The sequence below is a fragment of the Ensifer meliloti genome, from assembly GCF_030064585.1.
GTDB lineage: Bacteria > Pseudomonadota > Alphaproteobacteria > Rhizobiales > Rhizobiaceae > Sinorhizobium > Sinorhizobium meliloti.
The window spans coordinates 454940-511636 of record NZ_CP120366.1 but is presented as its reverse complement, the minus strand read 5'-3'; the positions used below and the strand labels follow the sequence as shown (position 1 = coordinate 511636).

Sequence of the window (56697 nt, the reverse complement as noted above, 5' to 3'; positions counted from 1 at the left end):
TGCATGCTTATCGAAGAGGGATGGTTCGGCGATCTGCGGCTCGATGGGCTCAAGGTTGCTGCCGTCTATCGCTGGCCTGGACCCGTGCATGAGGGCGGCGGCGTCGTACGCGGGTTCTTCGATGCCAATGCGGACCAGGCGCAGATCGATGCCCTGTTCACCATACTCGGCGGCAAGGAACAGGAGCCGACAACCGTCTTCAATATTTATGGCTCCACCATCGCCCAAGAGCTCGAGCCGATTTTCGCCCCGATCGAGTTTCACAGCGACATAGAGAAACGCACCGGCGGCTTTCGCATAGACGGCCATCTCGAACTCGAACTCGAGCCGATCAGGAATCCCGTGACCGGCGCCCCCCATCGCGCCCGCATCGTCCTGCCGGAAGGCTTCGAGTTCCGCCAGGCGGAGATCGCAAGCGGTACGTTTAATGCCAACGGCGAAATCGCAATGGGGCGGCAGAAGCGCTACGGTGCACTTTGGCGCGCCGCCTATGGGCCGTACGGCATCATCGAAGAGTGAGCAAGGGCACGCTGCAACGCACCGAAAGGAATGACGCCGGCGTTCGACCCGCCTGATGCCACTTTACGCTCAGCGTCGATGAAGGGCACGTCCGTTGACCGCGAATTGCGGAGAATGCTTGGGGTGAAACAGAGCCGCCGGCAAAGCCACAAAACGATCCTAGGGCAGGGACAGATACTCTGATGGATCCAAAGATGACCGGGAAACCCGGGAAGTGGTCGCCGGCACGGCGCGCTTAGGACGCTGTTGTCGCACCCGAAGGGTACGGCTTCAGCATCACCATAACTCAAGTGATGTCGCGTCATCCTCTCTCGGCCTGATGCCTTTAAAGGAAGCGTGCCGCAGCTTCCCGTCATCGGTCCAGGCGGGATATTCAACCTCAGCGACTAGCACGGGCTCGACGACCGCGTCGCCCTTGCGCTGTCCCGTACCTACCCAGCTCCGTCTGCACCAACGTCTATGTACCGCCCGATCGACCGAAGGTGCCCCACGATCTCCAACCTGAGGAAGTCACGGTCGCCGTAGTTATCTTCGATCTTGTCCAGCTTACGGCGTACCTTTTCCTATTCGTCGAATGACAGCTCTGCGTCTCCGAGGACGTATTTGTCGTGGCCGACCGCGCAGATGTCGCAGCCGTCTCGACGATCTCATAGACGAAGGCGGGAATGTCGCTCACCTTCATCAGCTTACGCTTGGTACTCTGCGCCATAGAGTTGCTCCCGTTCGCGGAATCGCGTCCAGAACAGGCAGCCGCCGCCTCGTCGGTAAACTCGCAAAAAATAACCACGCAAGCCCAGGTTCGTTCCCTCAAGCCGCAGATCCTCGGCCCTTTCGGGGACGCTGCTTTGCATTTGCTTTTACCGGCCTAACTCAGCTCGAAAGCCCCCGCATCATCGTCCCGGTTCGCCGCTGGCTACGTCACCATGGGTCGGTGCGCCAGCACTACGCCTGTCCCGGAAAGTTCAACGGCTACGCCTGACGCGCCGAAGCCTCTCTACCCTTCAACGACTTCGCTGATTTGCACGATGGGGGCGATGTCCGTATAGTTGGCGACGTCCGCGGCGATCTCCGAGCGGTGGGGACCCAACGCCTCCTGAAATGTCGCCAGGCTCGGCGAGTAGACGTGGCACGCCGCGACGAACTCCGGCGCGCTTCCAGGTTCGCGACCCGCAAGGCCCTTATCGATCTCGTAGCGCAGGCAGGCATCGCCGAGCCGTTCCTGGATCAGTGGCATGTGGCGGGTGCGGTAGTAGTCGTGATCGAACTTCGAGCCGCCATCGGCCGGATAATAGACGCTCATCTTGATCATGGTCGGGCTCCTGACTGAACGCCTCTCCGAGCGTCCGAGGGGCCCTTCTAGCTCACCGACTCGCAAAGCGCATCCAGATTTTGGCTGAAGCGACTTTGACACGACTGCGGAATATCAGTCACCACTCCTGCTATTTCGGAATCTGCAGAGTTTAGAGTTCTATCGCCCTCAGGCCGCTGGCTACCGCTAGAACGAGGAACCCGGCATCTGCGAGCGCGCCTTCTAACTCGATCAGGAGCAGTGCTTCGTCATCGGCAAGCAATATAGTAGCCGATTCCATGCCAGATCCTCGCGCGATGCTATCTTGCCGAACGCTGCGAGGCGCAAACAGTTCCCCCTTTGTTTGCTTGGTAAGATGGATCTACATGCCCATGCACCCGCGACGTGTAAGCGGTTCGGCGTGAATTAGGAATAATCATCGTGGCCGATACGCTCAAAATGAAGAAGCTGATCTGGGCGCCGAAAACAAATAGGGAACATACCAGTCTTTACCGCGATATCAACTGTTCGACCGATCAGGACCCACGTGCCCCGCGAAACTACGGGCCGCCGCCGGCGTTGTCATCTGTGAACATCGACGATCGGGAGGCAGACACCGCCTCGTGTCACTGGAAGGGTCCGCGACACCAATGGCTGACAATCTTTCGAAATACCGTGCCAAGCGCGATTTCAAGAAAACCAGAGAACCAAGCGGCGAGGCTCAGGTCAAGCCGTCGAACCGCCGGCGGTTCGTGATCCAGAAGCACGACGCCACCCGGCTTCACTATGATCTGCGGCTTGAACTGGACGGGGTGTTCAAGAGCTGGGCGGTGACCAAGGGCCCATCGCTCGATCCTAGTGACAAGCGACTGGCCGTCGAAGTCGAAGATCACCCGCTCGACTATGGCGACTTCGAAGGCACGGTTCCAAAGGGCCAGTATGGCGGCGGCACGGTCATGCTATGGGACCGCGGCTATTGGGAGCCAGAAGGTAGGAAGTCACCTGAAGAGGCCCTGAAGAAGGGCGACTTCAAGTTCACGCTTCATGGCAAGCGGCTGCATGGCAGCTTCGTCCTGGTGCGGATGCGCAACGATCGCGATGGCGGCAAGCGGACCAACTGGCTGCTCATCAAACATCGTGACGATTACTCCGTTGACGAGAACGGCGCGGCAATCCTGGAGGAGAACGCGACTTCCGTCGCCTCCGGCCGCAGCATGGAGCAGATCGCCGAGGGCACGGGCCGCAAGCCACGACCGTTCATGATGGCGAACGCGGATGTCGAGGCAGATGCCGTCTGGGACAGCAAGCATGGCTTGGCAGCGGAAGAGCGCAAGAAGGGGTCTCGCAGGGATGTCGCGACCTCCACGGCAGCCGACCTGCCGGATTTTATCGAGCCGCAGCTCTGCGAGACGCTTGCGCGGCCGCCGGCCAGCGACGACTGGCTGCATGAGATCAAGTTCGACGGTTATCGGATCCAGATGCGGATTGCCGACGGTAAGGTGACGCTGAAGACGCGCAAGGGTCTCGACTGGACCGCGAAATATCCAGAGATCGCCGATGCTGCGTCCGAATTGCCCGATTGCATCATTGATGGCGAAATCTGCGCCCTCGACGACAATGGCGCGCCCGATTTCGCAGCACTCCAGGCCGCGCTCTCGGAAGGCAAGACCGGCAACCTTGTCTACTTCGCCTTCGACCTGCTGTTTGATGGCGGCGAGGACTTGCGGTCGATGCGATTGGTCGAGCGGAAGAAGCGGCTCGAAGACTTCCTCGCGGCCGGGAGCGACGATCCGCGTATCCGCTACGTCGATCACTTCGAATCCGGCGGTGACGCGGTGCTCCGCTCCGCCTGCAAGCTGTCGCTCGAAGGTATCGTCTCCAAGCAGATGGATGCGCCCTACCAATCGGGCCGCACCGACACCTGGGCGAAGTCGAAATGCCGGGCTGGTCATGAGGTGGTGATCGGTGGCTATGCTACGACCAACGGCAAGTTTCGATCTCTCCTGGTCGGCGTTCACCGCGGCGATCACTTCGTCTATGTCGGCCGGGTCGGCACGGGCTTCGGCGCCGCGAAGGTCGAGCGGTTCTTTCCCAAGCTGAAGGCGTTGGAAGCATCGAAGTCACCCTTCACCGGCATCGGTGCGCCGAAAAAGGAGAAGGAAGTCACCTGGCTGAAACCGGAGCTCGTTGCCGAGATCGAGTTCGCCGGCTGGACGGCCGACGGCCTAGTTCGTCAGGCAGCCTTCAAAGGCCTGCGCGAGGACAAGCCGGCGAAAGAGGTCCAGGCCGAGAAGCCGTCACCGCCCGCCAAGACCGACACGCCCGAGCCTGGGCCGTCCGCCAAGACCAGACCGGTGCGGCGCAAGGGCGCCAAGGCCGAGGTCATGGGCGTCCTCATCTCCAGTCCCGACAAGCCACTCTGGCCGGACGCCGGCGATGGCGAACCCGTGACCAAGGAAGATCTCGCCCGCTACCATGAAGCCGTCGGAACCTGGCTCATCGATCACATCAAGGGCCGGCCCTGCTCGATCATTCGAGCGCCCGACGGCATTGGCGGCGAGCAGTTCTTCCAGCGCCATGCGATGCCAGGCACCTCCAATCTGCTCAAACTGGTGAAAGTCTTCGGGGACAGGAAGCCCTACCTTCAGATCGATCGGATCGAAGGGCTCGCGGCGATCGCCCAGATCGGCGGAATCGAACTACATCCGTGGAACTGCGAACCCGGCAAGCCGGAAGTGCCCGGCCGTCTGGTGTTCGATCTCGATCCTGGTCCCGACGTGCCGTTTGCGACAGTGGTCGCGGCCGCGCGGGAAATGCGTGACCGGCTCGACGAGCTCGGCCTCGTCAGTTTCTGCAAGACCACCGGCGGGAAGGGATTGCATGTCGTCACGCCATTCGCTGTGAATAAGCGCAAGCCTTTGTCATGGGCCGAGGCTAAGGGATTCGCGCATGACGTTTGCGAGCAAATGGCGCGCGATAATCCCGATCTTTATCTCATCAAGATGAGCAAGAGCCTCAGGGGCGGAAGGATCTTCCTCGATTATCTCCGCAACGACCGCATGGCGACCGCCGTGGCGCCACTGTCGCCGCGCGCACGGCCCGGCGCCACAGTCTCGATGCCGCTCAACTGGACGCAGGTGAAGTCCGATCTCTACCCGAAGCGGTTTACCGTCCGCACCGTGCCGGCGCTGCTTGCGAAAACCACTGCCTGGCAAGACTATTGTGATGGCGAGCGGCCGCTCGAACAGGCGATCAAGCGCCTCGGAAAATCAAGACGGGCTGCGTGAGCACCAGGGGTGCTGGCTCGGACCATGGCCGATGGACGAAGAAACGAAAGACCAATCTTCCACCTCCACCCGTGTGGGTGCGACAACCGACCTGCCGCATGACCGCATCACGCTCGCGCGGTTTCGGGAGGCGTTCCCGCGGGCGCGCTGGAGCGACAGACTGAATGCCTGGTTCGTGCCGGGTCGCACTGCCGAGAAGCGCATCAGCCGCTGGCTGGCCGAGATGGAAGCGGAGGCCGATAGATTCGCTGATGAGAAGGGCAGGGACGCATTCGCCTTCGATCCGATCGAAAGTCGCTATCTCGAGGCGACGCCCGCCACGTTACAGATCCAGACGCCCTATTCACGCACGGTCGTCAACGAGATCCGGGAAATTCCGCCCGCACGCTGGGACGCCGATCGCCGGCTATGGACCGTTCCTTACCGCTCGTTCGATGAACTGCGGAGGCGATGGCCCACGATCGAGGCGGCGGCCGAGCGCAGTGAGCCGGAAGCACGCCGGGCCCGGCGCGAGGCGATCAAGGGGACGCAACAAGACGAGGCATCCAAGGCGAGGATGAGGGAGCGCCGTCGGAAACGCTATCCCGTTCCTGCCGATGATGCTCCGCCCTCCGACCGCGCCATCGGCACGCATGTCGGCGTGGTCTTCTTCCTCGGCACCGACGGCGAGCTGGCCGATCCGGCGACAGTCACCGCGTTCTACTTCCCCGCCGCAAATAGCGAGGAATATGTCTGGGCGTCGTGGCGATTGGGTTCCCTGGAAGAACTGGTGACGACCTGGCCTGCCCGAACGCCGCCGAACGAGCACGAGCTCGAACGGGGCTGGTGGATACCTGATCTGGGGGAACTGCGGATCGCGCGGCGCGACGCCCAGTCCAGGCGTCGGGCCAGAGAGCGCAAGGAGAAGGGAGAATGCTCCCGGTGAAAGACCAGCAGACAGCGCTTGAGGAGTTCCGAAGCCTGCCGCCCATCGCGCCGCGCGAACTGGTCGGGCTGTGGAAAGGACACGGCATCCCGACGGGGCATCCATTCGACGGTGTGCTCGAAAATCTCAGCTGGTTCGGCAAACGGTTCACGCCCGACATGCGCGTCGATGCCTTGCTGTTTCGATCGGGGGACCGGAGGCTGGTTGCCATTGATCCGAAGTGGATCCCGCTTCGGCTGGCGTTGCGTTTTCATGAAGTTGGCAGGATGCGCGTCGCGCGAAACCTGTTTTCCTACCTGCAACGCGGGCTGCGGGCGAAGGGTCCGGTCGCTTCCTCGAAGACAATGGTGTTTGGCGGCGTCGAGAGCGCGGCCATGGTCTATGACCACCAGCCGATCGTCGACCACTTCCGGCGGATCCATGCGGACAGGATCATGGGCGCGATGACCATCAGGAATGACGAGCGGATCTATTTCTTCGAACTCCAGCGTGTCGACGGACCTTGAAATGCGCGCAGCCGGCCATCATCTATCGCTCACCACCCGTATCGATGATCGCCTTGCCGAGCAGCTTGTCTGCCGCGGTCGTCCGGGTCCGACAGGGCGCTCCCCGCAAGGGTCGACCGCCCTGTTCTTTTGTCAGTCGGGTTTTCCTAAAGCTCGGTGGCGTCATACTGAGAACCATTTCCGTTCCTAAGGGTTCGCCACGTCAGGAGGTCCAAGCTATGAAGCCTGAACAATTCCTTGAACGCTGGAAATCGGAGCATATCGACAGCGGCACGCAGCAGAGCGACGCGACGAGGCTGGTTGAGGATCTTCTCGCTGATGCGGAGAAGGAGGGCATCAGCCGCGACATGCTGGTGGACGCGGCCGGCGGCGGGCTCGTCAACTATATCGTCGGCGCTATCAAAGAGGCGGTCGAGGAGGAGCTCTGGTAGCGAGTCATTCGTGGCCGGCTCGCCACCCTGCCTTTCAGAGGATCGCCCGTTCGCTCATGTCAAACACCGCGGCATTGTCCTGAACCTCGCGAAGGCCCTTGTAGGATGCGTGGCGCAGGCTCCCGTCATGGGTCCAGCCACGAAACTCGATCTCCGCGATCAAGGTCGGCTGGGCGAACACCAGGTTCTTGCCCTTGAGCGGCACGGCCGGTTTACTTGTCTTCAGCCGGTCGAGCGTCTTGCGCAAATACTCGGCATCCTTCGTATTAAACCCGGTTCCGACGGAGCCGACGTAAATCCAGTCATGTCCTTTGCGACCGGCGAGAAGCAGGCTGCCAAGCCCTCCGCGGGCGGTCAGCGATTGCTCGTAGCCGACGATCATGAAGCTTTCGCTCTGGAGGCATTTTATCTTCAGCCAGTCGCCGGTGCGGCCGGAGCGATAGGGCCAATCCCGATGCTTGGCGATGATCCCCTCGAGGCCCATGGAGCAAGCCTTCTCGAGAAGTGCGCCATCCCCGAACACTTCCTCGGACGACTGGATCGCGCCAGTGGGGCCGTCGAGAAAGCCCTCAAGCAGGTGCCGGCGCACGGAGAGTTCGGTGCCCGACAGGTCGTGGCCATCGAAATAGAGCAGGTCGAAAGCGAAAAACACCGACTCCGTCGACGAACGCTTGCCACCGCGTCCGCCGAGCGAGCGCTGCAGCGCCCCGAAATCGGACCGTCCTTCCTCATCGAGCACGACGGCCTCGCCATCGAGGATCGCGGTCCCGACACCGAGCTTGCTGGTGGCTTCGGCGATTGCCGGGAAACGATGCGTCCAGTCGTGACCGCCGCGAGTGATGATCCTGACACCTTTCGGCTCGATATGGATTGCCAGGCGATAGCCGTCCCACTTCACCTCGAACACCCAATCCGGGCCTTTCGGCGGGACCGGCTTCAGGAGCGCCAGGCACGGCTCGATGCGCTCGGCCATCGGGTCGAACGGAAGATTGGGTTGTGCCGGATCGCGCGGCCGGGCCGGTTTGGACTTGGCGACGGAATCGTCCTGCAGCAAAGGTTTGGCACGACGGCTCATTTGGTCGCCCGTTTCTCAGCCGCGACTGATTTCCGCAAGGCATCCATGATGCTGACAACATTGCTCGGCGACGACGAAGGTGCTGTCTTGCCCTGGGCCTTCTGCGGCTTCAACGCCTTCTTCTTGGCTGCGATGATTTCGAGCAGCCGTTCCTGGACCGGGTCGGCGACCATTTTCGGGGTCCAGTCCTTGGTCTGCTTTTTGATCAACTGCTGGACGAGCGGCATCATCTCGGAATCGGCCTGTTCATCGCCGATCGCCTCGAAATAGCTGTCTTCATCGCGAACTTCGTCTCCGTAGCGCAGCGTCCACAGAACGATACCCTTACCACGTGGCTCGAGCATGACGGCACGCTCGCGGCGTGAGATCACTAGCCGGGATATGCCGACCATGTTCTGCGCCTCCATCGCGTCGCGGATCACGGAAAATGCCTCCTGTCCGACAGGATCGTTGGGCGAGAGACAATAGGGTGTATCGAGCCAGATCCACTCTATGCTATCGCGCGGCGTGAATGTGGAGATGTCGATCGTCTTGGTGCTTTCGAGAGCAACGTTCTCAAGCTCCTCGTCTTCGAGAATAACGTATTCGTGCTCCCCTCGCTGATAGCCCTTCACCTCATCCTCTTCCTTGACCTCCTTGCCGGTCACGGAGTCGACGTAGTGGCTGACGACGCGGTTTTGGGTCTGGCGATTGAGGGTATGAAAGCGGACCTTCTCGCTTTCGGAGGTCGCCGGCATCATCTGCACCGGACAGGTGACGAGTGAGAGTTTGAGATAGCCTTTCCAATAGGGACGCAGGGCCATGGCGACCTCCGATCAACTGGCTCGCCGCGCCGGCGCCTGGGCCTGCTTTGCTTTCGCCGCGGGCTTGGCTGCCTTCTGGCGGCCGACGCCGCGGTTAGCATTGGCGGCAGTGCGCTGACCGACAAACGCTATGTCCGTCGCGAAGGAGGGCAAGTTCAAGGAGAGCGACGACGTCTCGCGGTCGCTGTCGGCCGATGCCCGCCGAGATGCGAAACACGATGCCAAGCCCGGCCAGGGTGACAAGGGCGACCGCAAACATTGAGACATGGCGAAGCTGCCGCCTACGATTACGACTATTCTGTCGTACCGACCTTATTTGCCCGCTCCTGAATGAGCGCGCATCGCTCGATCAGCTGCTCAAACGGTTCAGAATCCCCAAGCAGAAGGCCGTCGTCGACCATTTTTGCATAGTCCTCACTGAGCGCGCGGAGACCATCTCCGGACGGTGTCAGAACCAGATGACCGGCTGCGGCGTAGTCGATCGGTGACCGGTCGGCCGCCTTTTCCGCAAAGAACATGGATTTGTGTTTAGCCACCGCATTGGCAAGCTGCCGTTCAGCAAAAGCCTTGTCGGCAAAACCGGCATCGTCCAGCCGGACGACGTCATGCCAGTGGCGCGCGAACCGATCGCCGCGGGGGCGCTCCTGCAGGCAGAAGACGTGGATCGCGGTCGCCTTCTCCCAGAATGTCCGCTCGGCATGCATGGCGCGTGGGCTTGCCTTCGGGAATTCAACACCATCGACATGACCCGCGGCGTCGCAACCCACATCGCGGATGCTGGCCGGCTCACCGGTCGATCGTGCTCCGAACTCAAGCATGACGCTCGGTGCGACATAACCTGATCCGCTGCTCACGGCTTCGTAGTCGAGATAGAGCGTATCGCCCTCGATGCGGATCCGTGCGGGAAGGGATTGGCCGCGCACTGCCGCTGCAATGACCGGCTCCACCGACTCGGCCACCCAGACAGGAAGGCGCTTTCGCACTTCGCTGGTCCAGCGCTTCTCCTCGCTACGGGTTTTCGGCAGTGCCTCGTCATTGTCACCGACAAGATCGGGAGCCAAAGCCCGGATATCGTAAGTCAGATCGATGTCTTCCGAAAACCGTCGAATGGCGCCATAGGCTTTCGAGAGCGAGGTGCCGCCCTTGAACACCAGGTGCTCGCCAAGTTTTGACGAGTAGAGCGTCTCGAGTGTCCAGACGACCCAGACATCCTTTTCCAGCAGATGAATGGGCCGTCCAGTGCGGGCGGCTGCGACAGCCAAGGCCTCACGCCTGTCGTCTTTTGACAGCGCCAGAAAACGATCAGCCATGCGCAGCCCTGCCCACGCTTCTTGCGAGCCACGTCGGAAACTGCGGTGCTGCGGCCACCAACTCGCCAAACTCGGCCGGCGGGAGCTTTCGCTTGATCCTCGACAGTGCCTCCTCGGCCTTTTCGGGTCCGAGCCATGCAAGCGCCCGGACCGCCACGCCCGCCGGCCGGTCGGCCAGAGCCAGCTGCCAGCGAGGCACGTGCTTGAGCTCGACACTCTGCTTTCCAAGATTCATGGTTCGGCTGCGGCCGGATGTCAGGTAGACGGAGCGGACCGGAACCTGTGTCGTCAATCCCAACGCGTTTGCCGCGGCGGCGCCACTGGAAACGATGATCTCGCCGCGCTGCTGCGCCACTGCCTCCACGGCCTGCTCGACCGTCGGTGGCGGGCTGCCAAAGCGACTTTTGACGGGCCGCATGTAGATGCCGCGACCAGCCCGGATGAGTTCTCCGCGCTCGGTCAACCGCGAAAGGGCCTGGTCGACTGCAGCACGATTTCCGAGATGCAAAAGGCTCTTGGCCGAAAGGGGAGATCCTTCCGGCATTTGTTCGGCATAGCCCAGGATCTGAGACGTCAGGTTTTGCATGGCCATTCTCCTGTCAGAAATATATGCGAGTTTCTGACAGCTTGCAACGGAAAGGCGGCGGATCAAATTGTCGGTCCGGGGAGTGACGTGATTCGGAGCCAGCCCGCGGCCAAGATGCAGTCTGGTCAAAGGCTTGCGGGCGGTCCTATCCTTCTAATGGGACCCGCGCCGGCATTGGGCGCAGGGATACATGCGGGGGCAGAGACTTGATCCATTCTGTTGCGATTGCGCTGCCGTGGGGACAGAATCGGTTGGCTATTTCGCCAAACAACCGGCACAGCGGTTGCTGGTGTTTGTGCATGGCTTCGGCGGTAATGCATTGAAAACCTGAGCCGGTACGGAAGCGGCACTAGCAGCTGACTCGCGGGCCAGGACTTGCGACCTAGCCTATTTCGGCTATCGCAGCTTCAGCGCCCAGCCAGAAATGTCGGCGGGCACCCTTAGGCACTTCCTCGACGAAGCGGCCGGGGCTAACGCCGAGTGGAACGCGCTTGCCAGCCGCGCGCTCGGTGGATCGGTTGTCCGCGAGTATGACGAAAGTAACAGTGATCGCCCATTCACCTGGAGCGCCTGTATCACGCCGAGCGCTGCTAGATGCAATCCGCAACCAGGCGTCCTGGGCGGGCAAGACACGGCTGCAGCTCTTTGCACCCGCGCACATTGGAGCCTATCTTAACAAAGTGCGCAAGGAACTCGGGATAGCCTCGCGTCTGATCGCATCGCTGACCGCCCTGACCAAATTCGGCGTTCTCTCGCTCGACGGGCTGGAGCCGGGCAGCCCCTTCCTCACCCAGTTGATGGAGGATTCCAGCAAAGAACTCGCGAACGGTTGGGATGCGCAGGTCAAAGCGCGGCAGGTGATTTTTGGGGATGGGGAAAATGTGGTCATGGTGCAGCGCTTCCTGGAGGATCCTCCGCACACCGTCTGGCCCGGGCATGGACATTGCTCCGTCTGCCGTTGCGATAAAACTGCCCCGGCTATCGCGAGCTACCTGGCATGACAGAGATCTGCCTGACCCGAAATGCAACCAGTCTGCTGCGCGATGTCGAGCATGCCTATGCAGTGGGCGAAAAGGTTGCGGGGCTAAAGCCGGTGTTCAGCCAAGGCGCTATCGATCCGTTTAGAGTGTTCCGTTCGCACAGGGTTATCGCGAACGACATTGTAGAGGGGAGGACGTGGTTTGGCGGGAGCAACTTGACCTCCTGCTTGGAGCGCTGTCAGCGCTCCATATCCGTCACGGCCACAAGAAGGCGAATATGTTCGACGTCACCATCATCAAGCGTCTGTGCATTGACGACCAACTGCCGTGTGCCGCGGTTCGGCCGCTTTAGGTCTATTTCATAGGCTTGAATGTCCGCACTTCGCGAGGCTGTAGCTTTTAGGAGTGACTCAAGCTTGGGCATCGCCCATTCCCCCTGTCCGAGTTCGCCGAGCTTTTTGCCGGGAACTGACGTGGGGTCTATGTCGAAGGCCCGGCAGAATGAGGCGCTCGCTGCGATGATTTTCAGGTCGTCGGACAGGAAAAGCAGAGGTTCGTGGGACGAGACCACGACGGCAAGAGTACTTGCCGCTTCGAAATGCACAGTCGGGGTGGTTGACATGAAATGGCCCTCAGGGCCGGAGACTCACGGAGCGAGTCATTGCTCGGCGGCACTGCCGACAAGCCCCGCAGGGCAGGCTCGACTAGAGGACTTTAACACGCCTGATGGGTAATCGTACCACGCTATCTCTCGTGGGAGGGATCTCAGTGGGCAACGAACGCTGGGCGGGCCCCCTCGATTTCCGACTGCCCGTCGGGCTTGAGGCTTCAGGCAAGGCCGCGTGAGACCGTAGCCGGCTGAGGAGCCCTGCATAGCAGTTTCCTCTTGCCGTCCATTCTGTCATGCCCGGTACTATCAAGTTTTATCGTTGAATCATCGCACAACAAGGCAGTTGCGAATGCAATATCTGTTGTCCGGTCGGACGGGACTTTTCGCGACTAGGAATGGATGTGTTGACTCAATTTGCCTTGGCGAATGGCGGGCATCGGCCACGAGATCGCTCGCGTTTCTCCGTGGAATAATGGCGGCGGCCGAGATCGGTATGGCGGAAATCACTCGGCTGACGCATGCTCGCGAATTGAGAGCGTCTTGCTAGGGCGACAGTTTTTCCCGGCGATGGAATTGGTGCTATTTCATCCTGAGCAAGAGGGATCGACATCCAGGGTATTGTTTCCTACATGCATGTCTATGGGAGATTCGATGCAGCGGGGGCTGCTCGTACCTCCACGGTCCATCTGCTTAAGACGGACAACGGTGCTGATCTGGTGCACAGCAACGGGAAGTCAAATTATCGTCGCAGCGTCGTCGACCCCTCCCGAAATGACGAAGGGCGCACGACACTTTCGGGGAGCGCCCTTCGGACCCGGACGACTTACGAACGCGCGACAGAGTTCCATCGCTGCAGGTAGTCATTGATTACGGGTAGTGGGCGATAGATGGGGGAATGGCGTCGGTAATTCAAGACCGTCCAAGGCATCCATTGCGCGAACAGGCAAGTCGAGGCACGCATCGCAAATGCCGCAGCCATCGTCGTCCATCGGCTGGTCGGCCCGCTGGCAACAGAGGCAGACGACCGAGCATCGGAGCCGGCCATTGTTTCCGCTCGGCACCACGATTTCGGCCATATCGTCCGACACGATGTTGATGACGAGTTCCTTCATTGCCCGCTTCTCCGTTGACCTCCTCGTGAAAAGACAAGAGCCGCGGGGCGCTTTGCAATGGCGAGCGCTCGCGAGATCACGCACGCTCAAGAAGGAATGGACTCTCCCGCCTCCGCATGCTGTTCTGGGCTTCGAAGGGAGTTGGCGTATGAATAAGATTCTCGGCGCGCGCAAAGCGTTAGGCTTGCCGCGGCGGTAGCGATCAGCGCGTCAGCAATAACGGTGCCCGTCGCGGTTCTGCTAGCGGCCGCACCGATCTGACATCATCATCGAAAGGACGATCGATGGCAGAGAACGATCCTTTCGAGCTTTCTCGCTTGGTTGCAGCACAAGACCTCGTCTTCGAGACGGTCCTTGCTGAGCTGAGGGCCGGCCGCAAGGAAACCCGTTGGATGTGGTTCATCTTCCCGCAACTGCGTGCGCTTGGACGGTCTCCCACCGCGAACTTCTACGGCATCGGCTCTATCGAGGAGGCTCGGGCTTATCTCCCGTGGACGCAGGTCCAATCCAATCTTGACCCGAAGCGCTTTACCGTCCGCACCGTCCCGGCGCTTCTGGCGAAGGCAGGCGCATGGGAGGAATACTACGATGGACAGCGCCCGCATGAGCAGGCCATCAAGCGGCTTGGCAAGCATAAGGCTGCCGCATGACATTTGAATCGCCGGGCGGAGACCACACAAAAAGAATGAAGAAGTCCAACATACCCATCGAACAGCTCACGCGTCTTCGCCGGATACGCGGATTGGCGCGGCTGATGGATACGGCGCTCCGAATTCCCGGTACACGCATGTCGCTCGGGGCTGACTCGGTCCTTGGCCTGATCCCCGGCGTCGGCGATTTTGCGGCCGCCGCCGTCAGTCTCATCATCGTCAACGAGGCTCGGCGTCTCGGCGTGCCGAACGACAAGCTCGTAAAGATGCTGGTCAATGTCGGTTTTGACACGGTTGCGGGAAGTGTGCCGGTGCTTGGCGATGTCTTCGACGTCTACTTCAAATCCAATCGCCGCAATCTTCAGCTTGTTCTGGATCACTTCGGCCTCGACCATGCCGACCTCGACCGGTAACGCCGGTCAGCTGCGATCGCCAAGCGTGGCGATATCGAACACCGCGGCATTGTCCTGGATTTCGCGTAGGTCCTTAACATAAGCTTCGAAGACTCTTAACCAGCTTGGTTTCGAGGGCACGATGCATAAGGTCTGGGGCGTTTCGGGATTGGTCGAGCTCTGTGCTAAACGTGTAGAGAGTACCGAAAGCGAAGCTGCCGCAACAATCGCGGGTTTATTGTTTTCCTTTGGGACGAATGTCGCCCCACTTAAAGGGGGTGATCTCGTTGGTGACTTTGTGTTGCTCGACAGTTCGCGGTAAACGCATTAGCTTCAAAGACCTCCCAAAAGTGTGCCGCTTCTAGGTGGAAACTCGGCCGTCATTTCCGCATTGTGCGGGTAGGGTGCGCAACATGAGCAATGTCGATGGTTACTCAGGGCAAACTGATTGGGCAACTTCTTGCGTTCGGCGCGCTGGGTTTGCTGGCGATCGGCTGTACCCTAGTGCTTTGGCCCTTCCTATCCGCCATTCTGTGGGCGGCTGTGATATGTTTCTCGACATGGCCCGCCTACAGATTGTTTGAGCGAGCCGTCGGCGGCTATCGGGCACTCGCCGCGGCCGCCATGACAGTGCTGGTCGTCGTTGTCATCGTCGCACCGCTTGCATTGCTGGCAACGACACTCGCGGACAATATCAGTAGCTTGGTGGCAGGGGTCACCCATGTCCTCGAACAGGGCCCGCCGGCGCCGCCGGATTGGGTGAGGGGGCTACCCATCGCCGGTGAGGGCTTGGCTACTTATTGGGAGGGCTTGGCACACAACGCGCCGGCCTTCACCATCGAGCTGAAGAAGGTGATCGGCCCTTTCGCCGATGTCGCTCTGATTGGGGGAACGCTGTTTGGCGCCGGTCTTCTCGAACTCGCGTTAAGTATCTTCATCGGCTTTTTCTTATTCTTGCACGGGCGGCGCATGACTGCCCTTACCCGTCAGATCGCGGAACGGGTGGCGGGAGCCCGCGCTCGAAGATTGCTTAGCGTGGTTGGAGTGACAGTGACGGGCGTTGTTTATGGCCTCATCGGCACAGCCCTGGCCCAAGGCCTCCTGGCCGGCGTAGGTTTCTGGATCGCCGGTGTGCCCCAGGCGTTGTTGCTCGGATGCCTGACATTTGTTCTGTCGTTCGTGCCGGCGGGGCCTCCCTTTGTATGGGGACCTGTCGCGCTGTGGCTTTTCATGCAGGAATCAGTCTGGTGGGGCATCTTCGTCGCGATTTGGGGCCTACTTCTTGTTAGCAGTATCGACAATTTCCTGAGACCGTATCTCCTCGGGAGAAATACCAACTTACCCGTTTTGCTGGGGCTCTTCGGTTTAATCGGTGGCGTCCTGGCCTTCGGCCTCATCGGCCTTTTCCTCGGGCCCACGCTGCTGGCGGTTGCCCACAGCCTATTTCGCGAGTGGATCGCGGCGGAGCTCGAAGAGCGAAGACAACCTCCGTCCTCTTCAACGGGGCGAGACCAGCGTTCGGGACCGCGCCAGGGGGGCTAACTTCGTTGGTGCCGCGGCGCGTCGTGAGCGCGCCTCGCCCGGAGCGGATTGCCCGCCGTCACAAACCGCCGGTCGGCTCCAATGCTGTTGATTTGCCGGGCACTGCCAGACGAATATTCGACGTCGGAGTTCCTGGCCACCACGGTAGACCGGGCCCTTCGGGTTCCGATTAATACCAGCGTCCTCGGCCGTACCAGCCGCCACCTAGGAGGAGAACGATAAGAACAATAATTAAAAGCGTGGTGATATCCATCTGGACCTCCTCCAGTCCCGCCGTCTGCATCGCTCTGCACGGGTGCTACGGCAACGTTCCGCAGGGAGGTTGGTTCCATGGAGCTTCCCGTGAGACATCGGTGAAGGCGCCCATCGGCGCCGTCACCAATCTTTCGATGCCGTTACGGCATCATAGAGCGGTACCGCTTCGAGCGTGTAAGGGTCGGCATTTTCGTCAAAACGCGTCCATTCTTCTTGCGCAAAGACGCCCCACCGCGCGGCAGGGTCAACGCGGTTCAGGTCCTGCAGTATTGCTTGTGCTTCAGGCGCAAGAGTGTCGTCCACCCTTGCTGTCACGAAAGTGCCTCCGCGCCGAACGCCCTTGGCGAAGACATGGGCATCCTCTTCATCGACTCCGGAATCGGTCAGCGCACCGATCAAACCTCCGGCCGCGCCGCCGGCCACCGCACCCGCTACAGCACCGGCGGCGGTTGCCGCAAGCCATCCGGCGGCCACCACAGGCCCAACTCCGAGGATTGCCATTAGCTCGAGCCCCGTTAGAAGGCCGACCACGCCGCCTCCGGCGCGCCAAGTTTACAGGCAGATTGCCGCGAGAATGTTCCTGCGTCACGCGAAGGCAGCCTCGGCGTCCAGCGGATTCCTATCATGCCGAGCCAATCGGCAATCAGGTCCCCAAACCTGTTAGCAGTGGCCGTGTCGACCCGCACCCGGGCACTCGCATTTTTGGCCGGCCCTTGGTGACTTTGCAGGGCCTTTGAAGTCTCCATGCGGAACATACCGTCGCCTGCAAGGTTCACTTGCAAAGACAGAGGCAGGCCGTATGCACTCGCTCAACGTCGCTGGTATCATGATCCTCCTCGTTATCATTGCGCTGTTCGTCCTGGCTTGGCTCGTAGTCTGAGGAGCCGGTCGGGCAGCGGACGCCGGCCTCTTCGAAGCGTCAAACGTCGATAATCCTTAAGAGTTAGGTGCGGAACCAACGTTACTCCAGCAAGTTGTGCATTGAAGTACGACAGCCCGGAGCATCATGTTCTGTCCTGAACGGGCTGTCCCGGACAGAACAAGCCCCGCCACAGCCGCGGGGTTTGCTGTTCAAAGGGAGTGGTCACCGAGTTCAGAAAAGATGAGAAAGCTGATTCAGGATTACCAGAGGGACATAGCCGCGTACCTAGCGCCGGAGAGCGGCATTTCGGAGCGCCAGCTGCTCCAGCAGTTGGCCAGCCGCCTCGACGGGCAGCAGGCGCAGGATGCGCTGGGAAATGGCTGGCAGGGCTGGCTGCCCGATGACGAAGACCCAGCCGCCGCAGACGACGGCAGCCCCGCGCCCACGAGGTGGTGGACCGAACCGGAATTCTTCGGAACGATGTGGAAACTGAGGAGTTAGGCGCGGTCGCTAGCGAGTTGCGATGCTCAGCGCGAACTCATGTCGGCTTCTTAAAACGTCCCCTCCAACTGCTGGAGCCGACCTGAGCAGGCAGCGCCCTGCCTCGCCGCGGGCGCTGCCTTTACAATTTCGCCGCATGTGCCGCCTTCTATGAGCCGGAAGATTTCCCGCGTAACCTTTAGATCACCTGTTGTCTGAGAAGCGTCCGCGGGTCCTTGATCGAAACGCCGTATTCGTCGACGACTGCTCGGTGACTGTGATGCGCTAGACCGTACTATCGATCTTGCGGAAGCTGCGGAATCGCACTTCAGCGTGCCCTTCACGCTCGTGCATGTCGGCGAAACACCTCTGAGACTGCTTGACGGCCGTACGCCATCGATTTCTCCTGATTGTGCCTGAGTGGCGGGATTACGACGGATGGGCTAATGGCCCTGAGCAGGCGTTAGGCGGTAAGTTCTTTCAGCCGTCTCGTACGAGGAGAGGCGGTTAGAGGTCGGGCGCTTCTGGCGGCTGGCCTCGCCTGGGGCTGGCGCTCACACGAAGGCGGCTGGAGGCCGCAGAGGCGGCCAATCTCACCGCCAAGGTGACCACATGGATTACGACTGGAGAGGCAAAGGAGCGCGCAGGATCAGAGCTTTAAAGCTGGCCGCGATGACCGCCCGTGGAACCTCGTTGGCGGTCTTTTTTTAGGGGGCCTCGACCTAGCGCGGTGCCTGCGCGTGGAGCTCATTCGCGAGCGCCAGGTCGGCAATGAAAAGCGAAGCACCAATCAACCCAGCACCGCATTTACTAGCAATGCCAGCAATCCAACAGCCGTGATGGATGAAATCCATTCTATAATCTTGACGCGCTCGGCAGGACGCATCGCCATCCTCCTTTTGTGCACCCCTGGTGAAGAAACGTATCCTCTACTGAATTGTTGCAGGCCAGCCTCGTCCCGGACCTGGCCCAAAGCGACCGTCACAGTTTAACTGGAGGAAGTGTCGGTTATGGACAATAAAAAGGCCCCGCTGGCGCTCTGCGAGGCCTACGAGCATGCGTGTTTGCGGCGCGACGTTCTTCGATGCTCAGCCGAGAAAGACGACGAGACCCTGATTAAATCCGAGGAGGAGTGCAGAAGCCTAGAAGCTGCTGCAATCGCTTACATTCGGGAGCAGCGGAGATTTTCCGGGCTTCGTTGATTCACGCGATCGAATAACTGATCGCAAGGCGGCAGCCGCCCACATGGCATCGATCTGCCCGCATAGGCCGAGCGGCGCCCACGCTCGCGATGAGCGGATGTATGCGTTATCTATCACCCAATTTGCAAGCAACGTATTGCGCCGCTTCGTGGCCAATCGGCTACGTGCCCACCCGGGTGCTGACAGATGGATGAAAGTAGGCTGACCACCAGGGGTGTTCTCGTTCCGTGCTCAACAGATCGCATAATTTATCGTCTGGAAGCGACGGCGTGGGATTTCGGTAGCCGTCGTTCCATGACGTGAGGAAGATCAGTCGTCCGCGCGGACGGACAATTGAGATCGCCGTCGATCGGCCGCGTGGTACATTGGCACTTTCAATGGCAGATAAATAGGACTATATAGCTAGACAGTCTAGCCAACTTGGAGCGAACTATGGAATGGCAACTGCAGGACGCCAAGAACCAATTCTCGAAGGTAGTGCAGAAGGCGCGCCATGAAGGGCCGCAGATTGTCACGCTGCGCGGTGAGCGCACGGCCGTCGTGCTGTCCGCTCATGACTACGACGCTCTGCGCGCCGGCCGGCCAACGCTGGTCGATGATCTGCTTGGCGGTCCCGCTTGGGACGATCAGCTCGCTGATGCGGTGAACGTACGCGTCAAGACGCCCAGCCGCGATGTGGCCTTCTGATGTATCTAGTTGACACCAACATCGTCTCAGAGGCGCGACGCGGCACGCCGCAGGCGGTGTCCTGGCTGCGCTCTGTCGATCCGCTCAGCATCCACCTGAGTGCGCTCAGCCTCGGCGAAATCATGCGCGGCATTGCCCTGAAACAGAGGTCGGATCCGAAGACTGCCGCGCACCTCACCGAATGGCTGCGCAAGCTGCGCCACGACCATGGCGATCGCATTTTGCCGATAACCGACCAAATCGCAGTCGAATGGGGCCGCATCGCGGCAATACGCCCCCGCGGCGATATCGACGGGTTGATCGCCGCGACCGCGATCGTTCACGATCTCATCCTTGTCACACGCAACGTCAAGGATTTCGAAGACACAGACGCCTCCGTGATCAATCCTTGGGAGACGTCGGCGTGAGCCGCTCGGCGTCCAACACCCGCAGTATGCCGGCATTCAATGTGTCCATTCGACGGGAGTACGGGTTCCTGTTTTAGACCTCTGAAGTTGCATAATGTATCGTGCGGAACCCCTGAGGCTTTCGACCTTGTCAGCCACCTCGGCAAAGAGTTCCGACCCGTCGGCATCTCTACTCGTTGTCTATACCTCAGCCCGTTCACGGAGTCAGCTCCGATCGACTGGAGCAAACTCAGACGCCCGCGAAACTGTCGGCGCATGAACGCAGAGATGCGCGGCGTCAACGCCATAAAGATTCGCGACACCTAGCAACAGTTTCGAGCTTGTAAACATTTCACGAACGGAGGTAGCCAAGAAGGATTATATAATTCCGGCCACAGACCGTTATGATGTATTCGTCCCACCTGGGAATGCTCCCATGCGAAGTATGTCTTGGCAGAAATGCCTTACCATCTTGGTTATTCGCTGCGCTTTTCCTTTCCGCGTGGGCAAACGAAAGTGCATCCACTGCCGCTCAATGGCTTCATAGAGATTGCTGACCACATGAGTGGCCCGGCAGCGACAGGAGATTAAATCATGCCAGCCAATTGGGATTTTTATCAGAATGTTAACTTCGGCACGTCCCGGGTCGAGTGGCCGATGGGTCCTATGGCACTCACCCCAGGCTTTGCCCCCAGATGGGTCGAGGCGTGGGTTGTGCAGAGCAGCACGGGCACCACTGCGACGAGCGGCACCGGCGCCAGTCAAAGCACCTCCCAAAGGTCAGGTTGGGCGCCGGGGTATACTCGTTGGACTGCAGACGGGATCCCGCCGGGGTGGGTAAACGGAAGTTTCCAGCCCGGGCCGGCATTGGGGATCGCGCTCTTGGCTTCGCGCAATAGCACCACAGGGGCTGATGAGTTCGATTTTTGGCTCGACATAATCGAGCTGTATTAGCAACTGGCGAGCCAGGCATAGATGGAGGGATGAAAATGGCCGTGGACCAAGATTTTATTGAGCGTTTCCAGAAGGAGACTGACCTCCTTAAGAATTTGCAAAAGAGGATCAGCGAGGCGATCGACAGAGCCGAAGACCGGATCGCGAAAATGAAAGAAGGGAAGTTATCGAAGGAGGAAATCTTTGGTGCCCCGCCAAAGAAATAAATCCGGTGGCTTAGGGCGGTGATCGAACTGAGGCAAGCGAGCGAGATTGCTAGCCCGCTTCGGCTATTCGTAGATAGATGGCGTTGGGAGACGCCCCGCACATCCATTGTTGGCCAATTAACGAGGCTCTACGGGTCGGCCTTCGTTGTGCTGGTGCGGGCGCCGTGGGAACTCGTCACTGGTTCCGCTCAGGTCGCGTAATCTGTTCGAAGCGGAGAGTGGTCTTCAGGTGTGCGAAGAGGATGGCGACGTTCTTGCGTTCGTTGCGCGACCCGTCGAACTTGGGCGTATGCGCCACCTGATGCGCGTGCTCGCGTGCGTCTTCATGGACGGCTGAAGGTTTGGTCAGCGGCATTCGCAACGCGATCTCTATGGTTGCGTTACCCCGGCGAAGGCCACCAGATCGGCCACCGTGAAGTTTCCGGGCGTGGACGAAGGAAGAATGGGTGTGAACCCACCGGCAACGTTCAGATAGGATGACGCATCCCGCTTTAAAATCCTGACAAACGTCTCGGCCACGATCCTGCCGCCGACCGCACCCAATTGATTTCCGCCGGCGAGGACCGCAGCCTCGCGCAGGACATAGTACCACAGAGGCGTCTTATTCAGCAGTAAACCGCCGCTGGCATTCAGCACAGCCACTTCGGCCGGCGGCAACCCAAATATCAACTGCGCCGCGGTCATAGGCGCGATGCCGAATGAGTTGGCCATGCCCTGCCCGCTCGGCAGACCGAGAGCTAGAGCGCGCCGGAGATTTCGCGTTGCCAGAATCGCCATCATTCCTGAGAAACCGGGCAACGATTCCAATCCACTAGCCATCAAGCTATCGATCTTCCGGGCCTTATTGTGAACCGGTACCGGGACTCCTGTGTCAAAGAACGCGTTGAAGTCAACCACCCAGTTGGAAAAGACCGGCAGCCGCGGGATGCGATTGAACTCAAACACCTGTTCGAGTGTGGCGTTCGGGAAGTTGAAATTCACCCAGTACGTATCACGGATCATACTGTGGCCGAACCGGTACGCCGCCACGGCGAACTCGACGGGCATTCGGAAGGAGCTACCGATTGGAGCAGAAACGCTCGCAATCGCGTTGTTCACGGTAGCCACTCCGCAGATTCTTTCCAGAAAGTCATGCACCACGGCCCATTGGTAGTGATGGGTGACGATTCGTTTGGCTTCTGCGAAGATGTCGCCCGCAAACGCTGCTGCCAGCAGCAGATCAACGACGGCATTGTGGAAACGCAGCATAGCGTGGTGGAACTGCACGATGATCAGATTTTCGTCGTTGCGCGGATCGCCGGTCACGGCAGTATTCGTACCCTGCATGCGAGGCACATCCCAGTTCGTCTGCTGGAGCATGCCCGATGGATTACCGTTATTACTAGGGCCGCCTGGCCCAACAGGAGTGTTTGTGCCCCTATGAAGCTTGATTGCGGTCGCTGGACCAGATGTAGGAAAAACGTAGAGAAACGGATCTAAGCCAGGCCCGCGGCCGTAAAGGGAATCCAGATCGAGCGCCGGGCTTCGCATGTTATTGACCGTATTCGCATCGATATCGGCATCGAGGGTCGACGAGACGTCGAACGTGATGTCATGGTCCACAAACTGAGCAAAATAAGTGAAGCCTGCTGGTAGCGAAGACACGCCCGCGTCAGCCGGATTGTGAGACGCAGGATTGGGATCACGGCCGGCGTCTCCCATCATGTTACCGAGTTGGCCGAGGAGTGCTTGCGTCGCGACATTGAATGGCAACTTCGTTGCAGCACGGGTGGCCGCTGACGACATGTATCCGAACCGATCTGAACAGACAGAACTCAGCCACGGAAACGGGAACCAGTAGAGCGGAATTTTAACGCCGTGAAAACGTCGAATCTCGGGCTTTAGTGCGGGGATAGACTCTTTGACGTCGTCCGATAACTCTTCGATGGGAAGGTCCGCCGGTTTGATGCGATTAGCGCTGGCTAAGAATTGCTCCAGCGAAACGGTGGGTCTCAGGTTCATTTCGGTCACGCGCTTTTGCAGCTCTGCCAGCACGATCGGCTGGGGATTAGCGAATCCTTTAGGAATCGACGTATCCCTGAGAAATTTGCCGGCTTGCTCCGGAATTTCGAAAGCTGCAGCGTTCGCTGTCTCAGCTTTATTCTTCGTAGCCTTCATCACATCGAGTCGCTTGGGCGTCTGTTTTGCGCGGGCTTTCTTTTTCGTGACCATGCCTGACCTCTTCGGAGATGATCTCAAGAAGTAGCATCCTCAGCTAATGGGAAGGGGCCCTCAACAACTTGGGAATTAAATAGAATGTTCGGAGAGCTGCCGGTGCATGAGGTTAGCGCTCTTCCAGCTTAGACACGCCGGCTATGACGAAGCGGCTTCGTCGGACACCTTCCGGCGGTACCCCTTGCGCCCGCCTCTCGCCCCGCTAACAATGTCACATCGCGACGAGTTTGCCTAGGCGGAGCCTGGTTGCTGCCGCGGCGACCACGTTTCCCTTCAGTTCGTAGAGATGCACCGCTCCGGTCGCAGCGGCGACCGCCTCGTCGCGTCGGCGAGAGGCCTCGAGCACATGCGACAGGTCGACCAGTGCATCCGCCCGGTCGTTGATGAAGTCGGTCTTTTCGGCGATCTCCAATGCCTCGCGCGCGAGCGCCTCCGCTGCTGAAATTTCTGCCCGCCGTGCGAGCACACGTGCGCGCACACGGCGCCAACGAACCTGCGTTACCAAGTCACCGCTCGAAGCCAGTTGGGCGCTGAGTTTAGCAAAGTCCTCGGCCTCCTCATCGCGTCCCTGTTCGAGAATCACCACGGCGAGGGACGCGGCCATCGTCGAACGGAACGCGCGTTCGCCCATCTCCTCGAGCGCGCGATACGCCGCGCGCGCGCTCCTCTCGGCCGCAGCCGGGTTACCGGCAAGCAGCTCGACAACGGCCTCGTGCTCGGAGGACGCCACGTAAAGCGTAAGGCCGAGGTCTGCGTAGGTGGCGTTGCTCGCCGCGATCAGTTCGCGGGCAATCGCGAAGCGGCCGACAACCGCATTGAGGCATGCGAGCTGGCGTAGGATCGCTGCCTCGGACTCGAGGCTTTCGCCTACCTCGGCGCGCATCGCCTCGCAACGACGGATTCCTTCGGCGGCCGGGGTGGGCCCAAACCAGAGCGAGGAGGCGATCCACGTGAGAATCTCGTAGTACTCGTGCAGATTCCCAGCCCGTCGCGCGTGGGCAGCCGCGCGCTCCCACGCTGCGGCGGCGGCCTCGCCGCGAGCCCCGTTAAAAAATAGCCACGCCTCAAGCCGCCGTGCGCGGCACAGGCCGAGGTCGTCCCCGAAGCCCTCGAAGACCGGGATCACCTCGGCCGCAGCCTGTGCCGCCTTCTCCAGGCCACCCTCTTCGCCGTGGAGAAGTCGGAGGAACTGCCGCTGGACGCGCACGTGCGCTGCCAGCCGCCGGTCCATGGCCGCGCCAGCGAGCCCGCCCGCCTCTTCCAGCACGCGCCCGGCATCGTCTAGCCGGCCGCTTTCGATCAGCGCGCCGCTCAGCTCGGCGAGCAGTGCGATCCGCCGTGGATCATCCGCGAGTAGCAGTCGGGAAACCCGCTCGAGTAGGCTGATCGCCGCTGACAGGTCGCTGCGGACAAGCGCCCGCCGCCCAGCTGCCTCCAGCCGTTCGCACGCCCGGGCCGCGAGCGATGCCGCGCGCGCCCCACGCGGGCCAAGCGCGATGCGGTACTGAAAGGCCTGTTCGAGGTGATAGCCGACAACCTCCTCGAACTCGCGTAGCCGTTCCTTGGCCGTAATCTCGAGCCAGGAGGCGAAGCGCTCATGCAGGTCTGCGCGCGCGTTCTTCGGCAGTGAGCGATATGCGGCCTCGCGGATCATGTCGTGGCGGAAGCGATAGGTCTCCTCGCCGACAAACGACGGCGCCTCCGGGCGGATTAGATCCCGGCGGACGAGTGAGAGCAAGCCGTCCCCAAGTGCCTCAGGCGCGGGGCGGGCGAGCTCGTCGACCGCGCTCCGATGGAATACTGCGCCCTCGACCGCTGCGGCCGTCAGGATAGCGCGTTCTTGGGACGTAAGGCCCTCGAGGCGGGCAGCCAGAAGCGCGATAATTGTAGAGGGGACCGGCAGCTCGGAAAGATCCTCGCGAGCGACCCAGCAGTCCTCATTGCGCCTAAGTAGCTCTTCATCAACGAGCATTGCCACGAGCTCTTCCGCAAACAGCGGGTTACCGCCAACGGCGCGTGTGATCATCAACTCGACCGCGGGTGATAGCGGGAGCCGGTGGAGCAGGTTCAGGACCATGTCGCGGGACTCTGCCTCACTCAGCGGTTCGAGCGCGATTGTCGTCGCATTTGGCGTTCCACCTCCCCAACCGGGCCGCGTATCGAGCAATTCTGGTCGTGCAGTGGCGACAATCATGATTGGGAAACCGTGAGAGAAATCGACGAGATGCTCGATGAAATCTAGCAATGTCGGGTCGGCCCAGTGAAGGTCTTCCACCACGATCACCACCGGCCGTTCTCGTGCGAATACCTCGAAAAGTCGCCGGACGGCCCAGAAAGTCTCTTCACGGGTGCCTGGATCTCCCGCGCCGAACCCGAGCAATCCAGCTATGCGCTCGGCGATGAGTTTGGCTTTGTCGACTCCGGCGAGGACTTCCGCAATCGCCGCCACGGAAAGCTTGCCGGAGTCGCCGCCCCCAGCCCGGAAGATCTCCCGGACAATGTCCGCAAGCGGCCAGTAGGTAATCCCGTCGCCGTATGGCAGGCACCGGCCGTGCGCGACAGTCATCTCCCTCGCAAGGTTTCCTGCGACTTCCGAAACAAGCCGCGATTTTCCCACCCCGGCCTCGCCTAGCACAGTCAACAGGTGGCAGGTTCTATTGCTGACGAAGTCACCTAATAAAGTGCTGATCATCGCAAGCTGGCGCTTGCGTCCGACGAATGGCGTGTCGAAGCGGCGCTGAAAACCGGTGGTTCTGGCGATGACCGTTAACACGATGATGGCGGGGAACGTTTCGCCATGTTTGACCGCGCGCGGGCTGCTGGACTCTACAACAACGGCATGGCGAACCAGCTTGTGGGTTGCTTCTCCCATCAAGATCTCGTTGGCCGCCGCGGCCTCCTGGAGACGCTTGGCAACACGCACAGCTTCGCCAGTGAGAAATCGATGTCCCCATCTGTCGATGCCGGTAAAAACCTCCCCGGTGTTGAGCCCAATCCGATGAGCCAGCTGAACGCCCCAACCCGTCTCAAACTCATGGTTGAGCCTAGCCAGTGTGTCGCGCATGTCGACAGCCGCGGACACGGCCCGTAGGGCGTCATCCTCGTGAAGCGTTGGCACGCCAAATACGGCCAGGATCTCGTCACCGACGTATCGATCCACAACTCCACCGTGCCTCTGGATGGTGGAGGTCATCTCGTCAAAGTATCGGGCGAAGAGTTCCCGGAGTGCTTCCGGATCCAGGGTGAGGCTAAGGCGCGATGAATCTACGATGTCGGCGATGAGAATTGTTATCGTCTTCCGAACGTCTTCTGCCGGAGGCTCGGGCCTAGCCAACGCAATTTCCTCGGTTGGGGTAAGACTTCGACTCGGTCGTCTGATCACCGCCATCCCTCCAACTCGCGTCGCTTCAGCCTGGAGTCCGGATTATTGAACTCCATGTGAGGCTTCGATCTGTTCTGGGCTTTGGAGTATGCTAGCACCTGTTGCCTCAGCGCTCCAGCCGTCCCCGTGCCTGAGAAGCGCCCGCCGAGGCGGATAGACCAGAAGCCTCCTCACTACTAACCAATGGGAAGGCGATCATGATCTCATTAGACTGACCCTGCACCCATGCAGTATCTACCTCGATGCTACGTTTCAGAACCCGCTGGTTCGCCCTCGCCGACGTGGCTTGCGGCCAAGTTTGGCCTGTGGTCGCCGTCGACGGCTTCCTCCTTTGCACAGCGACATTGATTGCGGACTCCGTAAAATTCAGTCAGCGTGTTCGTTAGGATTTCACCAACGGGAGGGGCAAATGGCAATCGAGTTTACACGGCGCAGCATTTTAGCCGCTGGAATGGCGCATGCCGCCTTCGTCTCCGTCACGGGAACCTTCGTGATCGCGCGGGCGGCAAAGGCAGCCGAGCAGATTGAATTGGTCACGTGGGCGCTGCCTAGCATCCCCGATACTCTTTTCATTCCGCATGCTTGGACGACGTATACTGGAGCGATCATGTCGCTCGTCCAGGAAGGACTGCTAGGCTTCGGCGAGGATCTCGGTCTTGAAACCGCATTGGCCGACAGATGGGAAGAGGTCGATCCGACGACGATAAAGTATCACCTTCGGGGCGGCGTCAAATTTGGCGACGGAAGTCCGCTCGCCGCTGATGATATTGTCGCCACGTTCAAATATCACATGAGCCCGGATTCCCCCTCACAGCTCGCTTCGTTCTACAATTCGGTGGCGACGGTAGAGGCGACGGCTCCCGATGAGGTGACCGTCAAATTGAAGGCACCGAACGTGCAGTTCGCCTTTACGCCCGCCCATATGGCGGGTTTTGTGTTCAAGAAGGAACAGCTCGCGGACAAGAACATCGGAACGCCCGAGGCTCTCCCGCTTGGGACTGGCGCCTACAAGCTTGTTGAATTCGTTCCGACAGATCGTGTCATCCTCGAAGCCCGCGACGACTACTCCGGACCGAAGCCAGCCGTTAAACGGATCACGTTCAAGGCGATTCCGGACCGCCCGGCTCGGCTTCTTGCCATGCAGCAAGGCGAGATCGACGGTACTTTCGATCTCGCCATCTCCGACATCGACCAGTGGAAGGCGCTAGGAAACGTCGACGTGGTCGCCGCGCCGTCGCTAGGCGTATATTTGCTGACTCTGGACCATTCGGCGCCACCCTTCGACGATATCCATGTGCGTCGTGCCGTTGCCTATTCGGTGGATCGGAACGGCCTGGTCCAGGCACTCCTCAAGGGCAACGGCGAGGCGGCGACGGCATTAAACCCGCCCGAAATCTGGTCGGGAGTGCTGCCCCCTGACGAGGTTCGCGCCTTCTACGCTACGCTATTGCCGAACTATGCGTTCGACTTGAACAAGGCGAAGGCCGAGCTTGCGCAGTCCAACCATCCCGACGGTTTTGACGTCACCATCCCGGCATCGACCGCAGATCCTTACATGGTCAACATCCTGCAGTCGGTGACGGAGAACCTAAAGCAGATTGGTATCCGCGCACACATCCAAGAGAGCGACAATAACACGTGGTTCACGAACTACGTCACTCATGACAAACTGGGAATGCAGATCATGGCGTACTATCCCGACTTCGCCGACGCGGCCAACTACCCCTCCCTCTTCTTCTCAAGTGCGAATGCTGAGAAGGGCGGCATGAACGGCTCGAACTTCAACAACCGGGAAGTTGATGCGAAACTGAAGATCGCCAACGAGAACGCCGACCCGAAAGCGCGTGCCGACGCGCTGAAGAAAGTGTTCACGATCGCCAACGAGGAAGTCGCTGTCGTGCCCATCTTCTGGCCTGCCTCGGCCATGGCAATCAACAACAAATATAAGCTCACCGGGTACAACGCTTTCTGGTACAGTATCCCATGGGCCATGCGAGGTTTCGGCCCGAAATAGAGAGATGGTGCGCAAGTAGGCGGCCGCCCATTTTCCTCGTTTGCGTCGCAGCGAATGCTCGGCGTTCGGCAACTACTCGGCTCGACTAGACAACGTGGCCGAACTACAGTTCATAGACAGGAACCGGTGCACCTGTCTCAGCTGGGGCTGGAAACGATGTGCGGAGCTCCTTGGACCGGGTGTAGCGTCGGAGCGAGCCGTCTTTCCGCGCCGTACGCGAACGGGAGCACCAGCAAGATGCATCGAGCCGCTCCATCGACGGGTTTGACCGCTATCTCGGGTGGCGCCAATGGGGGCTCGAGCCTCGTCGTCTTCATCACTCGACGTTTAGCCGTGACGATCCCACTCCTCCTTATAATCTCCTTCGGCGTCTTCGCCCTGATTCACATAGCACCTGGCGACCCGGTGAGCTCCCTGCTTGGCGCGCGCGCTTCAGACCCGGCAACGCTCGCAGCCATCCGCGCGCGTTACCATTTGGACGATTCATTGCTCGTGCAGTATGGGACGTGGCTGTCGCAGGTGATCCGAGGCGACCTCGGCGTCTCGATCCTGGGCAACCGCTCGGTGACGAGCACAATTGCGGATCGGCTCGGCGTTACCATCTTCCTCAGCTTGATGAGCACTACCCTTGTTCTCGGCCTCGGTATCCTGCTGGGCGCGCTCGCCGCCTTCCGTCGTGGCACGGGGCTCGACCGGACGGTCGTCATGTTCAGTGTTTTTGGCATTAGCTCTCCGGCCTTCGTCACCGGCATTTTCTTTCTCTATGTCTTCGGTGTGCTGCTGCATTGGTTCCCGACCTTCGGTGCGGGAACGGGATTCCTCGACCGTGCCTGGCACCTGGCACTTCCAGCGCTTGCCCTTGCGGCCTCGACCATGGCGATCGTCGTCAAAATCACGCGCGCGGCAGTCATCGAGGAGCTGGCCCGAGACTACGTCACGTTTGCGCGAGCGCGCGGAGTGAGCTCGCGTCGTATTTTGCTTGCGTACGTGCTCAGGAACTCTCTCATTCCCGTGATCACGGCCGCAGGGCTGATAGTCATCGGAATCCTGGCCGGCGCGATCTACGTCGAGGTAACCTTTTCGTTGCCAGGTCTTGGCGCTCTGATGATCGATGCGGTCCAGAAGCGCGACATTCCGACGATCCAAGGGATCACCCTGCTTTTTTCCGCCTTCGTCGTGCTGGTCAACCTTGCGGTCGACGTGATCTATACGCTTATCGATCCGCGCATCCGTTTCGGCAGAGTCGGCTCATGAGCGCTCCAGCCATCGGCGAGACACGACGGAGGAAGCAGCCATTGCCCGTACCAGTGGTCGTTCTCTTTGCTGCGCTGATTATTGCAGCGGTGGTGATCTGCGCCGTCCTTGGGGAAAGGATCGCCCCCGATTCGCCGTTCCTCCAACGTCTTGGGGTCGGCGACACGCCGCCTTCCCAAGACCACATTGCCGGGACGGATCTACTCGGCCGCGATGTACTTTCGCGCGTGATCTACGGTGCGAGAACGGCCTTGGCCGGACCAGTTGTTGTCGCCGCCGGAGCATTCGCGATCTCAACCCTGCTGGGCCTTCTTTCGGGCTATCTCGGCGGTCTGGTCGATTCGGCGATCATGCGCTGGGTGGATTTTATGTTTGCGTTGCCTGGCCCCCTCGTGGCGATCGTCGTGGTCGGCGTTGTGGGAGGCGGATACTGGACCGCCGTTCTCGTGCTGGTCGTCCTTTTCACCGCCCCCGATACGCGCATCGTGCGGAGCGCGGTCCTCGAACAGCGACCGCTTGCTTACATCGACGCAGCGCGCACTCTCGGCATATCGAAGACGCGTATTCTGTTCGTGCACATCCTCCCAAACATCGCGCCGATTATCCTCGCGTATGTAGTTCTTGACTTTGCCTTCGCGCTGGTCAATCTCGCCGGGCTGTCGTTCCTCGGGCTCGGCGTCGAGCCCGGGACCCCCGACTGGGGTCGGATGCTCTTCGAGAACCGTACTATCCTCTTCTCCAATCCGGCTGCGCTGCTCCTGCCTGCAGGAATGATCATCCTTACCGCGGTCAGCATGAACCTCGTCGGCGACTGGCTGTTCGAGCGGTTTTCAAAGTGAACACGGCCGTGGCGCGCGAAGGCCAGGAAAGTCCGCTCCTCAAGGTGGAGGGGTTAGCGATCTCGCACGGTGACGTGCCCATCACGCTGCCCTTGGAAATCGTAGTGGAACGGGGCGAGACCATTGCGATTGTCGGCGAATCCGGGTCCGGAAAATCGCTTACGGCACGGGCAATCGTCGGCATCCTGCCGCCAGGCATCAATGCCAAAGGCGCCGTCACGCTCGACGGCGTCCCCCTGATGCGGCTTGCTGAGAGGGAACTTCGCACGATCCGCGGGTCTCGCGTGTCGATGCTTATGCAGGATCCGTTCACGATGCTGAATCCGCTCATGCGAAGCGGCGACCACATAGACGAGATGCTGCGCGACCGGCCCGAATTCGCCTCGCGCGCCGTAAGAGCGGATGAGGTTAAAAGACGTCTCGCAGAAGTCGGCATAGTCGACGAGGATGTTGCACGCCGCATGCCATTCCAGCTGTCTGGGGGCATGTGCCAGCGCGTCGCACTTGCCGCGGCTCTTGCTCGCGACCCGGAGCTGCTCATTGCCGATGAGCCCTCGACGGCACTCGACGTAACGACTCAGGCGGAGATCATTAAGCTCCTGCGTCGTATCCAGCGCGAACGAAACATGGCCGTCATTCTCATTACCCACAACCTGCGACTCGCGTTCTCGACCTGCCAGCGCATCTATGTGCTCTACGCCGGCTCAATGCTCGAAGTCGGGGACGCCGCAGCTGTCGAGCGTCAGCCGTTCCATCCTTACACCTTGGGGCTTCTGCTCTCGGAACCGCCGGTCGATATTCGCGTGCCTCGGCTGGTCGCGATCCGGGGCTCCGTGCCGCGCGCGGCCGATGTTATCGACAGCTGTGGTTTTGCCGACCGCTGCGAGTGGGCGAAGCAGATTTGCCGCGCCGGCAAGCCGTCGCTGGCCGCTCGCGATGCGAGCCGGTTCACTGCATGTATCCGTCAGGACGAGATTCAGGGAGAACTCGACGCTCTGCGCTCGGCGACGCTCTCGGCGACGCCGGTAACGCCGCGGCGGGGGGGAACCGCAGGGGCGCTCGTTCACGTTGACGCGCTCGTCAAGACATTCGCGGGAAGGCGGGGCCGTCCGATCTGCGCGATCAGGGACGTATCGCTACACATTATGGCGGGGGAAAGCGTCGGCCTCGTCGGCGAATCTGGCTCGGGCAAGACCACAATCGGGCGCTGCCTCGTTGGCCTCGAAACCCCGACTGACGGCGACATCCGCATCAACGGCATCGCGGCAGCGGATTTCGGCGCCATGGCGAAGGCGGACCGCGACCGCGTTAGGCGAACGATTCAGATGATCTTCCAGGATCCGTATTCGACACTAAATCCCAAGCATAGCGTCGGGCAGGCCCTGCGCGAAGCGCTCGGGGCGTCGGCGGGCGCTCCAAGCCCAGCGCCACAGGAACGGATCGCATCGCTGCTGGCGGAAGTCGGCTTGTCTGCCGCGTACGCCACGCGCCGTCCGGCGTCGCTCTCAGGCGGCGAGCGCCAGCGAGTCGCCATCGCACGCGCGCTTGCTGTCAAACCGGCAATTCTCGTTTGCGACGAACCAGTATCTGCCCTTGACGTCTCGGTGCAGGCGCAGGTGCTCAATCTATTCAGGCGCCTGCAAGTTGAGCACGAGCTCTCATATCTCTTCATTACGCACGACCTCGCTGTCGTCCGCCAGATCGCCGAGCGCATTTATGTCCTCTATCTTGGCGAGATCGTCGAGGAGGGGCCGACGGAGCGGGTCATCTCTAACCCGCAGCACCCGTATACACGCCGTCTCATCGAATCAATCGTACGCTCGGCCATTCAACGTGCCCCCTGACGCAACTGTCCACCGCGCTTCGGCGAGGGTTCGAGTTTCGCGAGCTGGTCCATACCGTTGACGGCGCTAACCTCCGCACAAGCGCGTCTCATAGTCGGAATGGGCACGATGCGCCAAGAGCCGATCTTGCCGAACGAAGTCGCATAGTCGCAAACGGGGCGGAACTGGCAATCAGACGCGTTCGCTTAGCCCAGCGTCGAATTGAAAACGGCTATTGCGGCCGGAATGGAGCGAAGGAGATTCTGGCAGAGGCGGACAATCTCGCGAGCACGCCGAACGATTGCGAGTTTGGAGCGCAGCGGGAGTATTACGCTCTCAGTCGCTGCCGGGTGAAAGGTCTTATGTGCGTTGGTAGCGACTAGCCGAGCCCCAAACCTCGGGTCTTTATCTGCGTGGCTGTTGATGGCGGCTTTCGAAACAACTGCTGCCCTTCGAGGTGATCGATACTGAGGTCTGCAACGGGTCGAAGAGAGCCGTTCTTCACGAGCCCTGTGCACAGCTTGTTTCGAGGATCTTCCCGTTCTGTGCGTTCAAGTCGCATAATGTATCGACCGGAACCGATGCGGGTGCAGGGGCGGGTTGTGAAGATCGGAAATTAAGGGAGTGATAAGCGAACCGCTGCAATCTGCTAGAGCTGTATGTATTTAAGCCCGTTCATATCCCGCCTCTTTGAAGTAGGCTGCGCATTCCTGTGGGGTGACGGCTTGGAGAATGTGGCGCAGTTCGTCATGGATTGCGTCGCGTGATCTGGCCTGTGCCTCACGCAACCAGTGCTTGATTTTGGCGAAGAGCTTTTCGATCGGATTGAGATCGGGGGAATATTTCGGCAGAAAGAACAGGCGGGCGCCGGCCTTACGGATGGCGGCGCGGATCTCCTGACCCTTATGGGAGCCGAGATTGTCCAGGATGACGATGTCGCCGGCTTTGAGTTCCGGCACCAGAACTTGCTGGACATAGATGCGGAAGCGTTCGCCATTGATCGGGCCATCGAGGATAAAGGGAGCGCTGACGCGGTCGGCCCTGAGTGCGGCGACAAAGGTCATGGTGTTCGAATGGCCGAAGGGGGCGTAGCCCACCAGTCGTTCGCCGCGAGGCGCCCAGCCCCGCAGCGGCGCCATGTTCGTCTTCGTCCAGGTCTCATCGATGAAAACGAGGCGGGCGGGATCAATTCCGGGGCAGTGCTTCAGCCATCGTGCCCGGTGGCGGGCGACGTCGGGCCGCTCCCGTTCGCTGGCGACCAGCGTCTTTTTTTATAACTCAACCCCTCTTCGTGCACGAAGGTCCAGACGGCGCGATAATCCACCTTCAGGCCGCGCTCGCTCAACTCGGCGACAAGTCCGTGCAGCGTGAAGTCGCGCTCGCGGCAGCGGCAAAGCAGCCAAGCCCGGTGCGGACCGGAAAGCTTGCGGGGCTTGTGCCCACCCATCTGGCCGGGTGCGGCGCTGCCCGTCTCGCGAAACCGCCGCACCCAATCGATCGCGGTGCTGATGCCGATGCCGAAGCGCTTGGCCGCTGCCCGGCACGATAGGCCCTCGCCCGTCACCGCATCGACAACGCGTTCCCGAAGATCATTCGAAAAAGGTCTCGCCATAAAGGCCGGCCTCCTTCACCGGCCTGAATGGTGAATCTGATTTGCGCAGAAAAAGGAATCCCCTTTCCGATTCCGCCTAAATGCATCCCGCTCTAGCGGATGGCGACGGCGCCGCGATGAGACCCTCGTGATTTTTTCGCCGACCCACTCGGAAAGATCGGTGCAAAGCTGATCCAGCCCCACCTGGCGAGCGATCTCGATGATCTGCTGATAGGAGATCGGCCTAATCGCGGCTTGGCCGCCGCCCAGCCTGGCATCAAACAGGCCCAGTTTTGCCTTCCGGGCCGTCGGGAACCAAGAGCCACGCGACCGGGCTGCCTTGGCTGGCATTCTTTTCGATACAGCCGAGATAGCCCTTATTATTCTCCCGTTGATGCTATTTCATTCTATTCAGCTGTTGGTGCTGGCCGTCGCTTCCCAGCGCAGTGCCATACCCTATCAGGCAGGCTAGCGTTGGGCAGGTTCAGAACATTAAGACACCTGGAGTGGACCGCTGAACTATGCGTCGGGACCCGGCTAATCGAACTGGAAGGCAGAACTCGGCTTGCAACCAAACAGCGCAGTTCATAGCGTGATGCGGAAGATCGCTCGACACACTTGGGTCTGCGGGTTTAGCGTGTCCCCCAATGCATAAAGAGGAGGGTTCTTTTGCGCTATATTCGTCCTAGTTCAATAGAAGATGCCGTTGGTCTTTTGGCGGAAGCGTCAGGCAAGGCAGCCGTTCTGGCCGGCGGAAGTGATCTGCTGGTGAGAATGAAGGGGGGCTTCATCGAACCCGAGCTCATCATCGACATCAAAGCTATAGACGCCCTGAGACACATAACTGAAAGCGAGGATGGTTTCGTCATCGGCGCTGCGGTGCCTTGCGCGGTCCTCGGCGAGAATGCAGCGCTCCGGCGGGCGTGGCCCGGCGTGGTGGAAGGCGCTAATCTCATCGGTTCCAAGCAAGTGCAGGGGCGTTGCACCATCGTCGGAAATCTCTGCAACGCATCGCCTGCGGCCGACAGCGTGCCCGCGCTGCTGGCGGCCGGTGCAGAGGCTCTGATCAGGGGGCCGGCCGGCTCCCGCACGATCGCTGTCGAAATGGTGCCGGTGGGGCCGGGCAAGACGTCGCTTGCGCCGGGCGAGATCATCGAGGCCATTCTGCTCGACAAGCGGCAGCCGCGTTCGGGCGACGCCTATCAACGGTTCACGCCACGCACCGAGATGGATATTGCGGTCGTCAGTGCCGCGGTGAAGCTCACTCTTGATGATCAGGGTGTCGTCCAATCGGCGCGCGTCGCGCTTGGCGCGGCGGCGCCGACGGTGCTTCTGGTCGAGGAAGCGGCCGAAATCCTCACTGGTTCCCGCGTCGACGACAAGACGCTTGACCGCCTGGCCGCGGCCTGTTCAGGCGCCTGTCGTCCCATAGACGACAAGCGAGGCACTGTGGAATTCCGAAGGAAAGTCGCGGGAGTGCTGGCCAAGCGGGTCGCACTGGCCGCCTATCAGCGTGCAGGACTGGAATGATGGCAGGCATAGCAGTTTCAACGAACATCAATAGCGACAACGCCGAGTTTCTCTGTCACGCCGACGAGACGCTGCTTGACGTGTTGCGTGATCGCCTGGGGCTCATGGGAGCGAAGGAAGGCTGCGGAACGGGCGACTGCGGCGCCTGCAGCATCATTCTCGACGATCGGCTGGTCTGCTCCTGTCTCGTGCTTGGGGCAGAGGCGGAAGGCCGGCGCATCGAAACCGTCGAGGGCATGGCTCAGGGTGACCAGCTTCATCCGCTGCAACAGAAGTTTCTCGAGCATGCCGCCTTGCAATGTGGCATCTGCACACCCGGCTTCCTCATTGCCGCAAAGGATCTGCTGTCGAAGAATCCGGATCCGACCGAAGAGCAAATACGCTTCGGCCTTGCCGGAAATCTCTGTCGTTGCACCGGCTACGACAAGATCGTGCGCGCCGTTCAGGACGCAGCAGGCGTCATGAGAGGAGCTTGACCATGAATTTTGATCCCAGCCACTCGAAACGCAGCTTCTCCTCCGTGGGCACTCGACCCATCCGGCCGGATGGAGTCGATAAGGTAACGGGCCGCGCGCGCTACGGCGCGGACTTCAACATGCCAGGCCAGTTGGTCGGACGGATTTTGCGCAGCCCGCACGCGCATGCCATCATTCGCAAGATCGACACGTTGAAGGCCGCGCAACTTCCTGGCGTCAAGGCGGTTTTGACGGCGGCGGACCTGCCCGACCTCACAGATGGTGACGCGGCGATGTATGACATTCTCGACAACTGCATGGCGCGCAAGAAGGCGCTCTACGACGGCCACGCCGTGGCCGCCGTGGCAGCAATCGATGCGCGAACCGCCAAGCAGGCGCTCAAGCTCATCGAAGTCGAGTATGAACTCCTGCCGCACGTTACCGATGTTGACCAGGCGTTCGCGCCGGATGCTCCGCTCATCAACGACACGATCTTCACAACAGGCGTCGATCCCAAGCCGGATCGCCCTTCGAATGTCTCAATGCGGAGCCAGTTCGGGCATGGCGACGTCGATGCCGGGATGGCAAGGGCCGATTTCGTCGTCGAACGGACATTCAAGACCGAACAGACGCACCAGGGCTATATCGAACCTCACGCCTGCGTCGCAAGTGTCAGTTCGGACGGCACAGCGGACCTATGGGTTTGCACCCAGGGTCACTTTGTCTATCGCCAGCATTGCGCACAACTGCTCGGCATGGATGCCTCCAAACTGCGCGTGACGTCGTCGGAAATCGGCGGAGGCTTCGGCGGCAAGACCCATGTCTGGGCCGAGCCTGTCGCGCTCGCACTGTCGCGCAAGGCGGGCAGGCCGGTCAAGCTGGTGATGACGCGCGACGAAGTGTTTCGCGCCTCCGGCCCAACAAGCGCCACGTCGATCGACGTGAAGATCGGCGCATTGAAGGACGGAACGATCATCGCCGCCGATGCGACGCTGCGCTATTCCTGCGGCCCCTATGCCGGAGCATGGGCGGAGGTTGGCGCCATGACCGCATTCGCCTGCTACAAGCTCGAGAATGTCAGGACGGTCGGCTATGAGGTGCTGGTGAACCGGCCGAAGACCGCGGCATATCGCGCGCCTTCGGCGCCGATGGCGGCGTTTGCAGTGGAAAGCGCCATCGATGAACTTGCCAAGAAGGTCGGCATGAATCCGATCGATTTCCGGATCCGGAACGCGGCACAGGAGGGAACCAAGGCATCCTACGGTCCAGTCTACGGCCCGATCGGCATCGGCCCGACACTGGAGGCCGTGAAGAACCATCCTCACATGAAGGCACCCCTTGGCAGGAACCAGGGGCGCGGCATGGCATGTGGGTTTTGGTTCAACTTCGGGGGCCAGACGTGTACCGATCTCAACATCGGGATGGATGGCACAGTATCGCTCGCGGTTGGCACGGTGGATGTGGGCGGTTCGCGCGCATCGCTGTCGCTGGTGGCCGCAGAGGAGCTCGGGATCGACTATTCGCAGGTCAGAACGGTGATCGCCGACACGTCCAGTCTCGGCTACAATGACATGACCGATGGCAGCCGAGGAACGTTCTCGTCGTCGATGGCCACCATTTCTGCTGCCCGCAACGCTATCAAGATTCTCCGAGAGCGGGCGGCACAGATGTGGGACATTCCGGTCGAGGACGTGACCTGGGAAAAGGGCCATGCCGTCGCCAAGGGCGAGACGCACGGAAACCTTCCGAAACTGTCTCTGAAGGAGATTGCCGCGGCATCGGGCACCACGGGCGGCCCGATTGCGGGTCACAGTGAGATCGTCGCCGACGGCGCCGGCGTATCCTTCGCCACCCATATCTGCGATATCGAGGTCGACCCCGAAACCGGGGCCACCAAGGTGCTGCGCTACACCGTGGTGCAGGATGCCGGCAAAGCCGTGCATCCGACCTATGTCGAAGGACAGTACCAGGGCGGCGCTGCGCAGGGCATCGGCTGGGCACTCAACGAAGAATATATCTACGGCAACGACGGCCGGCTGCAAAATGCGGGCTTCCTCGACTACCGTATCCCGGTGTGCTCGGATCTGCCTATGATAGACACGCAGATCCTGGAGATTCCGAATCCCAACCACCCCTATGGGGTCAGGGGCGTCGGGGAAACGTCCATCGTCCCTCCGCTTGCAGCGGTGGCCAATGCCGTGTCGAATGCGGTCGGCGTGCGGATGCTGCATATTCCCATGTCGCCGCCGCGGATCCTGGCAGCGCTCGAAGCGTAAGGAGGACCGATGGTAGAGGTCACGCTCTGGGGCTCTCTCGCCGCGGCAGCTGAGGGCAACAGCAAGGTCGAGATCGAGGCAAAGAATATCAGGGAACTGTTCGCGAGGTTGAGCGAACGGTTCCCTCGGCTTGAGCCGCTCATGGCACGAGGGATCGCAGTCGCAATTGACGGAACGATTTATCGGGACACCTGGTCGAAGGAACTGCCGACGGGCGCGGAAATCTATTTGCTGCCGAGGCTGGCAGGCGGTTGAAGGCGGTCGCGAGAGCGCCCGTGTAGACGCACTGTTTCGACGAGGCAATGCACATCTCACCTTGATCGTCGTGCTGCAGCAAAGACTTGGAAATCGCATTCGCCCAACGCAGTTAACCAGACCCGTCTCCCCTATAGTCAAACTGCGCGTGTGACGCATGGAATAGGGTCGGCCGCAGGTCGATTCGTACGCTGGGCAGTGGGTTCGTCGATGCTCTTCCAGGATCGTCGATTGCTCTCAGCAGTTACGGCTGCATGCGCGCTTATAGAAGTAATGACGAAACAAAATCAGGACCAGTTCTGGCGGCTTTGACTTATCCAGTTGGTTTGACCAAACGACCGCAGGCCGCAGAAAGGTCAGATTATGTTCGACCGGGGCTTTAGCCAGTCATTCCGACGAGCTGGACATTTTCGTTTCGCGGAAGGTGAACGATCCAGACAGCATCCAGTTGCTCATCAACAAAACGGGACGCACGATCGTTCCACAGCGACTTTTCGAAAGGCCGCATCCGCACTTCCTTCGATGGCACCGGGGGATAGTTGCTTTAAGCATTGAGTGCGGCGGTAGTTCCACAGCGGTAGGATGGAGTCGGCCGTTCGATTCCCTTCAAGGCTTGGGACTTGAGGGTCTCAATAGGGGCTGATGGCCGACCGTCCGCTCCCAGGACGCCCAACACGAAAAGCGGACATCAGACCTCTTGCCCCCGAGGACTGGGATTGGTCACGCCTGAAATCGCCGCCGCAATTCAAGGTCGTCGCGCGACAGGTGGTGCAGAATGTCTTGAAGAGCGCGAAGGCTGCCTCTAGAGGGCCCATCACTGGCGTCCAGTGAGTGGCCGAAAGCAGCATGCGCTCCTCACGACGTGCGGGCTGGAACCAACAATCTGACCAGTCGCACGGCGGCTTTTTAGCTGGATGCCGGCCTAACTGTCTAACGGCCGTCGATCGCCTCGCCGATGCGGGCGATTGCCTTCTGATAGACACTCGCGGAGTTCCAGCCAGCGATGGCGCCCATGTTGCCTTGATAGCCCCCGCCGGCCCGCCAACCGTGCGCCTTGAGGAAGTTGGCCGTTGACATCAGGGCAGTACTCGTGTCGCGCATGTTCCTGCTGCCGACGCCGTACTTCAAGACATTCCCGGGCAGGAACCCGGTTTGGCCGATCTCGCCGTGCATGGCGCCGACCGAGCGGGCGCTCAGCACGCCGCTGTCGACCAGCTTGAGCGCCGCGATGGCATGCGGCGCGAAGAATTGCGGGCGGCGGCAATCGTAGGCGAGCGTGACGATTGCCGACACAGTGTTCTGGTTGCCCATGGAGGCGCCGAAGCCGGTCTCCATACCCCAGATGGCGAGCAACACCCCGGCGGGCACGTCGTACTTACGCTCGATGTTGCCGAAGAGTGCTGCGTTCGCCGTCTTGAGCGATCGGCCCTTGGAAATAATCGCGGACCCACCACGTCGTCTCATAAAGTCGTCGACCGAGCCGCTGAAAGCCTTGTTGACGGAGCGGTCGGCCCGGATGGTCCCTACTGCGTATTTCGCTCCGAGAAGCGCTGCAAGACCCTTCCCCCTCACGCCGGCGGCCTTTGCCGTCTCGGCAAACTCCACTTTCCACTGTTGAAACCCGGCAGCGCTTTTGCCGCATGAGGCCGCCTCAGCAACGCACGTGAGAAGGCAGAAGGCGAGGGAGCCCGCCGCAGCGATCAACTGTTCCTTAGCAAAGAACGCCATGTCGCTCTCCTAGTCGGCCTGATCCATCAAGCATCCGGCCGCATGGCGTCACTCCTTCCCTTGCGGAAGCCCAAATGGTTGCTCGCGCGCTTGAGAAATTTGACCAAATTGATAATAGCGATTGTGCGAAATAAAGCCAGCCATGGCCGATTTGGACCGTAGATAACTGGGGGTTATTTCATTCGCACGCGCGGGGCGACCCCGCCCACGCTCTAGTCGGCCGCGCTGGTGCAGGCGCCGCTTTCGACCTTCGTCAACGTGTCGCGTCGTTCGGCATTTCGGTGAGTTACTTCGCCAACGTCTGCTATCGGGAACAGCCTCGGGGTCACCTCACGGGCCGACATGGGGCGGCGCAAAGCGGAAATTGTTTCCGACTTTGGGGCCGATGGCAGACCGTCTGGTTTCGGTCCCAGTAATAAGATTAGCTGACAAACGCGCAGCGAGGCCACTATGAGCGCAGCGCTTCTGTAGTGCGAGATGGAGTTTCTTGTGCTCCACCGACGCACGCACACCTTTTCAAGCGTCGACTCGACTACGGGACGGGGCCGGGAGGTCACGCCCCGCAGTCACTTCTGTTCGTGATGAACTCCAAAAGGTCGGCGTTCAGCACATCAGCGTTCACTGTCAGCATCCCGTGCGAGAAACCGGGATAGGTCTTCAACGAACCGTTCGGCAGCAGCTTGACCGCCTTCAAAGCCGAGGCGGCGATCGGAACGACCTGGTCGTCCTCACCGTGCAGCACCGGCGTTGGCACGGTGATCGCCTTGAGGTCATCGGTCTTGGTCGGTTTCCGAGAAGGCCTTGACGCCATCGTAGTGCGCCTTGGCGCTTCCCCATCATGCCCTGCCGCCACCAGTTCTGGAGCACGCCTTCATGGACCGCCGCGCCCTCGCGGTTGAAGCCGGAGAATGGGCCCGACGGGACGTCGCGGAAGAACTGTGCACGGTTGCCGGCCAGTGCCGTCCGAAAGCCGTCGAAGACCTCCATCGGCGTGCCTTCGGGGTCGTCGTCGTTCTTCAGCATCAGCGGCGGAATGGCGGCGACGAGGACGGCTTTGGCCACCCGGCCCGGGTCAACCTTCGCTCGGCACCGGCGTGTTGAGAAGCTGCTGCTCCCAAAGATACGCGATGCCGCTGCCGCCGAAGTGCTGGATGAGAATCTCGGTCAGCTCCTCGACATGCTCGGTGCGCGCCCAATCGCGTTGCCATTCGCCAGCGAGCGCCATCACGGTCATCACGTTCGCGCCGGCCGCGGCCATGCGCTGGATGGCAACTTCATGAGACTCCTTCGAAATCCCGCCCGACGCGTCGGTGATCACGGTGACGTCCCAGCCTTCGCCGGCGGCCTGGATGACAGGCATTGCGACGCAGACCTCGGTCCACAGGCCGGCGATGATCAGTTGCTTGCGGCCGGTCGCTTTGACGGCGTTCACCACATTCTCGTCCTGCCAGGTGTTAACCCAGGTGCGATCGATGACTTCCTGGTCCGGAAATACGTCGGTGATCTGCTTAAAGAGAAGTCCACCGCGCGCCGCGATCACGCTGGTGAGAATGGTCGGAACATTGAAGGCTCTTGCTAGCTTCGCCAGCGCGGTCGTGTGGTTGACCACCATATGCGGATCGTGGCTGTTCAGGTTCGCGAGTTGATAAGGTTGGTGATCGATCAGAACGAGGACCGAATCTTCGGGACGAAGAAGCGAATCGAGGCCGTTACGAGGGGGCATCAAGACTTCCTTTCTCTGCCGCTATGGACGGCGATGGGTTCACGGGAGACATGCGCCAGCGGGTGACGTTGCCTGGACGCAATGTGCTGTTCCTTTTGGTGGTGCGGTAGTGCCATAGTCGGGCAAGCTGTGTCGCGAAATAAGGAACGCCGGAATGGACATCGAAGACCTACAGACATTCGTCGCAGTGGCCGATGCCGGGGGCGTATCGGCCGCCGCACGCCGGCTTGGCATCTCCAAATCGATCGTCAGCCGGCGGCTCCTCCGGGTCGAAGCGGAGCTTGGCGTCCAGCTTCTTGCACGAACGACCCGCGGCGCCGCGCTCACGGAAGCAGGGATCACGTTCAGGGACCATGCGGCCAGAGCCAGCGCCGAGATTGACACCGCCAAGGAAACGATCCTCCCCACCGGTGAGTTGCGCGGCCGCCTGAGGGTTGCCATGCCGCTTACGTTCGGCCCGACCCACTTCGCCCCCGTGCTTGCGGACATGGCGCGCCAGCATCCGCAGCTTCACATCCATACCTCCTACAGCGATCGCTTCGTCGATCTCATCGCAGAGGGTTTTGATTGCGCGATTCGGGGTGCCTACCTCCAAGACTCAAACCTGATCGCGAAGCGCGTTGGGCCGATCCATGGCAAGCTTGTCGCCAGCCCGGATTACATCAAAGCGCACGGGTCACCTGGGACCCTGGACGAACTCGTCACCCATCAGGCCCTCATGCAGGGAACGGAAGCCTGGCAGTTCATGGATGGCGACAAGATCGTCACGGTTCAGCCGCAGGGCAGGTTCAAGGCCGACAGCGCCACGGCGCTTGCCGCTGCGGCGGCGGCAGGTCTCGGCATCGCCTGGCTCCCCGATTGCATCACATATGGATATGTGGCCTCCGGCGCTCTGGTCCCGATCATGACACGCTATCCGGTCCCTCCGGGGGCGGCGTATGTCGTCCGCCCGCCGGGTCAGCATCCCACGCGGAAAGTGCGTGCGCTTACCGAAATGCTGACTGAGTACTTCAAACGGAACCCGGACGTTTGGGGTCTCGACCGTTAAAACACGGGGCGAAGCCTTATCAATGAATTGCGTTCGACGGTCGCTCTACTGCGAGCCGCCGAGCGTGACGACATTGCCCACACGTTCCACTTACTGCGACCCAGCTTTCGCTGGGCTCCGGACCTGGGGCTGCCTTGGTCGATTATGCAATGGTTGACTGGCTGTTTTCGGGACGAAGCCCAATCGGCCTCAACGACTGGCGTGGGCGCGCAAAGCTGACGTCGCTGAGTGCTCCGTAAGTCTCAAGCCAGGCCGAACCTAGAACGCAGTTGCGGAGAACTCGGCGACCCGCGCAGCAGGACGCCAAGCTCCTCACAAACGAGTTCAAATGGACTGGGCGAGAGGTTCGCTCACAGCTATCAGACCGTGTGTGTTTCGGATCAAAACGGCGGCCCGCTCTCCGATGACAACGCACGGCGCCATCGTGTTGCCAGTGGTGATCCGGGGCATGATCGAAGAATCCGCGATACGGAGGCCGTCGATACCGTATACCTTGAGCTCATTGTCGACCACCGACATGTTGTCGCGTCCCATCTTGGCTGTGCAGGACTGATGCCAATAGGTGACTGCTGAGCGCCGGATAAAGTCGATCATTCCTGATCTGTCGCGCTGCCCTGGAGCGGTTTCGCCCGTCACCAAAGGTCTAAAGCCATCGCTGTTTCCAAGTTCGCGGCATAATTCCACTGCGGCCAACGCGGCTGCCATGTCTTCCGGCTCACTGAGTGAGTTTGGCTCAATCAGGACGGGGTCGTTTATATCGGGGCCGGAGAGCCTCAATCGGCCGCGGCTTTTCGGCTGTGCGAGACCATTGAACATGGTCCAGCCGTGCTCCGGTGTTTCGAGACCGGCCTCAAGCGGCGACGGGACGGCGAACTCCAACTGGCACTGGAGGACGTCAGGCTGGGACAGACGTGCGTCACTCTTCCAGTAGAGGTTTGCCTCGCAGCCGCTACCGCCCACTGCTTCCGGTTTTCGGTAGGCCCAGGTGCAGCCGAAGGCGAGATGATCCTGATGATTGCGACCAACACCCGGCAGGTGTTGCACGACTGGGATGCCATGCGATTGCAGTTCGTTTTCCGGGCCGATTCCGGACTGCATAAGGACCTTCGGCGTATTGATCGCGCCAAGTGACAGCACCGTTTCGCAATGCGCCATGAACTGGCGTCGCCGACCTTCGATCAGAGCTTCCACACCTCTTACCCGCTTACCATCGAAGATGAGACGCGTAACCAACGCCTCGGTGATCACCATTAAATTTGGACGCGACAGCAGCGGATCAACATAGGATTCAAACACGGTTTCCCGCTTGCCCTCCCGGATACGCAGTTCAGCAATCGATGCACCGCCAGATGCCTCCATCATTTCGCCGTTCGTGGTATTATAGAGAGGTATCCCTATGGCAGATGCCGCGTTCAACAGGGCCTCCGCCACTGCCTGCGGAGAAGTAGGCTGCGCCACATATGCAGGCCCACCTACCCCGCGACGAGTAGGGTCCGGAGCGCCTTGCCAGTTTTCGATCCGGCGATAGTAGCCAAGGATCGACTGATAGCCCCAGGCGTCATCCCCGGCCTCTGCGGCAAAGTGATTCCAATCTTCCTTATGTCCCCTGGCCCATACCATGACGTTGATGCTCGAACCGCCGCCAAGCCCTTTGCCCATGCTGAGAGGAAGTCGTCGGCCATCCAGACCAGGTGTCGGTTGTCCAACGAAGCCCCAGTCCCGGCTGGAGCCAAGATTCAACGGCCATTGCGCAGGGTTCGATACTGTCTCGGATTTATGATCTCCACCTGCTTCGAGCAGGAGAACGCTCGCGTTTCCATTCTCTGCCAGGCGCGCTGCAACAACCGAGCCGCTGGACCCAGCGCCGCAGACGATGAAGTCGAAGACATCGCCGACCGTGTTGTGCGCGAAAGACGTATTTGCAGGTACATTTTCATCATGGGTATACAGTTTCACGTGAGTTCCTCCGTAAATTAATTCTGGTAAAATTGCTGAAGTGGTGGTCGCGAAAGACGAGGAAATGCTCATGGATCTTGGAAGGATCCGACGCCCTACCGGCATCTCGCTCGGGCTGCGGTCTGTTTAACAGATTTGTTTCAGCGTCATCGGGAGGGTCTCGACCTTCCCGATGACGCGAAGTCGATCATTGCTTTTTCGCCGACACGGTCTTGGCGGCCTGATCAATGGTATCGGCGATGGCCGCAGGCTGCGTCATGAACAAGGCGTGGCTTGCCGACACCTTGGTGATCTTCGCCTTGATGCGCTCAGCCATGTGGATCAGCATGGCCTGATCAAAAGCTTTGTCCTCGGTGGCAATAACAGCCCAGCTAGGCTTGGTGCGCCATGCCGCATTCTCGAGCTTCGTGGCGAACGCCGACATGTTGATTGGCACCTGCGCGTCCCTCATGAACGCAACATCGGCATCGCTGACGTCATGAGCGAACCCAGCCTTGAACTTTGCCGGGCTGACATATCCAAAACCATCCTTTGTGGTCTCGATGACGAACTCCGCTGCCGGAGCAAATCCTTCGTATTGCTGAGCCGTCGTTTCGCCGGCATCGGGTGAGAGAGCGGAGACATAGACGAGACCGGCAACCTTCGGATCGATGCCAGTCTCCGTGATGACAGTACCGCCCCAGGAATGTCCGACGAGAATGACCTGACCATCCTGCCGCTCGAGCGCACGTCTGGTGGCGGCAACGTCGTCTTCGAGCGAGGTCAGAGGGTTCTGGACGATTGTGACGCGATAGCCGCGCTTCGTAAGATTGTCGTAAACGCCCTTCCAGCCAGAGCCATCAGCAAATGCGCCATGGACGAGCACAACGTTTTTGACGGCCTGGCTTTCGGGGATGGTGTCGGCGGCGTTAGCGGGCATTGCGGCGGATATGGCGGCGGCTGCGATTGCGGCAACGGTGGTTGTGGTCGTGCGTGTCATGGCTTTTTCCTTTTATTAATATCGATAACTGTTATCGCGATATATTTACGCTGTCAGATTTTGAACTGCTCGTCAACATAATTCTTATCGCGATATTGGTTTTCGCTGTAACCTTGATTATATTGGTGCGCAAGGAGCCCAGAATGACCAAACCCCATAATGATCCACCGCCATTGCACGATCAGTTGTGCTACGCGATTTACACTGCTGGCATCGCCATTCAGCGCGCCTACAAGCCCCTCCTCGACGAATTGGGCCTGACTTACCCGCAGTATCTCGTGCTCAACGTTTTGTGGAGCGAAGATGAGCAAACGGTCGGCGCCATTGCCAACACCCTTGCACTGGAATCCAGCACGCTTACACCACTCTTGAAGCGCCTTGAGACATCCGGCTTGTTGCGCAGGACCCGAAACCTCAGCAACGAGCGGCAAGTGGTGATCGCGTTGACCGAAAAAGGTCGGGCATTGCAGCACAGGGCAGGCTGCCTCAGCGACACGTTGCTTGCAGCTTCGACCCAGACGCCCCCGGAGTTGGCCGCTTTGAACCGCGACGTGCGCTATCTCCGCAACGCGATCTACTCGCAGATTGGCGGGTGGGACACACCCGCCTGATCTGCAGGGGGCGCCTACGCCGTGGGCACCGTACCTCCGTCGATCGTGTATTCGGTACCCGTGATCGAAGATGCGCGGTCGGGGGCGAGGAATGCGATCAGATCTGCGACCTCTTCAGGATTCGCCGGCCGACCAAGCGGAATGCCACCCAGTGCATCCATGATGATCTTCTTGCCGCCTTCCAGATCAGTACCGGCTTGCTTAGCCAAGCGCTCGGCCAAACGGACTGAGGCCTCCGTTGCGATCCACCCAGGCGACACCCGCACGACCCGGATACCTTTGGACGAAATTTCCTTCGCTATCGACTTGCCGTAAGTCGAAAGCGCTGCTTTTGCCGCTGCATACGCGGTCGTCGATTCCGGAAGCGGCATGACCCCTGGATGGATGTCACGTGCACGACCACCCCGCATCCTCGGGCAACCATGTCCGGGACAAGGAGCCGATCAAGTCGAACAGCCGGAAACAGATTGAGTGACAGCTCCTTGTCCCATTCTCTTCGGATAGCGCCGCAAAGCCACCCCCGGCTGCTGAAGAGCCTCCAAGCATATGGACAATGATATCGACGTCACCCAGGCGCTGACGCGCGGCGTCAGCAACAATTGCACATCCTTCTTCGGGTGGTCAGGTCAGCTTCTACGAACAACTCTTCCGGGAGGCTTTCCGGACGCGCCCGCGCCGTCGTCAGCACCTGTGCACCGAGTTCGCGAAACAGGTTGACCGTCGCAGCGCCGGCGCCTTTCGTTCCAGCGGTGATGAGCGCGCGTTTATCTCTAAGATTGAGAAAATCGATCATCACTTGATCTCCAGTCTGGCGATTTTGTCGTTTTTGGTGGTGAAGGCGAAGGTGAGCGTCACCGGACTGCCGGCGAACTGACCGCTTACATTTGCGCGGACGAGCGCTTTGTCGCCGTCGCGTGTGGCTTCGACAGGGTCAGCGACGTAGTTGGTCCCTGTTTTCACAGCCGCCCACCATTGACGAATTGCGGCAATGCCTCGGTGGCGAGCGCCTTCGTCTTCGACAACTGCGTCATCCAAAAAGGTCTCTGAAAACGCTTCCACATCATTGCGTCGGTCGGCGTCAAAGTACGCGGTAACTGTTGGGGGCATATCCATTGTGTTTCTCCACATGATCTGACCAGAAACTTACCCCTCGACCATTGCACAGATAAGTGGGATAAACCGGCGTGCGATAGTGAACAAATCGGGACAATGGAACAACCCAATCTCAAAGAGCTGGAAGCGATCATCGCGATTGCACGGCGCGGCACATCCCGCGCAGCGGCCATCGATCTCGGCATGTCCACGACAGCGCTAAGCCACACAGTAGGCAGCTTGAAGCGGGACTCGGCGTCCGATTGTTCAACCGAACCACGCGCAGCGTCTCGCTGACGGATGCCGGCAGGCTCTTTATGCAACAGGTCGCGCCTTCCCTTCAGGATCTCCGTACCGCTCTGGAGACCGTGCGCTTGCAACGCGAAACACCTTCCGGAACGATACGTATCAACGCAGCACCCTTGCCGCGCGCGCCATCATCTCACCGCTCGTACTTGAGTTCCTGCGCCGCTATCCAGACATGCACGTCGATATCGTCACCGAGGGAAAATTGGTGGATGTCGTCGGCGACGGATTCGATCTAGGCGTCAGGGTTGCGGGCCTTGTACCCACCGACATGATTGCCGTTTCGCTCGGCCGGCCACAGCGACATGCGGTGGTCGGCTCTCCCGAGTAGTTCGAGAAGTATGGGAAGCCACTGGCCCCCTGACCTTTTCAATCACAAATGCATCCGCGTTCGTCTTCCCGATGGATCACTGTTTCGGTGGCGCTTCGAAAAGGACGGGGAACAGGTGCAAATTGATGTGCGCGGCCCGATAACGTTGGATGAAGCGAGCCTTACGAGAACCGCCGTTCTCGATAGTGCCGGCGTAGGATACATTTTCGAACAAGACATTCTCCCGGACATCGACGCGGGGCGCGTTATCCGTATTCTGGAAGACTGGACACCGCCCTATCCGGGGCTTTGCCTCTACTATCCTGGGCGGCGCAATCTATCGGCTGGGGTCAGGGCTTTCTTGGAACTAGCTCGTGAACTCTCGCGACGGGCGACCGGGTGACCCGTCGATGGAGCGGCACACTGCGCCAACTGCGTCGCCTTGAAGGTATTAGTACTCCCGACCCAGCGACTAACGCACAAGGATTGGTAACTATGATAGCGCCTTACGCAGGTTCTCGGCATTCAATGGCAGGTGTTCGGCGACCGTCATTTCGATGAGATCTGACACCTCAGCGACTTTCGCGAGAAGACTGACGACGGTATCAAGTGTGAGCCTGCCCGTCGACGATACTCTCAACTGCTCAGATAGGCCTTCGGGGTTGCTGTCTTCGCACGGCGCACGCGCCTCCTATTGCGCGTTCCGGACGATCATTACGAAAGCAGACTGACTGCTTCCCAGAACCCAAGGGGGTGGTGTGAACGACCGGAGTGAGGGCGCAAAGCGGCCTATCCGAATTGCCGCTGGCGAAGGTCAACAACGGGTCCGGACTCCCGATTCAGGCTTTGGCGGAAAGGCAGAGAAGGTAAAGGGGCTGTTCTTCACGAGCCCTGTGCACGTCTTGTTGCGAGGATATTCATGTTCTGGGCTAAAACGATCGCATAATGTATCGTCGGGAACGACAGGGATTGCCGCTAACAGCGCCTCCGATTGGAACTGCGCGGCGGCCAGTAAGCGATCGATTTCACTGGGCGGCGACATTGTTGGGGAATGCGTGCCGCCGAGAACCTTTCGACGACGCCGCACCAATTGCCCCCGATTGTCGCATATTCTACCTTCCCTTGCAGGATTACCCACCTGGTGAGAAGCTCCAGTCGGCGCCGATTCCTCGGGGAGGCAAGGATGCGGAAGAAGGGCAGTCGCAACGGTGTCACGGCACTCGCGGTGGCCGGCACGAATGTCGTTGTTCTCGGTTGGGACATGAGCGAGGAGGATATCCGCACGCGCGGTATCTTAGGTTTTGCCATCCAACGCACCCGACATGAGGATGGCGAGAAAATATGGCTGTCAGGTCTGAAAACGTTCGAGAGCGTCGACCCGCATCCGGATCCGGGAGTTCCGGTGTCGTCGTTCTGGCATCCTTTGCAGACGTTTCAGTGGTCCGACTACACACCGTCACCCGGGAAAAAATACACGTATAGAATCGTAGCAATGGGGGGTCAGCCGGGTGCCCTGGTCGAGGCCGCGGACGTTTCCCTCGAGGTGACGACAGAACGTATTGACCAAGGCAAGCACGCGATCTTTTTTAACCGCGGAGCAATCGCGTCGCAGGAATATGCCCGCCGCTTCCAAAACCTCCCGCCCAATCAAGTGGGCCAGGCGGCCTACGATTGGCTATCGCGTGGTTTGGTTGAGGGGCTCGAGGCGTTCCTGAGTCAGGCAGGCCAAGGAGATGAGCTCTATGGCGCCATCTTTGAATTCGAGAACAAGCGAATTCATGTCGCGATTAGGGCAGCCCATGATCGTGGCGCCAAGATCAAAATCCTTTACGACGGCGACAGCCAGCGCGAGGGCAACGAAGATGCGCTGAAGGGCTCAGGGATCGCGGGTCTTACCAAAGCTCGCACCCGATCCGGGCAGTTCGCGCACAATAAGTTCTTCGTGCTCCGGCGAGCCGGAAAATTCTCCGAAGTGTGGACCGGCTCGACCAACCTCAGCGACAATGGAATTTTTGGTCATTCGAACAATGCACATATCATACGAGACCAGAAGATCGCAGACGCCTATTTCGCGTATTGGGAAGTCCTAAATAAGGACAAGACGGTTCGGCCGACCGCAACGGCCTCCACAGCGATTTCGCCAACCCCACCGCAGCAGATAAACACGTCAGGCGACACCGTCGCCGTCTTCTCCCCACGGACCGACCTTGCCGCTCTCGACTGGTATGCGCAGCTTGCCGGAAATGCGGAGCGGGCTCTTTTCACCACCTTCGCATTCGGCATGAACAGTCGGTTCGTAACCGTCTATGACCAGACGGACGACGTATTACGCTTCGCCCTCATGGAGAAGAAAGGCAATGGCAGGAACTATAAGGTCCAAGCGGCCGAGGTCGATCGGATCCGGAAGCGACCGAACACCATAGTTGCGGTTGGCAACTACATCACAACCAACGCATTCGATCGCTGGTTAAAGGAAATCGATCGGGTCCAGGACGATGTACACGTTCGGTTCGTTCATACGAAATACATGCTGATCGACCCCCTTGGGTCTAAGCCGATCGTCATTGTCGGATCTGCGAACTTCTCCAAGGCATCGACCGACACGAATGATGAGAATATGCTGGTCATTGAAAACAACGATGCCGTCTCCGACATTTACCTCGGTGAGTTCATGCGACTGTTTTCACACTATGCGTTCCGAGAGTCGCTTACCTTCAAGAAATCGAACAAGCCGGCCGACATTCTGCGGCGAAAGCATCTGAAAGAAGACCACTCCTGGATTGACGGAGATGGCGGCAATTCAGGTTACTTCGTTCAGGGCTTTGACCGCGCTCTTCGACGCCTTTATTTTTCAGGCCAGTGAAGCGGGAAGAAGGAATCCGGGAGGGCGCACCAATAGGGGTCCTCGTCGCAAGCACCGACGTAATCTCATTTGCAGCATGGCCGTTTCGGGGGAGCAGTGGATGCTCGTTGGAGTGTTGCGCGTTCGCCGACCACAGAAAACGGCTGGTCACTACCGCACTCTTCTGGCGCCGATGAGCATGTGCTGAAGACATAGGGGTTAGCCGGTTTGAGATTGATTTAGCAGCCGGTCTACTGACCAGCAGTGGCCGCAACCAGACCCGGCCCCCGAGCCCATAGTGCCGCCCATCTCCCGGCTGCAAAAGGCGGTGCGACAGACTGTCCTCGCCTGCGCTGTTCTCCAAGGGAGCCGTGCCGGCTCTTCCAGTTCGAGTTCCGTCTGCCCGGTTCACGCTCCGGTCTGCTCGTTCCAGCGGCGCTGCATCTCTTCCAGCGCCACATCCTCGATCTTCTGCGAAAGCATCCACCGATGGCCGAAAGGATCGACGACCATGGCGACGCGCTCCCCATAGCCTTGATCTGCAGCGGCACGCAATGCGACGGCCCCCGCGTCGACGGCCCGGGCAAGATCGGCATCGACCGCCAGAGTTGCGAGGTGGAAGGTTACGGGAGAGCCACCGATCGTGTCTGGGCTCAGTGCACCGAAGTCGGGATACTCGTCGGCAATCATGACGGTGCTTTCGCCGATCTTGAGTTCCGCGTGGCCGATCCGACCGTCGCGCGGGTCGGTCATCCGGAAGAGCTCCTCGGCGCCAAAGGCGCGACCGTAGAAATCAATCGCTACGCGAGCATTCTTGACGATGAAGTAGGGGGTCAGGGACGAAATCGAGGTGGACATGGACGGCCTCTTGTCGCTGGCGTATAGTTACGTTACGTTACGTTTTATAATTACATGAGTCAACAGCACATGAGCCCACCGAAACGGCGTGGAAGACCGCCAAACCAATTGGCGCAGGCGACAATCCTGAAAGCGGCGCACGACATCCTGACGGAGGACGGGTTTGGCCGTCTGACCGTCGAGGCCGTTGCCGCGAGGTCCGGTGTGGGGAAACCAACGATCTACAGGCACTGGGCGAACGCCTCCGAACTCGCCATGGCCGCCTTGATGTCCGGAGACCCGGGCATCTTCGCAGAAGGCGGAACAAGTCTGCGATCGGCCCTCGCGGGGCAGATGCGATCGCTGATCCAGGCCTTTGCGACGACCAGAGGGCGCCAAATCGCCATGACGCTCGCGGCCGCCGACCCCGAAAGCGAATTCACCAAGGCCTTCCGCAACCAAGTCATCCTCTCGAGCCGCGAGGCCGGTCGCGCCATGTTGCTCGAGGCTGCCGCCAGGGGGGAGATCACGTTGCAGCAAGACCTCGAGGTGCTGCTCGACATGATCTACGGTCCCGTCTTCTACCGGCTGCTCGTCGGGCATCGCCCACTCGACACGGGCTTTGCCGACAGCATCGTCGCGATCGCCCTGGAAGCAGTGGCAGCCAGCCCGCAAAGCTAGGAAACGAGAGCGGACCGTGATTTTCTCGATGCCATTACGCTCGGACAGGCTGTCGATATCGCTGAATATTGCATTGAGCAACTCAACCAGGTGGACGGGCGAGAGATTTTCCGCGAGGTCCGTGAAATGGACGAGGTCGGCGAACAGAACGGTACATTCGCCGTGGCTCTGGGCCGGGATGCTTTCACCGTTCAGGAGGTGTTGCGCGACATCCGCACGAATGAGCTCGCGAAGCATCTCCTCCGACTTCGCGCGCTCTTTTGAAGTTTGATGAAGTTCGCGATCGAAGATCGCGAGTAGCTGAAGAGCAAATACGTCATCACCGCGGCAACGGTGGCGGTGTTCGCAATGTATGAGGACGTCCGATCCGACTGCTCCAGAGCGAGCAAGGGCGGTCGCCACATCGAGAGGAATTCCGCAACGCCCACACCGATGGCAAGGGCTGCGTGCGCGCGCCTTGCGGTCTAGTTCACCATGAAACGCGAACTAAAGGGGAGGCTGGCGGCGCCGACTGCTTTCGGAGCTGCGGATGTCCTTCCCACCACCGCGTTAACGGAGGGGATTTCCTGCCGGACGAGCGTACACAGCGCCTCGCAAATAGCGGCTGGAACGAAGGACGAGAGGACGACGGTCCTGAGTTCGATGAATTGCAGCAGCGATTGCGTCAGTTGAATGAGATTTTCAGCGCAGGCCTGCTGCCAGTCTGCAAGAGTCGCTCCCAACGGAGGCCAAGACAAATCCTGGCCCCAGAGTTTCTCCGCCATAGCGCTGTCCGCCGGCAGGCGGCGTTCCAGGGCGAGCACGCCGACATCATAGCTAAGCGGCGAATTGCCGTTGTAAATCTGGTGATTAAGGACGAGGCGGCAGTGCAGGCGGGCGCCGAGATAGAAGAACAGGAAATCCTGCAACTGCCTCGCCGTCCCGAACAGGCTTTCGCCACCGGCTGCGGCCGTGATGTCGTTCTGTACGAAGACGGGAAGACCGAATTCGGCCTCCAGATAGCGGTGCAGCACGTCGTGGTCCGGCTCGGAGCGGATTGGCGGGGTGGGAAGCGCGAGGCCGACGCCGGCGATACGGGCCTGCCGGCTTTCTGAAAGGCCGGCGACGGCCAAGCGAATTTCGAGCGCCAACGCTTCCGGCGCATCGAACGTGTCGGCCGCCTTGTGCGGCATCACGCGATGGTGCTGGACGTTGCCGATGAAATCGACGACGACGATGTGGGTGTTGTGGTATCCGACGCTCACGCCAACCGAGTAGGCTCCCTCGGAGTTCAGCATGAGAGGCGTCGTCGGCGGGCCGACGCGGCCCTTCTGTGCCTCGCCGCGCACGACGAGGCCTTCCTGTTCGAGCGAGCGCACGATCACTGAAATCGTCTGCGCCGAAAGGCCCGTCTTCTCGCCGATTTCAAGGCGGGTCGTCGCTTCGTTCTGCAGGAGCAGGGAGAGCACTAGACGCTCGTTGTAGCTGCGCACGCTCAGCGAGTTGAGGCCGCTGGCGCGGTCGGCGATGCGAAGCGGATTGGGCGGCGCGAAACGCATGTCAGGCAAGGGAGCGATCCTTCCTGGAAAGGGCGATGGTCAGGGAGAAGGAGACGGAGTTACGCATCGGGCCACCCGATCGCCAGCACTTCCTGGGCGAGAGCCTCGCCGAGCAGGCGGTGGGCATCCTCGTCGATGTGGAAGCCATCGGCCGGCGAACACCGGCAGACCGTACCGGCGTCGAAGAAATGCGCCTCCAGAGAATCCGCCATTATCTCGAACTCCAGCGCCAGCTTGCGAGATTTTTCCTGTGCGCCTGAGAAAATCGACTCCCATTCCTTGAGATCTTCCAGCATCGGCGGCGGGGCGACGATCATGATTTCGGGATCGTTGCCGGTCCGGCCGGGCGAGAGTTCTCGGATATCGTGCACGAGACAGCCGATGCCCATTGCGACCTCGGACGGCGGCATGTTGAAGCGCCGCTTCAGGTCATTGGTGCCGAGCATAATGATGATAAGGTCGAGCGGTGCATGGCTCTGCAGACAGGGGCGCAGATAGGTCCGGCCGTTCTTGAGCGAACCTTCGATCGGATCGTCATGCACGGTCGTGCGTCCGCTCAGGCCTTCTTCGATAACCTGCCAGTTCGGGCCGAGCAGGCCTTGCAGAACACCGCCCCAGCGCTGTTCGCGTCGGTAGCGATCAAGCGGTCCGCGGCCAGGTATCTGGCCGTGAGTGTTGGAATCTCCGAAGCATAGAACGGTCCGTGCCACTGTCTCCTCCACCGGGATTCAAGCCCCTCTTCTCCCGGTGCAGACTTCGCATCCGGAGAGATGGTTTGCAAGAACGGCATTGTTCATTCACTCTGAATAACTATTGACAGTCGAAAGCGCCAGTGATTTTCTGGTGACCGGAGGAGAGTTCCAGGTCGTTTCCAAGGCTGTGCACGGCACCGGACACACGTCACGGGCTGCCGACGTCGCATGGCTTCCGGCCGGTAAATCCCCCGTTAAACGCCTGCTTTGGAGGAGAAGTATGAGCACCATCATCAGGAAAATCCGCGCATCGGTTCTGTTGGCCGGCGTGTTCTTCGCAACGAACAGTTTTGCGCAGGAGGTGCCGCTGCTCGAGGGCGTCACGACCCGTGCGGAAAACAATCCCACGGTAGAAGAAGGCAAATACAAGAAGGATGCACCCTGGGTCATCGGCATGAGCAGTTTTGGCGTCAACGCAAATACGTGGACCGTGCAGGTGGCGCATGAAGCGCAGGCCGCAGCCAATAACGACAAGCGGATCACAAAATTCATCCTGCTCGATGCCGGCTTCGACCAGAAGAAGCAGGTCGCCGACATCGAGGACCTGATCGCCCAAAAGGTGGATGCGATCATCGTCCAGCCCGTCACCTCGACTTCGGCCAATGCCAGCATCGAGAAGGCCGTGGCAGCGGGCATTCCGGTCGTGTTGCACACCGGCCGCATCGAATCGGAGGCCTATACGACGGAAATCCAGGGTGGTGCCGAGCATTTCGGCAAGGTCATGGGTGACTTCCTCGTCAAGGAACTCGGTGGCAAGGGCAACATCTGGGTGCTGCGCGGCCTCGCCGGCCATCCAGAAGACACCAACCGCTACAATGGCCTCAAGCAGTCGCTCGAAGGCACTGAGATCAAGATTGCTGCCGAGGAGCACGGCGACTGGCAATACGACAAGGCCAAGAAGGTCTGCGAGACGCTCTACCTTAGTGACCCGAATGTCGACGGCATCTGGTCGTCGGGTGCGGATATGACACGCGCCTGCGTCGACGTCTTCAAGCAGTTCGGCTCCCCCATTCCGCCGATCTCCGGCGAAGGCAATAACGGCTTCTTCGGTCAGTGGATTGCCGACGGCTTCAAGTCGATCTCGTCGGAATATAGCCCAGCCCAGGGCGCGGCCGGCATCCGCGCCGCTGTCGCACTGCTCGAAGGCAAGGCGCTTCACAAACACTACGACTACAATCCACCAGGCTGGGACCTCGAAAAGGTCAAGAAATACTACCGCGACGACCTGTCGGCCAATGTCTGGTGGCCATCGGAACTCTCCGAAGAACAGCTCAAAGAATTCTACGCCAAGCAGTAGGCGGACCGCGCCGGGAGGCGGGCGCCTGCTTGCCTCCCATAATTCGGGTAAAGGAAATCCATGTCGCATCTCATTGAAATGGCAGCCATTTCCAAGGCATTCGGAGGCAGTGTCGCGCTTCGTGATGTGTCGCTGGCGCTGGCACCGGGCACCGTGCACGCCCTGATGGGCGAGAATGGTGCGGGCAAATCCACGCTGATGAAAATCCTGGCCGGCGTGCATCAGCCTGACAGCGGCGAGGTTCGCCGCGCGGGCCGAACCGTAAGCTTCGCCAATCCGCGCGCGGCACTCGAAGCCGGCATATCGACGGTCTTCC

The 56697-nt window shown here is 60.2% G+C and carries 48 protein-coding genes and 9 pseudogenes (2 of these 57 only partly in view); 31 read left to right on the top strand and 26 right to left on the bottom strand.

Going from position 1 to position 56697, the window contains the following annotated elements:
* Positions 1–519, top strand: partial view of a DUF1326 domain-containing protein gene (locus PZL22_RS26850; RefSeq protein ID WP_010967216.1) — the 3' portion only. The gene continues 270 nt to the left of window position 1, outside the view; only the last 519 of its 789 coding nucleotides appear in the window; the start codon falls outside the window, past its left edge; the stop codon is at positions 517–519.
* A 276-nt stretch (positions 520–795) separates the two neighbouring features.
* Here the strand turns inward: PZL22_RS26850 and PZL22_RS26845 are convergent.
* The 4 genes and pseudogenes from PZL22_RS26845 to PZL22_RS26830 all read right to left on the bottom strand — a co-directional run.
* Positions 796–942, bottom strand: a pseudogene (locus tag PZL22_RS26845) (ATP dependent DNA ligase); the annotation flags it as partial.
* Between the two features lie 8 nt (positions 943–950).
* Positions 951–1228, bottom strand: a pseudogene (locus PZL22_RS26840) (hypothetical protein).
* A 285-nt stretch (positions 1229–1513) separates the two neighbouring features.
* Entirely contained in the window at positions 1514–1828 is a 315-nt protein-coding gene (locus PZL22_RS26835) for an EthD family reductase (RefSeq protein WP_010967217.1), read from the bottom strand.
* Between the two features lie 110 nt (positions 1829–1938).
* Positions 1939–2108, bottom strand: a pseudogene (locus PZL22_RS26830) (response regulator); the annotation flags it as partial.
* Between the two features lie 349 nt (positions 2109–2457).
* On the opposite strand from PZL22_RS26830, the gene ligD (PZL22_RS26825) reads away from it, so the two are divergent.
* The 4 genes from ligD (PZL22_RS26825) to PZL22_RS26810 all read left to right on the top strand — a co-directional run bounded on the left by ligD (PZL22_RS26825) (position 2458) and on the right by PZL22_RS26810 (position 6956).
* Complete coding sequence (gene ligD / locus PZL22_RS26825; protein ID WP_284718783.1) at positions 2458–5094, top strand: DNA ligase D; 2637 nt, start codon at positions 2458–2460, stop codon at positions 5092–5094.
* 31 nt (positions 5095–5125) lie between these two features.
* Positions 5126–6019, top strand: coding sequence for a hypothetical protein (locus PZL22_RS26820; RefSeq protein ID WP_127701403.1), 894 nt, complete (start codon positions 5126–5128; stop codon positions 6017–6019).
* Positions 6007–6525, top strand: coding sequence for a DUF4334 domain-containing protein (locus tag PZL22_RS26815; protein WP_010967221.1), 519 nt, complete (start codon positions 6007–6009; stop codon positions 6523–6525). Before PZL22_RS26820 ends, PZL22_RS26815 begins: the two co-directional genes overlap by 13 nt.
* 218 nt (positions 6526–6743) lie before the next feature.
* Complete coding sequence (locus tag PZL22_RS26810) at positions 6744–6956, top strand: DUF768 domain-containing protein (RefSeq protein WP_041169950.1); 213 nt, start codon at positions 6744–6746, stop codon at positions 6954–6956.
* Between the two features lie 34 nt (positions 6957–6990).
* Here the strand turns inward: PZL22_RS26810 and ligD (PZL22_RS26805) are convergent, their stop codons facing one another.
* Positions 6991–8031 carry a non-homologous end-joining DNA ligase gene (ligD, locus tag PZL22_RS26805; RefSeq protein ID WP_127701406.1) on the bottom strand — a complete coding sequence of 347 codons (1041 nt, stop codon included), beginning with the start codon at positions 8029–8031 and terminating at the stop codon, positions 6991–6993.
* Positions 8028–8834 carry a non-homologous end joining protein Ku gene (gene ku, locus PZL22_RS26800; protein WP_010967224.1) on the bottom strand — a complete coding sequence of 269 codons (807 nt, stop codon included), beginning with the start codon at positions 8832–8834 and terminating at the stop codon, positions 8028–8030. Before ku ends, ligD (PZL22_RS26805) begins: the two co-directional genes overlap by 4 nt.
* Positions 8835–8964: 130 nt before the next feature.
* On the opposite strand from ku, the gene PZL22_RS26795 reads away from it, so the two are divergent.
* The gene (locus PZL22_RS26795; RefSeq protein WP_014531965.1) at positions 8965–9096 is read left to right on the top strand and encodes a hypothetical protein; all 132 of its coding nucleotides are present in this window, start codon (positions 8965–8967) and stop codon (positions 9094–9096) included.
* 31 nt (positions 9097–9127) lie between these two features.
* Here the strand turns inward: PZL22_RS26795 and PZL22_RS26790 are convergent, their stop codons facing one another.
* Together PZL22_RS26790 and PZL22_RS26785 are read right to left on the bottom strand one after the other, a co-directional pair.
* Positions 9128–10144: a nucleotidyl transferase AbiEii/AbiGii toxin family protein gene (locus tag PZL22_RS26790; RefSeq protein ID WP_010967225.1), complete on the bottom strand. Its 1017-nt coding sequence runs from the start codon at positions 10142–10144 to the stop codon at positions 9128–9130.
* The gene (locus tag PZL22_RS26785; protein WP_284718782.1) at positions 10137–10730 is read right to left on the bottom strand and encodes a DUF6088 family protein; all 594 of its coding nucleotides are present in this window, start codon (positions 10728–10730) and stop codon (positions 10137–10139) included. Before PZL22_RS26785 ends, PZL22_RS26790 begins: the two co-directional genes overlap by 8 nt.
* Before the next feature lie 530 nt (positions 10731–11260).
* Between PZL22_RS26785 and PZL22_RS26780 the strand changes: the two genes are divergently transcribed.
* Positions 11261–11731 carry a hypothetical protein gene (locus PZL22_RS26780; RefSeq protein ID WP_010967226.1) on the top strand — a complete coding sequence of 157 codons (471 nt, stop codon included), beginning with the start codon at positions 11261–11263 and terminating at the stop codon, positions 11729–11731.
* A 226-nt stretch (positions 11732–11957) separates the two neighbouring features.
* On the opposite strand, the pseudogene PZL22_RS26775 reads toward PZL22_RS26780, so the two are convergent.
* Positions 11958–12332 (bottom strand): annotated as a pseudogene (locus PZL22_RS26775) (PAS domain-containing protein); the annotation flags it as partial.
* Positions 12333–13180: 848 nt separating this feature from the next.
* Entirely contained in the window at positions 13181–13432 is a 252-nt protein-coding gene (locus PZL22_RS26770; RefSeq protein ID WP_013845033.1) for a hypothetical protein, read from the bottom strand.
* Positions 13433–13716: 284 nt separating this feature from the next.
* On the opposite strand from PZL22_RS26770, the gene PZL22_RS26765 reads away from it, so the two are divergent.
* From PZL22_RS26765 to PZL22_RS26755, 3 genes are all read left to right on the top strand, one after another.
* Positions 13717–14082 carry a DUF1810 family protein gene (locus PZL22_RS26765; protein ID WP_010967228.1) on the top strand — a complete coding sequence of 122 codons (366 nt, stop codon included), beginning with the start codon at positions 13717–13719 and terminating at the stop codon, positions 14080–14082.
* Positions 14079–14495, top strand: a complete 417-nt coding sequence (locus PZL22_RS26760) for a DUF4112 domain-containing protein (protein WP_010967229.1) — start codon at positions 14079–14081, stop codon at positions 14493–14495. Before PZL22_RS26765 ends, PZL22_RS26760 begins: the two co-directional genes overlap by 4 nt.
* A gap of 405 nt (positions 14496–14900) precedes the next feature.
* Positions 14901–16016 carry an AI-2E family transporter gene (locus tag PZL22_RS26755; protein WP_041169951.1) on the top strand — a complete coding sequence of 372 codons (1116 nt, stop codon included), beginning with the start codon at positions 14901–14903 and terminating at the stop codon, positions 16014–16016.
* A gap of 375 nt (positions 16017–16391) precedes the next feature.
* On the opposite strand, the pseudogene PZL22_RS26750 reads toward PZL22_RS26755, so the two are convergent.
* A pseudogene (locus PZL22_RS26750) lies at positions 16392–16814 on the bottom strand (hypothetical protein); the annotation flags it as partial.
* 559 nt (positions 16815–17373) lie between these two features.
* Between PZL22_RS26750 and PZL22_RS26745 the strand changes: the two are divergent.
* From PZL22_RS26745 to PZL22_RS26725, 5 genes are all read left to right on the top strand, one after another.
* Complete coding sequence (locus PZL22_RS26745) at positions 17374–17634, top strand: hypothetical protein (protein WP_127701409.1); 261 nt, start codon at positions 17374–17376, stop codon at positions 17632–17634.
* Positions 17635–18623: 989 nt separating this feature from the next.
* Positions 18624–18815 (top strand): hypothetical protein, encoded by a 192-nt coding sequence (locus PZL22_RS26740; protein ID WP_015445404.1) that lies wholly within the window; start codon positions 18624–18626, stop codon positions 18813–18815.
* Between the two features lie 432 nt (positions 18816–19247).
* The gene (locus tag PZL22_RS26735; RefSeq protein ID WP_014332761.1) at positions 19248–19502 is read left to right on the top strand and encodes a type II toxin-antitoxin system Phd/YefM family antitoxin; all 255 of its coding nucleotides are present in this window, start codon (positions 19248–19250) and stop codon (positions 19500–19502) included.
* A complete protein-coding gene (locus PZL22_RS26730) occupies positions 19502–19909 on the top strand; it encodes a type II toxin-antitoxin system VapC family toxin (protein ID WP_010967235.1) in 408 nt (135 codons plus the stop codon). The genes PZL22_RS26735 and PZL22_RS26730 overlap by 1 nt, the downstream gene beginning before the upstream one ends.
* A 968-nt stretch (positions 19910–20877) precedes the next feature.
* Positions 20878–21048, top strand: a complete 171-nt coding sequence (locus PZL22_RS26725; RefSeq protein WP_017276739.1) for a hypothetical protein — start codon at positions 20878–20880, stop codon at positions 21046–21048.
* A gap of 175 nt (positions 21049–21223) precedes the next feature.
* Here PZL22_RS26725 and PZL22_RS26720 read toward each other — a convergent pair whose 3' ends face one another.
* From PZL22_RS26720 to PZL22_RS26710, 3 genes are all read right to left on the bottom strand, one after another.
* The gene (locus PZL22_RS26720; RefSeq protein ID WP_026030112.1) at positions 21224–21403 is read right to left on the bottom strand and encodes a hypothetical protein; all 180 of its coding nucleotides are present in this window, start codon (positions 21401–21403) and stop codon (positions 21224–21226) included.
* Positions 21404–21417: 14 nt separating this feature from the next.
* Positions 21418–23259 carry a peroxidase family protein gene (locus PZL22_RS26715; protein WP_127701609.1) on the bottom strand — a complete coding sequence of 614 codons (1842 nt, stop codon included), beginning with the start codon at positions 23257–23259 and terminating at the stop codon, positions 21418–21420.
* A 214-nt stretch (positions 23260–23473) separates the two neighbouring features.
* On the bottom strand, positions 23474–26596 hold the full coding sequence (locus PZL22_RS26710) for an ATP-binding protein (protein WP_234843025.1): 3123 nt from the start codon (positions 26594–26596) through the stop codon (positions 23474–23476).
* A 457-nt stretch (positions 26597–27053) separates the two neighbouring features.
* On the opposite strand from PZL22_RS26710, the gene PZL22_RS26705 reads away from it, so the two are divergent.
* From PZL22_RS26705 to PZL22_RS26690, 4 genes are all read left to right on the top strand, one after another.
* A complete protein-coding gene (locus tag PZL22_RS26705) occupies positions 27054–28658 on the top strand; it encodes an ABC transporter substrate-binding protein (protein ID WP_010967238.1) in 1605 nt (534 codons plus the stop codon).
* A 237-nt stretch (positions 28659–28895) separates the two neighbouring features.
* Positions 28896–29912, top strand: a complete 1017-nt coding sequence (locus PZL22_RS26700) for an ABC transporter permease (protein WP_127701607.1) — start codon at positions 28896–28898, stop codon at positions 29910–29912.
* Positions 29909–30751, top strand: a complete 843-nt coding sequence (locus tag PZL22_RS26695; RefSeq protein WP_015445407.1) for an ABC transporter permease — start codon at positions 29909–29911, stop codon at positions 30749–30751. Before PZL22_RS26700 ends, PZL22_RS26695 begins: the two co-directional genes overlap by 4 nt.
* Positions 30748–32595: a dipeptide ABC transporter ATP-binding protein gene (locus tag PZL22_RS26690; RefSeq protein WP_164843121.1), complete on the top strand. Its 1848-nt coding sequence runs from the start codon at positions 30748–30750 to the stop codon at positions 32593–32595. The genes PZL22_RS26695 and PZL22_RS26690 overlap by 4 nt, the downstream gene beginning before the upstream one ends.
* 644 nt (positions 32596–33239) lie before the next feature.
* Here PZL22_RS26690 and PZL22_RS26685 read toward each other — a convergent pair.
* A protein-coding gene (locus PZL22_RS26685; protein ID WP_284718781.1) for an IS630-like element ISRm2011-2 family transposase occupies positions 33240–34186 on the bottom strand; the annotation gives its coding sequence in 2 pieces (ribosomal slippage) (positions 33240–33847 and positions 33847–34186; 948 coding nt in all).
* Positions 34187–34834: 648 nt separating this feature from the next.
* Between PZL22_RS26685 and PZL22_RS26680 the strand changes: the two genes are divergently transcribed.
* Genes PZL22_RS26680 through PZL22_RS26665 form a run of 4 tightly spaced genes read left to right on the top strand, consistent with a single transcriptional unit; the run spans position 34835 to position 38681 of the window.
* On the top strand, positions 34835–35695 hold the full coding sequence (locus PZL22_RS26680; RefSeq protein ID WP_010968071.1) for an FAD binding domain-containing protein: 861 nt from the start codon (positions 34835–34837) through the stop codon (positions 35693–35695).
* The gene (locus PZL22_RS26675; protein ID WP_127700808.1) at positions 35695–36171 is read left to right on the top strand and encodes a (2Fe-2S)-binding protein; all 477 of its coding nucleotides are present in this window, start codon (positions 35695–35697) and stop codon (positions 36169–36171) included. Before PZL22_RS26680 ends, PZL22_RS26675 begins: the two co-directional genes overlap by 1 nt.
* 2 nt (positions 36172–36173) lie before the next feature.
* Complete coding sequence (locus PZL22_RS26670; protein WP_010968069.1) at positions 36174–38426, top strand: xanthine dehydrogenase family protein molybdopterin-binding subunit; 2253 nt, start codon at positions 36174–36176, stop codon at positions 38424–38426.
* Between the two features lie 9 nt (positions 38427–38435).
* Positions 38436–38681, top strand: a complete 246-nt coding sequence (locus PZL22_RS26665; protein WP_010968068.1) for a MoaD/ThiS family protein — start codon at positions 38436–38438, stop codon at positions 38679–38681.
* 930 nt (positions 38682–39611) lie between these two features.
* On the opposite strand, the gene PZL22_RS26660 is transcribed toward PZL22_RS26665, so the two are convergent.
* The 3 genes and pseudogenes from PZL22_RS26660 to PZL22_RS26650 all read right to left on the bottom strand — a co-directional run bounded on the left by PZL22_RS26660 (position 39612) and on the right by PZL22_RS26650 (position 42132).
* On the bottom strand, positions 39612–40409 hold the full coding sequence (locus PZL22_RS26660) for a lytic murein transglycosylase (protein WP_010968067.1): 798 nt from the start codon (positions 40407–40409) through the stop codon (positions 39612–39614).
* A 553-nt stretch (positions 40410–40962) separates the two neighbouring features.
* Positions 40963–41477 (bottom strand): annotated as a pseudogene (locus PZL22_RS26655) (alpha/beta fold hydrolase); the annotation flags it as partial.
* A gap of 4 nt (positions 41478–41481) precedes the next feature.
* A complete protein-coding gene (locus PZL22_RS26650; protein ID WP_010968064.1) occupies positions 41482–42132 on the bottom strand; it encodes a hydrolase in 651 nt (216 codons plus the stop codon).
* Between the two features lie 154 nt (positions 42133–42286).
* Between PZL22_RS26650 and PZL22_RS26645 the strand changes: the two genes are divergently transcribed.
* The gene (locus PZL22_RS26645; RefSeq protein ID WP_010968063.1) at positions 42287–43180 is read left to right on the top strand and encodes a LysR family transcriptional regulator; all 894 of its coding nucleotides are present in this window, start codon (positions 42287–42289) and stop codon (positions 43178–43180) included.
* A gap of 324 nt (positions 43181–43504) precedes the next feature.
* Here the strand turns inward: PZL22_RS26645 and PZL22_RS26640 are convergent, their stop codons facing one another.
* Together PZL22_RS26640 and PZL22_RS26635 are read right to left on the bottom strand one after the other, a co-directional pair.
* The gene (locus tag PZL22_RS26640; protein WP_284718780.1) at positions 43505–45136 is read right to left on the bottom strand and encodes a GMC family oxidoreductase; all 1632 of its coding nucleotides are present in this window, start codon (positions 45134–45136) and stop codon (positions 43505–43507) included.
* Positions 45137–45323: 187 nt separating this feature from the next.
* Positions 45324–46115 carry an alpha/beta fold hydrolase gene (locus tag PZL22_RS26635; RefSeq protein ID WP_127625331.1) on the bottom strand — a complete coding sequence of 264 codons (792 nt, stop codon included), beginning with the start codon at positions 46113–46115 and terminating at the stop codon, positions 45324–45326.
* Positions 46116–46258: 143 nt separating this feature from the next.
* Here PZL22_RS26635 and PZL22_RS26630 point away from each other — a divergent pair, with 143 nt between their 5' ends.
* Positions 46259–46726 (top strand): MarR family winged helix-turn-helix transcriptional regulator, encoded by a 468-nt coding sequence (locus PZL22_RS26630; RefSeq protein ID WP_014528014.1) that lies wholly within the window; start codon positions 46259–46261, stop codon positions 46724–46726.
* Between the two features lie 14 nt (positions 46727–46740).
* On the opposite strand, the pseudogene PZL22_RS26625 reads toward PZL22_RS26630, so the two are convergent.
* Positions 46741–47519 (bottom strand): annotated as a pseudogene (locus PZL22_RS26625) (SDR family oxidoreductase).
* Positions 47519–47839: a nuclear transport factor 2 family protein gene (locus tag PZL22_RS26620; protein ID WP_153444189.1), complete on the bottom strand. Its 321-nt coding sequence runs from the start codon at positions 47837–47839 to the stop codon at positions 47519–47521. Before PZL22_RS26620 ends, PZL22_RS26625 begins: the two are co-directional and overlap by 1 nt.
* A gap of 96 nt (positions 47840–47935) precedes the next feature.
* Between PZL22_RS26620 and PZL22_RS26615 the strand changes: the two are divergent.
* Both PZL22_RS26615 and PZL22_RS26610 read left to right on the top strand, forming a co-directional pair.
* A pseudogene (locus PZL22_RS26615) lies at positions 47936–48837 on the top strand (LysR substrate-binding domain-containing protein).
* 780 nt (positions 48838–49617) lie between these two features.
* Entirely contained in the window at positions 49618–51297 is a 1680-nt protein-coding gene (locus PZL22_RS26610; protein WP_127700812.1) for a phospholipase D-like domain-containing protein, read from the top strand.
* A gap of 387 nt (positions 51298–51684) precedes the next feature.
* On the opposite strand, the gene PZL22_RS26605 is transcribed toward PZL22_RS26610, so the two are convergent.
* A complete protein-coding gene (locus tag PZL22_RS26605) occupies positions 51685–52134 on the bottom strand; it encodes a VOC family protein (RefSeq protein ID WP_010968054.1) in 450 nt (149 codons plus the stop codon).
* 54 nt (positions 52135–52188) lie between these two features.
* On the opposite strand from PZL22_RS26605, the gene PZL22_RS26600 reads away from it, so the two are divergent.
* Positions 52189–52794 carry a TetR/AcrR family transcriptional regulator gene (locus PZL22_RS26600; protein WP_010968053.1) on the top strand — a complete coding sequence of 202 codons (606 nt, stop codon included), beginning with the start codon at positions 52189–52191 and terminating at the stop codon, positions 52792–52794.
* Positions 52795–52869: 75 nt separating this feature from the next.
* Here the strand turns inward: PZL22_RS26600 and PZL22_RS31645 are convergent.
* Positions 52870–52941: pseudogene (locus tag PZL22_RS31645) on the bottom strand (hypothetical protein); the annotation flags it as partial.
* Here PZL22_RS31645 and PZL22_RS26595 point away from each other — a divergent pair.
* The gene (locus tag PZL22_RS26595) at positions 52921–53058 is read left to right on the top strand and encodes a hypothetical protein (protein ID WP_014531267.1); all 138 of its coding nucleotides are present in this window, start codon (positions 52921–52923) and stop codon (positions 53056–53058) included. The pseudogene PZL22_RS31645 and the gene PZL22_RS26595 sit on opposite strands and share 21 nt — an antisense overlap.
* Before the next feature lie 200 nt (positions 53059–53258).
* On the opposite strand, the gene PZL22_RS26590 is transcribed toward PZL22_RS26595, so the two are convergent.
* Together PZL22_RS26590 and PZL22_RS26585 are read right to left on the bottom strand one after the other, a co-directional pair.
* Positions 53259–54332: an ROK family transcriptional regulator gene (locus PZL22_RS26590; RefSeq protein WP_127623947.1), complete on the bottom strand. Its 1074-nt coding sequence runs from the start codon at positions 54330–54332 to the stop codon at positions 53259–53261.
* A gap of 59 nt (positions 54333–54391) precedes the next feature.
* Positions 54392–55042: an SGNH/GDSL hydrolase family protein gene (locus PZL22_RS26585; protein WP_164843017.1), complete on the bottom strand. Its 651-nt coding sequence runs from the start codon at positions 55040–55042 to the stop codon at positions 54392–54394.
* A gap of 262 nt (positions 55043–55304) precedes the next feature.
* On the opposite strand from PZL22_RS26585, the gene PZL22_RS26580 reads away from it, so the two are divergent.
* Both PZL22_RS26580 and PZL22_RS26575 read left to right on the top strand, forming a co-directional pair.
* Positions 55305–56381, top strand: coding sequence for an ABC transporter substrate-binding protein (locus PZL22_RS26580; protein WP_127626800.1), 1077 nt, complete (start codon positions 55305–55307; stop codon positions 56379–56381).
* A 60-nt stretch (positions 56382–56441) separates the two neighbouring features.
* Positions 56442–56697 carry the 5' portion of a sugar ABC transporter ATP-binding protein gene (locus PZL22_RS26575; RefSeq protein ID WP_010968049.1) on the top strand. The gene runs 1238 nt beyond the window's last position, so the window shows 256 of its 1494 coding nt (coding positions 1–256); its start codon is at positions 56442–56444; its stop codon lies beyond the right edge, outside the window.

What these genes read in the sequence shown, in the direction of transcription:
- PZL22_RS26735 (WP_014332761.1), top strand. Translation starts at nt 19,248, where the DNA reads ATGGAATGGCAACTGCAGGACGCCAAGAACCAATTCTCGAAGGTAGTG.
- PZL22_RS26695 (WP_015445407.1), top strand. Translation starts at nt 29,909, where the DNA reads ATGAGCGCTCCAGCCATCGGCGAGACACGACGGAGGAAGCAGCCATTG.
- PZL22_RS26635 (WP_127625331.1), bottom strand. Translation starts at nt 46,115, where the DNA reads ATGACACGCACGACCACAACCACCGTTGCCGCAATCGCAGCCGCCGCC.
- PZL22_RS26665 (WP_010968068.1), top strand. Translation starts at nt 38,436, where the DNA reads ATGGTAGAGGTCACGCTCTGGGGCTCTCTCGCCGCGGCAGCTGAGGGC.
- PZL22_RS26790 (WP_010967225.1), bottom strand. Translation starts at nt 10,144, where the DNA reads ATGGCTGATCGTTTTCTGGCGCTGTCAAAAGACGACAGGCGTGAGGCC.
- ku (WP_010967224.1), bottom strand. Translation starts at nt 8,834, where the DNA reads ATGGCCCTGCGTCCCTATTGGAAAGGCTATCTCAAACTCTCACTCGTC.
- PZL22_RS26650 (WP_010968064.1), bottom strand. Translation starts at nt 42,132, where the DNA reads ATGCCCCCTCGTAACGGCCTCGATTCGCTTCTTCGTCCCGAAGATTCG.
- PZL22_RS26835 (WP_010967217.1), bottom strand. Translation starts at nt 1,828, where the DNA reads ATGATCAAGATGAGCGTCTATTATCCGGCCGATGGCGGCTCGAAGTTC.
- PZL22_RS26815 (WP_010967221.1), top strand. Translation starts at nt 6,007, where the DNA reads ATGCTCCCGGTGAAAGACCAGCAGACAGCGCTTGAGGAGTTCCGAAGC.
- PZL22_RS26720 (WP_026030112.1), bottom strand. Translation starts at nt 21,403, where the DNA reads ATGCCGCTGACCAAACCTTCAGCCGTCCATGAAGACGCACGCGAGCAC.
- PZL22_RS26770 (WP_013845033.1), bottom strand. Translation starts at nt 13,432, where the DNA reads ATGAAGGAACTCGTCATCAACATCGTGTCGGACGATATGGCCGAAATC.
- PZL22_RS26745 (WP_127701409.1), top strand. Translation starts at nt 17,374, where the DNA reads ATGAGAAAGCTGATTCAGGATTACCAGAGGGACATAGCCGCGTACCTA.
- ligD (WP_284718783.1), top strand. Translation starts at nt 2,458, where the DNA reads ATGGCTGACAATCTTTCGAAATACCGTGCCAAGCGCGATTTCAAGAAA.
- PZL22_RS26700 (WP_127701607.1), top strand. Translation starts at nt 28,896, where the DNA reads ATGCATCGAGCCGCTCCATCGACGGGTTTGACCGCTATCTCGGGTGGC.
- PZL22_RS26810 (WP_041169950.1), top strand. Translation starts at nt 6,744, where the DNA reads ATGAAGCCTGAACAATTCCTTGAACGCTGGAAATCGGAGCATATCGAC.
- PZL22_RS26765 (WP_010967228.1), top strand. Translation starts at nt 13,717, where the DNA reads ATGGCAGAGAACGATCCTTTCGAGCTTTCTCGCTTGGTTGCAGCACAA.
- PZL22_RS26725 (WP_017276739.1), top strand. Translation starts at nt 20,878, where the DNA reads ATGGCCGTGGACCAAGATTTTATTGAGCGTTTCCAGAAGGAGACTGAC.
- PZL22_RS26620 (WP_153444189.1), bottom strand. Translation starts at nt 47,839, where the DNA reads ATGGATATGCCCCCAACAGTTACCGCGTACTTTGACGCCGACCGACGC.
- PZL22_RS26580 (WP_127626800.1), top strand. Translation starts at nt 55,305, where the DNA reads ATGAGCACCATCATCAGGAAAATCCGCGCATCGGTTCTGTTGGCCGGC.
- PZL22_RS26760 (WP_010967229.1), top strand. Translation starts at nt 14,079, where the DNA reads ATGACATTTGAATCGCCGGGCGGAGACCACACAAAAAGAATGAAGAAG.
- PZL22_RS26595 (WP_014531267.1), top strand. Translation starts at nt 52,921, where the DNA reads ATGGACGAGGTCGGCGAACAGAACGGTACATTCGCCGTGGCTCTGGGC.
- PZL22_RS26715 (WP_127701609.1), bottom strand. Translation starts at nt 23,259, where the DNA reads ATGGTCACGAAAAAGAAAGCCCGCGCAAAACAGACGCCCAAGCGACTC.
- PZL22_RS26600 (WP_010968053.1), top strand. Translation starts at nt 52,189, where the DNA reads ATGAGTCAACAGCACATGAGCCCACCGAAACGGCGTGGAAGACCGCCA.
- PZL22_RS26780 (WP_010967226.1), top strand. Translation starts at nt 11,261, where the DNA reads ATGACGAAAGTAACAGTGATCGCCCATTCACCTGGAGCGCCTGTATCA.
- PZL22_RS26630 (WP_014528014.1), top strand. Translation starts at nt 46,259, where the DNA reads ATGACCAAACCCCATAATGATCCACCGCCATTGCACGATCAGTTGTGC.
- PZL22_RS26660 (WP_010968067.1), bottom strand. Translation starts at nt 40,409, where the DNA reads ATGGCGTTCTTTGCTAAGGAACAGTTGATCGCTGCGGCGGGCTCCCTC.
- PZL22_RS26590 (WP_127623947.1), bottom strand. Translation starts at nt 54,332, where the DNA reads ATGCGTTTCGCGCCGCCCAATCCGCTTCGCATCGCCGACCGCGCCAGC.
- PZL22_RS26605 (WP_010968054.1), bottom strand. Translation starts at nt 52,134, where the DNA reads ATGTCCACCTCGATTTCGTCCCTGACCCCCTACTTCATCGTCAAGAAT.
- PZL22_RS26645 (WP_010968063.1), top strand. Translation starts at nt 42,287, where the DNA reads ATGGACATCGAAGACCTACAGACATTCGTCGCAGTGGCCGATGCCGGG.
- PZL22_RS26795 (WP_014531965.1), top strand. Translation starts at nt 8,965, where the DNA reads ATGTCCGTCGCGAAGGAGGGCAAGTTCAAGGAGAGCGACGACGTCTCG.
- ligD (WP_127701406.1), bottom strand. Translation starts at nt 8,031, where the DNA reads ATGAGCCGTCGTGCCAAACCTTTGCTGCAGGACGATTCCGTCGCCAAG.
- PZL22_RS26610 (WP_127700812.1), top strand. Translation starts at nt 49,618, where the DNA reads ATGCGGAAGAAGGGCAGTCGCAACGGTGTCACGGCACTCGCGGTGGCC.
- PZL22_RS26785 (WP_284718782.1), bottom strand. Translation starts at nt 10,730, where the DNA reads ATGCAAAACCTGACGTCTCAGATCCTGGGCTATGCCGAACAAATGCCG.
- PZL22_RS26670 (WP_010968069.1), top strand. Translation starts at nt 36,174, where the DNA reads ATGAATTTTGATCCCAGCCACTCGAAACGCAGCTTCTCCTCCGTGGGC.
- PZL22_RS26705 (WP_010967238.1), top strand. Translation starts at nt 27,054, where the DNA reads ATGGCAATCGAGTTTACACGGCGCAGCATTTTAGCCGCTGGAATGGCG.
- PZL22_RS26675 (WP_127700808.1), top strand. Translation starts at nt 35,695, where the DNA reads ATGGCAGGCATAGCAGTTTCAACGAACATCAATAGCGACAACGCCGAG.
- PZL22_RS26730 (WP_010967235.1), top strand. Translation starts at nt 19,502, where the DNA reads ATGTATCTAGTTGACACCAACATCGTCTCAGAGGCGCGACGCGGCACG.
- PZL22_RS26755 (WP_041169951.1), top strand. Translation starts at nt 14,901, where the DNA reads ATGGTTACTCAGGGCAAACTGATTGGGCAACTTCTTGCGTTCGGCGCG.
- PZL22_RS26740 (WP_015445404.1), top strand. Translation starts at nt 18,624, where the DNA reads ATGGACAATAAAAAGGCCCCGCTGGCGCTCTGCGAGGCCTACGAGCAT.
- PZL22_RS26820 (WP_127701403.1), top strand. Translation starts at nt 5,126, where the DNA reads ATGGACGAAGAAACGAAAGACCAATCTTCCACCTCCACCCGTGTGGGT.